Here is a 57,029-nt window from a genome sequence, read left to right on the forward strand (position 1 = left end):
ACAGGGCCTGGCTGTACATCGTGATCCTCACCGTCGGTTACATGATCAGCCGGGGGCTGGCCAAGTCGGGAAGCCGTGACCACTACGACGACCACTCCTGACCCGCCGCCGACGGACGCCGAGCTCGCCTACGAGCGGGCGGGGGTTCCTCGTGAAGGCGGCGGATCCGCAAACGGGTGGTACCAAGCCCACTGCGGTCTTCACCCAGGCGGCTCCCGGTAGGGCGGGAGAGACCGTCAGTCCCTGGCGATGGCCAGGCCGAGGAAGATCCCCACCACCAGCGAGACACTGCCGACGGCCATCACCGACCACGTGCCCGCCTGCGTGGCACCGAACGTCGAGGTCATCCCCGCCTGCGTCGCCGCCTGCGTGGCCTGCGCGCCGGCCATGGTCGCCTCCTGGACGGCCAGAGACGTCTCCAGCGCATGCATCTTGCTCTCCAGCTCAGACTGCTCCATCGTCCGTTCCTCTCTCACGGCGTGCCGGGCTGATCCCGGCATCACCGTCCATCGCTTCCCCATCGCACGGACACAGCCGCGCCAGCCGCCCGCGGTGCACTCGTTTGCCCACAGCCCGACGGGGCCAAAATCCGCCGACGGGACACCATCGAAGCGATCGCCGGCGCCATCACCGGCACCCTGACCCGCCCGCAGCTCCTCGCCCTCGGCCGCTACGACGACACCGGCCGCCTGCGGGCAGTAGTCCGCACGGTCGCGCTGCGCCCGGACCAAGCCCGCCAGGTCGCCAGGGCCTGACCGCCGCCGTCCCCGGGCACCCTGGACCGGGGTGCGGGCCCTTCTGGCCCAGGTGTGACGTCGAACGTCACGACCTGGCCCTCGTTGAGCTCGCGGAAGCCCGAGGAGTTGGTCGCGGAGTAGTGGGCGAAGACGACGGGCCGCCGCCGTCCTGGGCAATGAACGCCAAGCCCTTGGACCAGGCGCGCTGGCCGGCCGAGACCGGCACGCGCTCCTCAGCTCAAGCTACGGCCGCGGGATCCGGCGACAGTGCGACACGGTGTTCGGCGTTGATGCGCTGGGCTTCCTCGAGCTGGTCTTCGAGGATGACGATCCGGCATGCGGCCTCGATGGGCGTGCCCTGGTCGACGAGCTCCCGGGCGCGGGCGGCGATGCGCAGCTGGTAGCGGGAGTAGCGGCGGTGTCCGCCCGCGGAGCGCAGCGGCGTGATGAGGCGGGCTTCGCCGATGGCGCGGAGGAAGCCCTGGGTGGTGCCGAGCAACTCGGCGGCCCGGCCCATCGTGTAGGCGGGGTAGTCGTCGTCGTCGAGACGGCCGAAGGTGTCGTCTGCTGTCATTGCACCTCTCTGTGGAACGCGTGGAGGGGCCCGGGTGCCTGCTGGCACCCGGGCCCCGAAGGAACTGCTACACCATCTGCCGGCCCTGATACTGCGCCGGCTCTCTGTTTCCGCAGACCCGGCCTGAGCTTCGCCGGGGGTGCGGGGATCGCGGATGCGTGACCGGAGACCACCTCACTATCGATGTCCTGCGGTACCCGGACTCGCGTGGCGTCCGGGCGATCCTGATGGCGCCTCAACTCCTCCGTTCTTCCCTCTGGTGAACAACTGCTTACCTGCGGGAACTGCTGTACTGCTGGTACTGCGAACCGCGGGTACTGCTCCACTCATTACTTCTGGTACTGCTGGTGATGCGAACTGCTGATACTACTCGCGACCTGGCCAAGCGTCACGACTCCGGCAGCCAGCCCCGTTGCCCATCCTGCATCTGCTCTGGCTTAGAACCCCACTGCCGAACTTCCCGGTGCGCGCGCCCGCAGCCGACGCCTTCACCGAGGTGCTGCTCACTTACTTCACTGCTGGGTACTGCGTACCGCGGGTACTGCTCACTGCTGTACTGCGAACTGCACTTGCGGGTACTGCCAACTGCGTGAACCGCGGTACAACTGCGTGAACCGCGGTACTACTGACGGCGGCCCCTGAAAACTGCGGGCCACCCGGTCCGGCCGCCAGTCCCGTCGCCATCCTGCAAAAGCTCTGGCTTCGAAACTCCGCCACCGCACCGTCCTACGCACTGCAACTACCTGTACTGCGCGTACTGCTGCCTGGCAGTTCGTCTCTGCCAGGCCCTTCGATCTCTCTGGGCTACGAGAGAAACCATAACCACGTCACAGCCCAATGTCTACTCTGGCCAACATAGATTTCCGTGTGCTCGGCAGTGAGGCGGGCCCGTTGGCCCGGGTGAGAAGGACACAGTGCCTTATGGCGAGCTTGCGCTCCGTGCGGTCCGGCAGTCGCACCCAGAGGTAGGCGTTGTCCGCGTCGACACCGTTCCAGCCGCTGCCGACCTGGACGACTTCCCCCTCGTAGATGGCGGGGGTGCGGTAGTCGCCCTGGACCCCGTCCCCCGCCGGCGCCGCTTGTCCCGCCGGGCCTGATGCGCGCGCTGTGTGTCCCGTCCCACCGCTGCTCAGCTCACTGATTCGGCCCATTGCCCGTGACGGTCAGGCGGTTCCGGCGGTTGTGAGGTGCGTCGTCCGAGTTTCATTCCCGGCTCACCGTGAGTGCAAGGAGAGTGTGATGTTCCGTATCGCCAAGACCGTAGCCGTTACCGCCGCCGCTGGTGCCGTCCTGGCAGGCGGGGCCGGCATCGCCGCCGCCGACGCCACCGCCGAGGGCGCCGCCATCGGCTCCCCCGGCGTTCTGTCCGGCAACGTCGTCCAGGTCCCCATCCACATCCCCGTCAACCTGTGCGGCAACACCGTCAACATCGTCGGCCTCCTCAACCCCGCCTTCGGCAACACCTGCATCAACAACGGCGGCACGGACGGACACCACAAGGGCCAGCAGCACGGCGACCACTGACAGCGGCAGGTCCTGGACCCCGGCGCACTCACCGCGCCGTCACGTCCAGCGCCGTGTGAACCAGCCCCAGCGCCCAGCCCGGTGCCCGGGGCAGCCCTCCGCCTTCCAGCGGCCGGCTTTCTCGCGATACCGTGCTGTGCGCTGCCGTTTGCAGGGCAAACGAAACGGCTCCACCCCTCGGGGGGGGAGCCGTTTTGTCGTATGCGGTTGAGCGCGTGGGTCAGGCGTGGCTGTGGTGGCGCTTGTTGCCGGTGACCAGGCGGTAGACGGCGAGGAGGATGACGGAGCCGATGATGGCGGCGATCCAGGTGGAGAGGTCGAAGAAGCCGTCGATGGAGTCGACGCCGAAGATGACCTTGCCGAGCCAGCCGCCGAGCAGGCCGCCCGCGATCCCGATGAGCATGGTGATGATGATGCCGCCCGGGTCCTTGCCCGGCATGAGCGCCTTGGCGATGAGGCCCGCGAGCAGTCCTATGAGAATCCAAGCAAGAATGCCCATGACGCGTCTCCTACCTCGATGTATAAAGCTGTTGTCAGTGATCGTGTATACCGCGACGCGGTTTTCAAACCCTCCACTCCTCTGGTCCCGGCGCTGAAGACGGGGACAGAACTCAGTCAGAACTTTCGCTTTCGTGCTCTGGGGGCAGCATGTTCTTCACCATCGGTGCCGGATGTAGGGGAAGAGGGATCTCGACGGTGCCGCCTGCGAGGTGAGGCAAGCGCTCGGCGAGGAAGCCGAGGGCGAAACGAAGGACATCGTGGCCAAGCTGCCAGCAGTGGCCGCTCAAGGGTGGCGAGGATCCCGGGCGTGCGCCATCGGTCGGTCGACAGTGCGGGCAGCGTCTCGCTCGTTGTGCGGGTATGGACGGCGATTCGAGGGCTTGGGACCCGTGTCTGTACGGGACGGGTCCCCAGCGCCGCGCGCTGAGGTCCCACATCGAGACTGCCCTCGCACGGCGCCTGGGGGTCACGGCCAAGCTGTCGGCGTGGCCCCATCCGGCGGGACCAGGCCGTGCGACAGCTGGTGCCGGGCCTTAGGTTGCAGCCACACGGCCACCCTCGGGATCGGGGCCCACTCCGCGTTCCCGACGTGAGCCCCCCGTGCACTTAACGGGGATCCGGACGCTGCCGGACAGCCGCTCGGGGGAACGGGTATGGGCAATTCCGGCGGCGCCGGCCGCGGGACGGCCACGCGATCCGTTGGTCCGCCCCGGCTGGCTGGGCCGGGTTGCCGCCGAACGCCGTCGGGTAGTAGTCGACGACGACCTGCTTGCGCTCGATGTCATCCCGGCCATGGCGGGAGGCTGACGTGCCGACCCCGTCCGGCTTCACCCTGATCGAGGTTCCGCCGGCTGTCTGCGGCGCGGGAGCACCGCCCTGCAGCTCGCCCGGATCGCGTCCGAGCAGCACCTGCCACGGGCGTGGTTCCCGGAAATGATGATCTTGGTCGAGGGCATGTATGCCCGGAGCTTCGTCATCCCGTATAGCCGTCAACCTCCAGCGCCCCACCGCCGCAGTCAGGTTGAAACTTCACTGGCCAAGCGAGCGGCCCCAGCCGCCCGCCGGCGCGCCTGCTTCACCAGATTCCCTGTTCAAGTTCTTCCATAGAAAAAGTCCACTGGCTTTCTTCGTCAGCGAAAGGCGTCGGGTCGAACGCTTCGACAGCTTCCCGGAATCTGGCTGCAAGCTCTTCCGGGTCTGCTCCATTTTCGTGGTCGATTTCGAGCTTGCGCAGCTCGATCAGGGCGAAAGCGAGGGATTCGATGTCCCGGTGCAGCTCGATGCAATCGATGGCGCCTTCGGGGAAGGCATAAACTTTGCCTGACTCTGGGTCCACGGCTAGCAGCGATGTGAAAAGGTAGCCCAGGCTCCACCAAGATCGGCTCTCGTCAGAGCACTGAAGTCCGTAGTGATCGAAGCGGCTTCCGATGGTGATTGCGCCGATCTCCGGATCGTAGGGGTCCTTGACATCCGTGCGGGCGGTGAACACGTCTGATGTGGGGAGACCGACCGTGCTAAGAAAATTTGCGGTACGCGGTTCCAGTCCTGCGGCGCCTTGGTGGGGAAAATAGGTGACGCCGCCAAGACCGCAAACGCTGATAACGTCTTCCGGTGTAACACTAAAGCTCACTGGCCGCCCTAACTGATCTATTTGCGCCACAGCACGAACGGCTCGGCGGTCACATCTCTCCAGCTCACGTTCTTGCGCAGCACGTAAACGATGCCCCGCAGGGCGGCGCGATCGTCGGCCGGCAGGCGCCCGGGATACCGGTGACGCCGCGGCGGCCGGGGCGGCAGCAGCGGAGCGATACGTTCCCACAGGTCATCAGGCACAAGATCATCCGACACTCGCACCACTTGCCGCCACCAGACCCGACCGCCAAGCGCCTACGCCAAACTCATCCTGGAACGATCAGTTGGAGTCTGAGCGCAGCCCCAGGGCGCTGTGCTGAATCACGCCGGCCGGGGCATCAGCAGAGCGTGACTTTCGACGGGTCAACTCCACCAGCCTCGAGCGGAGCTCCGGCGCTGGTTCGCCCAGCACGATGGCAGTGATCACCAGCTCGAGCATGACGCAGTGGTAGGCGTCGTCCGTGCCTCCGTATCGTTCGCCATCACGCTCTACCACGGCACTAGCGATCCGCCATCCGCCGCCATCAACCGGTGCGAAGGTCGCCGCGAAGACTCCGTAACCGGTCCAGCTTCGATGGAAGAAGACGACCTCACCCTCTGTGAAGACGTCCCACTTCTCGTCCATGTCCTGCGCCCCGTAGCCACGCTGGATTCGCTCCCAGTCCTCATCTGACCAGATCCGCTGAGGCAGCTCCGACATCGGCCGAGGATCTGATATCGGCTGGACACGACACATGGACCGAGTTACACGTTCGTCAGCAGGCATGGAGCGATCTTACGGACGAGGTCGAGCGCGACAGCAAACTCCTCGTCACCCTCATTGTGAAACGAGCTGTTAAGCGGGGCTACGCCTCGTAGACGTGGCGCAGGACGACGGTGCGGCGTACGCCCGCCTCCAGCATGGCCTGGGAGCGGTGTTGCCCGTTGATGTAGCCCCCTTCGCTGTCGGGCTGGATCGCGTCCCACGTGCTGAACAGGGTAGCCAGGGCCTCGGTCTCCCAGTCGGTAGCGCCGACCGATGCTGCGTACGCCACGGCGAACTCCTGCACGTCCTCGACTCCCATGGACTGCGCGCGGGCATCGCGGAGCACCTGCAGCGCCATCGCGTTGACCCGGTGCCAGTCTCCGCGGTGGTACCAGCAGCACGTACGGGTGGCATCCCGCGGCATTACCTGCCGCACCCAGCGCCGCCACCAGGGCACCCCGGCCGGCATGCAGTGGGGCTCGCGGAACGGGCGGGGGCGAGCAAGGCGGGTCACCGCGAACTCCTCGAACAGCATCTGCGGGTCGGGCTCGGCGAGGCGCGGCACGTAGCCGGCGCCACGGCCGGTCTCGACCGGGCCCCCAACCAGCGCGTCGAGCTGCTCCTGAGTGATTGCAGACCACAGTGGGCGGCGCAACCGGTAGCGGCTGGCCTCGGCAAACACCACCCGTCGGAAGCGGGTCTTCTGGATCGATCCCTCCCGCCACAGCTGGCGCTCCACCCACACCGGCGGGAGGTCCTCCTCGGGGCAGTGCCGCTCCCACACCGCGGCCGCGAACCTCTCCGCGCCGTTCATCAGGCTCATCCCCTCACCGACGTGCTGGGTGACTACGGCAACGGAGCGCGCCCCGGGGGCAGTGAACAACTGCATTCGGAACGTCCCCGGCAGCCCGGGCGCGGTGAACATGTGCTCGTCCACGGTGCGCTGGCGCGCAGCCGCCAACGTACTGAGATCGTCCTGGCGATGGTCGTGCGGCGCCGGCTCGGGGGCCGGACCGTCGGGGAGGTCATCGGTCATGCCCCGATCATTCCCGACCTGTCGCCCGGACCCAGCCGGTTGTCCGGACTAAAGTTTGTTGCAGACGGGTGGGTGCGGGCAGGTCGGTGTGCCGCCTGGCCTGCTGTTTCACCGGGCCATGGCGAGGTTGTGCATGGTGGCGACAGCCTGGACGGCGTGGTGGAGGCCGTCTCCTTTCTGGCAGCAGTCGCGGAGGATCTTCCAGTTCTTCATGCGGGCAAAGGTGTGCTCGACGCGGGCGCGGACGCGTCGGTGTTCGGCGTTGTCCTCTTACTGGCCGCGCAGGAGTGGGCGTCCGGCTCGTCTGCGGTGCGGGACGATCAGTCCGGTGCCTAGTGCTGTGACCGGGAAGGTTCGCCGGGTTGAGGACGCTGGGCCCCTCTGTGATGGATGAGGAGGGCGGCGGTGATCGCAAGGACGTCACCCAGCTCATGCCCCTGCTCGATGACATCCCACCCGTTCGGGGGCCCGGACCTCAGTCCGTCTTCGCGGGCCGTGGCTACGACCACGACATCTACCGCCACCAGGTTCGGGCCCGCGGCATCCTTCCGGCCATCGCCCGTTGCAGCACACCCCGCGGCAGCGGCCTGGGCGCCTATCGGTGTTGTCAGAGGGAGGCCTGATGATATTCCCGGCCAGTCACATATCAGGGACGAGGGAAGACATGCCATCGCCATTGGAACGCCTCCAGGCACTGCTCGGTGAGCCGGAGGAGGCGTGGGGCTGGCCGCGCCGAGAGGTCTGGGAGGCCTCCGAACGGCACCTCGGTGTCACGCTGCCCGCGGACTACAAGGCCTTCATGGACGTGTACGGGCCGGGAACCCTCGGCGGGTACCTCCACCTGGACCGGCCGACGGGTCTCATGACCCCTGCCGAACTCGAGGACTTCTGGTCCCTGGAGGCCTGGCGCGATGCACGGAGAGGGTGGGAGGACCTCTACCCCTTCCCCTTCCACCCCGACCCTGGTGGGCTCATCCGCTGGGGCCACGACGAGCACAGCAGCGAGTACTACTTCCTGGCCAGCGACCCGGATCCGGGCAACTGGGAGATCGTGGTCGGCAGCGAGTGCGCAGAGTGGTACCGCACCAGCGGCACCTTCACCGACTTCCTGATGCGCTGCTTCGACGGCCTCGACCGGGCGCCGTTCATGGACCGCGCCTGGCCCGGAGGCGACGCCCGCTACGAACCCTTCGACATGTAGTGCTGTGCCCGGGAAGGCTTGCCAGGTCGGGCGGTCAGGCTGCTGTTTGTAGTGGTCTGCCACCCCATCGGATGCCCTTCTCGCTGCGGCTGCGGGCGCGTTCGCGTCGTAGGGCTGTGAGGACGTCGGGGTGGCGGGCGTTCTTGTTACGCCACCGCAAGTAGGCGTGCAGGGCCCGGGTCTGGGCGGTGTGGTTGGGGTGGTGGGAGTTGGCGAGGGTGAACTGCCGTAGCGGTCCGAAGTGGGCCTCGATGGGGTTGGCCCAGGAAGCGTAGGTCGGGGTGAAGCACAGCTCGACCTTGTTCTTGGCCGCCCATCTCTTCATCCGCCAGTTCGTGTGGGCGGAGAGGTTGTCCAGGATCACATAGATCGGGGCGCCGTCCGGGCGGGCGGCGCGGATCGTTCTCAAGGCCGCCCAGGTGTGGTCGATGCCCTTGCGGCGCCGGTTGACGCCCCACATCTGGTCATCACCGATCGAGTAGCAGCCGTGGAAGTAGGTGATGCCGTGGGTGCGACGGTAGGTCGCCGGGAGGCGGTCGGGGTGACTCCTGAGGGCCCAGCAGGAGCCGGCGGTGGGGCGGATACCGAGCGGGCCGAACTCGTCAAAGGCGAACGTGCGGTCCGGCCGTTCGTTGATCGCGTACTCGATCCGGTCCAGCTTGGCGTCAAAGTCCGGGTCCCGGGACTCCTTCCAGGTCTTCGTCCTCTGGAAGGTGATCCCGCGGCGGGCCAGTAAGCACCGTGGGGCCTCGCGGCCGATCCGAATCGGGCGGACGATGTTGCGTCGTAGGTGATCGGCGAGCTTACGGATCGACCAGCGGGTGAAGGGCTTACCGACCCGAGTCGGGCGGGTGGTGGCCGTCTGGATCACGAAGTCCTCGTCGTCACCACTGAGCAGGCGGGGACGGCCTCCCGCCCACCGAGGGTCCAGGCAGGACAGCCCGATCTCGTTGAAGCGGTGGATCACGTCGCGGACGGTGTCCTCGTCCGCCTGGACCAGGCGGGCTATGACCGGGACGGTGCTGCCGCCGGCCGAGGCCAGCAGCATCATCGCCCGTCGAAACCGCACCGAGCTGGTGCTGCCCCTCCGCACGATGTGCTGGAGTTTCTGCCCCTCCTGCTCGGTCAGCCCGCGGACCCTGACCGGTTGCGCCATCCCGCCTCCCCACGCTGGTTGGAAGCGTCGTCACCTCCAACCAACACAACGAGCAACCCGGCGAAGGTTCCCGGTCACAGCACTAGATAGGCGCCGTCCGCGATGACGGTCGTCCCGGCCGCTGCGGCCGGCAGGCCCGATTCCCGCCAGACGTGGGCATCGGCCTTGTTGCCTGGTGCCGGTCGGGCGCTCGAGACGACCAGGCGGCTGTCCGCGTCGATGACGACCTGATCAAGACCGCCGAATGATCACGACATCACACAGGCCCTAGGTTCTCGTGCAACGAGGTGAAGTCGAGCGCGCGGTTCGCCATTCTCGCGTGCCAGCTACTCGACGCCCACCCGGGCCGGCCGCTGTGGAGCGGGCAGCCCGAGTGGACCGGTCCGGCACGTCAGCCGGACGCGTCGTACAACCCGGTGGTGCGAGGGCCGTGAGCCCGTCTCAGTTGCCGATGCCGGAGCTGCCGATGCCTGAATTGCCGATGCCGTGGCTGCCGATGCCCGTGTTGGCGATGCCCGCGTTGCCCAGACCCCAGTTGGCGATGCCCGCGTTGCCGATGCCGTTGTTGAAAGCGCCCGCATTGCCCACGCCTGCGTTGCCGATCCCCGCGTTGCCCACGCCGTCGGCGCTGGCCGCGCCGGCGCCGCAGACAGCCAGCGCTGCCGCTGCACCCAGCGCGACCGTCACACGGAGAAGAGTTGTACGCATCGTCTTATACCTCCTGGTTTGGAACTATTTTCCCCTTATCTCTAGCACGTAGCTGTACCGGATACGGGCATAAATGTCCGAAGCCGCGTGTCGCCCAGCTGCCTCGAACGATGGTGTGCGGGTCACAGGTCGACGAGGCCGGTGACGCCTCGCTCTCCGGCCCCGTATCAGCCCGGTGTCGATTCCGCGCCGCGCATTGAAGGAAAGGCTCACACCCCATGACCCGGGTGCTCGTGGTGGAGGGCGACCCCCAACTCCTCCGCGCGCTGAAGATCAACCTCCAGGCGCGGAAGTTCGACTCCCAGGAAGCCGCCACCGGAGCCGACGCGCTGCGGCTCGCAGCTGCACGCACACCCGACGTCATCCTGCTGGACCTTGGACTGCCGGACATGGACGGCATCGATGTGATCAAGAGCATCCGGCGCTGGAGCAGAGTCCCCATCCTGGTCCTGTCCGCCCGGCGTACCTCGCAGGAGAGGGTCCGTGCCCTGGACGCGGGCGCGGACGACTACGTGACGAAACCGTTCAGCATGGACGAGCTGCTCGCCCGGCTCCGCGCAGCCACCCGCAGGGAGGCGATGCCCGGCGCCGCGGACCGGTCCCCACTGGTCATCACCGAAGACTTCATCATCGACCTTGCTGCGAAGAAGGTCCGCCGCGGGGAGCACAGTGTCCGGCTGACCCCGACCGAGTGGCACCTGCTGGAGATTCTCGTCAGCCACCCCGGCCACCTGGTCAGCCAGCGCAAGCTGCTTGTGGAGGTCTGGGGACCTGCATACGCCGACAACGCCACCTACGTGCGGGCCTACATGGCAAAGCTCCGGCGCAAACTGGAGGCAAACCCCTCCCATCCCAGGTACCTGATCACCGAGCCGGGCATGGGATACCGTTTCGAACCCTGACCGTTCGCCCAGGGCCCCGTACACCCAACACCACCGTTCAGGGGGCGCCGTACGGGGTGGATGCCTGCACCGTTGAGGCGTCGCCGGACAAGTCCGGCGTCCATTGTTCCGGTCAGTACAGGCACCCGCACGCGTCTATCGCGGTCCCCTCGGCCCTGCGGGCAGGGTGGTGAAAGTCAGGCCGGGGTGATGTTCTCCGCCTGCGGGCCCTTCTGGCCCTGGGTGACGTCGAACGTGACGACCTGGCCCTCCTGGAGCTCACGGAAGCCCGAGGAGTTGATCGCGGAGTAGTGGGCGAAGACGTCCGGGCCGCCGCCGTCCTGGGCGATGAAGCCGAAGCCCTTCTCCGCGTTGAACCACTTCACAGTTCCCGTAGCCATGTCTCATACCTTCCAGACGATGAACGCCTCCCACGATGTGCGGAAGGCGCAGGTGATCGCCCTGGTTCCTGCGGCACAGCACAGCAAAACACCCACGCCGAAAGCGTGGGCAAAGGGAACTTCCGAACCACGACAGCTGACCCAGACGCTACACGCCCACAACGGGCTGTCACCAGAGGAAACGAGTTCGCGTCACGCCTTGGACCAGTGCGCGCAAGCCCGCCGAGGACCGGCGGGCGCGCCCCACCTCAAGCCGCGACCGTTGGGTTCACCGGTTCGGCGGCGCGACGGTATTCGGCGTTGAGACGCTGTGCTTCCCCGAGCTGGTCCTCAAGGATGACGATCCGGCAGGCGGCCAATAGGGGTGCCCTGGTCGACGAGTTCGCGGGCGCGGGCGGCGATCCGAAGCTGGTAGCGGGAGTATCGGCGGTGACCGCCGACGGAGCGGGCGGGGTGATCAGGCGCGCCTCTTCGACGGCGCGGAGGAAGCCCTGGGTGGTGCCGAGCATGTCCGCGGCTCGGCCCATGGTGTAGGCGGGGTAGCCGTGGTCGTCGAGACGGCTGATCCGGTCGTCTGCTGTCATCGCACCTCACTGCGAAACAGGTGGGGAAAGGGGTCAGAATGCGGAGAGGGGCCCTGGTGCGTACGACACCAGGGCCCCGAAGGAACTGCTACACCATCTGCCGGCGCTCAGTACTGCGCCGGCCTTCTGCTTCCACAGACCCGACCTGAGCTTCGCCGGGGTGCGGGGATCGCGGATGCGTGACCGGAGACCACCTCACTATCGATGTCCTGCGGTACCCGGACTCGCGTGGCGTCCGGGCGATCCTGATGGCGCTTTCGCTCCTCCGTTCATCCCTCTGGGATCACTTCACTTACCAAACGGGAACTGCTGGGTACTGCTCTCACTGCGGTACTGCACCTACTGATGCTGCTGGTGATGCCTACTGCTGTTACTGCGAACTGCTTGTACTACTGGCGGCCTCTCACAGCGCCACTTCGGCAGCCAGCCCCGTCGCCCATCCTGCATCTGCTCTGGCTTAGAACCCCACTGCCGAACTTCCCGGTGCGCGCGTCCGCAGCCGACGCCTTCACCGAGGTGCTGCTCACTGACTTCACTGCTGGGTACTGCGAACTGCACTTACTACGGGTACTGCCACTGCGTTTACTGCGGTAACTGTTCGCGGCGGCCCCTGATCACTGCGGGCCACCCGGTCCGGTCGTCAGCCCCGTCGCCGTCCTGCAACAACCCTGGCTTCGGAACTCCACCACCACACCGTCCTGCGCACTGCAACTACGGGTACTGCGAGTACTACTGCCCGGCAGTTCGTCTCTGCCAGGCCCTGCGGTCTCTCTGCGCTACGGGAGAAACCATAACCACGCCACAACCCAATGTCTACTCTGGCCGACATAGATTTTCGCGTGTTCGACAGTGAGGGAATCGGCCTCGAACAGCGACACGGGTAGGGCGCAAGGCGGTCATCGCCGGGTTAACCGCCGTAGGCCGGGGCACAAGCAGGCAGACAGGCCGGGCAGCGACGATCGAGACCAGGGTGGCCTGATGGACACGACGAGCGTCAACGTCGCAACCGCCCGCTCCTCGACATCCGTGGCCAGCGCACGGGAGAGCGCCCGACGTTTCCTCGAAGATCTCCTGCCGGCGATCGCAGCTGAGGCCGCCGACACCGTGGTTCTGGTCGTTTCGGAGCTCGTCACCAACGCCCTGCGCCACGGCGGCGGCACCTACGCCCTGGACTTGACCGCGCACCCGGACAGCATCGAGGTGGCCGTGCACGACAGCAGTCCGCGGTCCCCACGCATGCGCACCCCCGACCTGAACAGCGGCACCGGAGGCTTCGGCTGGCCCTTGGTCAACCGCCTCGCCCGCGCCACCGCCGTGACCCGCCAGGCAACCGGCGAGAAGACCGTAAGTGCCCTCCTCACCCGGTAGCGCCAACGCGCCACCGTCACCCGGGTGACCGCTCTCCCCCAGGCCAAACTCACCGATGGCTGCTATACCGCGTGTCGGCCCACCTTGCCCCACGGGCAACCACCTCGCCTCACCGGACCGGCTCCCGCCGCAGGTGATCGCGATGATCCGGGGTTTCGGCGGCTGGCACCGGACGGATGCAGACACCGTGTGCCGCGCTGCGAAAGCTCACAGCCATGCCAGAGTCCCGGCGCCGTCCCACACCAGGACTTACTGATCGTTTCAGAATGGGGTCGGGGCGGTCATTCTTCGTCGAGTCGCTGGAGGACCTGCGTGAGGGCACCGGAGTCGAGCAGGCCGACGACCAATTGCGTCATGTTGCCGATGCCGGCGTCCCGAACGATCAGGCCGTCGGAACACCAGAAGTAGCGCCCGCCCAGCTCTTCGCCCGTTCGTGACCAGCGCTTCATCAGGCGCTCGACCCCAGCAAGGGTGAAACGTGGTCGCGCTCCAGCGTGAGCCATCCGCTGTCAGCCGCACCTCGACGTCGACGTTGCAGACGGTGCCCAGATCCTCGACCGCACGGGGCAAGAACGACGCCACGAACCGATCTGTGCGAACGCGGTACCAGGGACCGTCCCAGCCTTGCTCAGCGGTTTCGGCTCCGGTGTTGGTCTTCCGGGAAGTATGTCGACCCAGCCCGGTGTGCTCAACCAGGTGCTTGGGCAAGCTGCAGCGTCGTGACCATGAACGTTGTCCCCGACGAGCTGTGGGATCGGATAGCCCCACTGTTGCCGGTGCGGCCAGCGCGCTGGCACCGCCATCCCGGACGGCTCCCGGTCCCGGACAGGGTCGCCCTGGCCGGCATCATCTACGTCCTGCGCAAGGGCGTGGCCTGGCGCGACGTGCCACGCGAGGTCGTGGGCTGCTCCGGGGTGACGGCCTGGCGTCGGCTGCGGGACTGGACCGAAGCCGGATTCTGGCCCCGACTGCACGGCGCCCTGCTGACCGAGCTGCGTCGCGCCGTGCTGCTGGACTTGGACGACTGCGCCGTGGACGGTTCGCACGTCCGGGCCCTCAAAGGGGGAATCACGTCGGCCCGTCGCCGGTCGACCGCGCCCGCCCTGGCTCCAAGCATCACCTGACCGTCGATCGTCATGGAACCCCGCTCCCGATCACGCTCACCAGCGGAAACCGACACGACGTCACCCAGCTCGTGCCGCTGCTGGATGCGGTCCCACCGGTCCGAGGGCGCAGGGGACGTCCTCGCACCAAGCCGCGCGGCGCCTGTACGCCGAGCGGGGCTATGACTTCGACAAGTACCGCCGTCTGCTGTGGAAGCGCGGCATCAAGCCGATGATCGCCCGCCGGGGCGTCGCCCACGGGTCTGGTCTCGGCAGGGTGCGCTGGGTGGTCGAGCGTTCGTCTGCCTGGCTGCACCAGTTCAAGCGCCTGCGGATCCGCTACGAACACCGCGCTGACCTGCATCAGGGGCTTGTGCAACTCGCGTGCTGCATCATCTGCCTGCGCCGCCTCTCCAAGGGGCGCCACCGCACCTCGCCCCCGTCGAAGGAGAAACCAGTCAGTGACCTCCGCCGAGCCGTTCACCCGTATCAAGATTCGCGTCGCCGCAGCCCTGTTCAACGGCGACGAGATCGCCCTCATCCGTCGCACGAAGAGCGGCCAGGACCAGTACACCCTTCCAGGTGGCAACGTCGAACCTGGCGAACCCATCTATCAAGCCCTCGCACGTGAACTCGACGAAGAACTGGGCCTGGACCTCGCAGAGGCGAGCAGCGTTCCACAGTTGACCTGGATCCAGGACGCCATGGTCACCCGCCCCGGCAGCACCCCACCCCGCAAACTCCACCTCGTCTTCCGCGTCCACATCGACAACACCACCCGCGCTCGCCTGCGCGCCATTGAGCACGATGACACTGCTGGCGCCGGCCACCTCACCTGGCGCCACTACAAGGACACGGCCGACCAGGCGCTGTTCCCACCGGTCCCACTCGCCGAGCTCGTTACTCCCACGGCGCCGCTCGATGCTGCCCGGGCACTGCTACCGACCATGGACGACAGCAATTACCACTGGATCTGATCCGCCGCCGTGCACCACGGGACCCCTTTCTGAAACCACCCGTATTGCACCATGTGTTCGAATTCTCTTCCGGCACGCCCGTGGTCGCGCTCCGCCGTACGGCCCCGTCCGCCAGGCTGTCGCGCCGAGTGCGGGTCAGGCTGCCCACACGCCGCCGCGACCGCGGAAAGGAGGAAGTGCCTGTCACGACCGCCCTATCCCCAACGAACGCGCGTGAGAGACTCGGTGGTCGGATCGCCGAGGCAGAAGGGCCGCTTGCCATGTCGGACGCCATACCGCCGCCGGTGCATCTCGACAAGGTGGTGGACGGGCTGGCGGAAAACCCTGCACTACCGTCGGAGCTTGTCCACCGGCTCCTCGGATACCGCAAGGGCCTTGGCAGGGTGGCTAAGCGGCGGGACCTGAGCGATGGCGTGATCGCCGAGATCATTGCCACAGACGATCACTGGCTCACACACTCTCTCGCCCTGAACCGCAGCCTCCCACAGGCCTTCCGGATGATTCTCGCGGAGCACCCGGATCCCGCGATACGCAGGGCTCTGGTCGTTGCAGCGGACGGCGCACCGCGCGAGCTGTTCGAGCTGCTGCTCGACGACGGCGACCCGCAGGTCCGCGAACACTTGGCGCAGAGCGATCACATGCCGGCAGACCTGCGTACCCGGCTGGCGGCGGACCCGAACCCGAAGGTCCGGGCGACGCTTGCCCAATGGTGGCAGACCGCCCCGGAACCAGTGCGCCGACTGCTGCTGACAGACCCCGACGACTCAGTACGAGCAGGGGCCTGCGCCACCTACTTTCCCCGGCTTCCCCATCCCGTTCCGCCGGCAGACCTCGTCCCGGACCTGTTGGCCCACCCGGTCACGCGCGCCGGGGCGGTGCGCCACTGCAGGCTGGACACCGCCACCGCCCACCGGCTGGCCGAAGATCCGAACGATGAGGTGCGCGAGGAACTCGCGGAGCACCCCGACCTGCCGCCGGCATTGCGCGACAAGCTTGCCCAGGATCCCAACCTGCGCGTTGCACTCCGTGTCTTCGCCCGTCAGGACACACCGGAGCCGATCCGTATTGCGATTCATGTACAGATCGTGTCCGACGTGCCTCCGCTGGACTGGCTCGCGGACCACCAAGCCCTGGACGACGACGAGCTCGACCGGGAACTCACGGGCGAGATAGCCCGCGCGGAGCTCCGGACACTGCGCCTGCCGTGGGTGACGGCCGACCCCGTGCCGTACGTGGACTCGCCATACGTCTGCTTCCGCGCCTCGGCCGCGATGTCCGACCACCTTCCGCCGCCGCTCGTCGCTCAACTGCTCGACGACGAGGAGAGCAGCGTGCGTACCACGATGGCTCTTCACGCCCGAGACCGGATCGATCCCGACACCGCCGAGCGCATTGAGCGAACTTACCGTCCGGAGAAAATGGTCAGATGGCGACCGGCCGACGACTTCCCTCTTCCGGCAGATGTACTGCGGCGCCTGGCCACAGACCCCGACCCCAGAATGAGGCAGCTGGCCCCGCGGGACCCCGACCTGCCCGTGGAACTCGCGCGCCGGCTAGCGGCTGACCCCGAACAGATGGTGCGCCGCACCATCGCGACCCATCATCGACTTCCGGCTGAGGACCTGACGCGGCTGCTTTCTGATCCGTCGGAATCTGTCGCGGCCACTGCAGCCGCAAACCCGAACCTGCCAACCACAGGGATGCACCAGCTACTCGCCCTCGCAGGCTTGTGACGCTCGATTGTGCGCGGCCGGTACCGGACCGGGATGCTGAAGGCCGTCGAGTGGCCGCGCGTGAACGTACCGGGGGCCGGTCTCCCGAACCCTAGGTCCTGGCCGCGGCGACTCGACGGAGCCGTAGCCCGCGAGGAGCACCGAAGCCCTCCAAGGACACGCTCTCGCTGCAGGGCAAGCTGTGCTTGACCACAAGTAGGAGGAATTGCGCAGGTACGCAATACCGCTACTTCACCAGTGGAGACGGGACACCACCGAAGCGGTCGTCGGCGCCGTCACCGGCACCCTGGCCCGCCCCCAGCTCCTCGTCCTCGGCCGCCACGATCAGGCAGGCCGCCTGCGCGCGGTCGGACGTACGGTTCCGCTGGGCCCGGACCAGACCCGCCACGTCGCGGAGCACCTTGTTGCTGCCGGTGGCGGGCATCCCTGGACGGGCCTGCGGTTCGCCGTGTCTTGGGGGTCGCGCGACGTCCTGGACGCGATCCTGGTCCGTCCTGACTTGGTCGCCGAGGTCAGAGCTGACCGGGCCGTCGACCGGGGCGGCGTCTTCCGGCACCTGCTGCGGTTCAAGCGGCTGCGCCTAGACGTCACCGTGGAGGACGTGCCCGGCTTCGGGGCCGGGCCAGCGGCTGCCGCAGGGTGAGCGCCTGAGATGCGGTCCAGCTGACCGCTCCCGGGCGCGCCTGGATCTCATGTTGTGATGGTTTCTGCGGTGAAAGCCGCCCCCCCCCACCCACCTGGGTGACCCGCGCCAGCGGAGGCTTCCGGCGGGCGGCGAGCCCGGCTAGAACCCGGGCGTGATCAAGAACCTGATGCGCCGCGGTCTGCCCACCTTCGCCTTCGCTGTCCTCCCCCTCCTCACCACCGCCGTATCACCCGCCTCTGCCTACCCGGTCGCACCGTTGGCGGAGCTGTCGTTTTCCTCCCCCTCACCGGCCTACCTGGCCGCCGGGGCTCCACTGCGCTCGCGCCGCTGACGCTGTTCGACGCGATCGACCTGCTCCCCGTCGCGGACGAGCAGCGCGAGGGCTACAACCGGGACCTGTACAAGCACTGGAACAAGGGGCTCAACGCCACCGACGGCTGCGATACCCGCCGAGAGGTGATCTTGTCCGAGGCGCGCCAGGTCCCGGCCGTGGCGGAGGGCTGCAAGCTGTTCGGCGGGGTGTGGGTGTCCCCGTACGAAGACGTGAAGGTGCCGGACGCACCCGGGCTCGACGTAGACCACTTCGTATCCGCACCTGCGACGGTCCGAAGAGGCTTTTAGACAGGTCACAGCGTCAGCGGCATACCGCTGACGCTGCGTACGCGGTTGTTGGGGCGGCCCTCTGGCCCATGCATTGAGCTCCGCGATAGGGTGCCGATCTTGCTGAAATTTGTTGCCTCCGGAAATGAAGTACAGGATGCATATCCTGGACAATCCCTCCGAGCTGTCGGAGCGTGCTCAGGATCTCCTCCGTCGTACAGGCCGACGTGAGAGTCCAGTCAGGTTCGAAGTCCCGATAGAGATGTGGCGGGTGCACGACCGCGCTGGCCATCTCGTCCCGGCGCCCATGGAACTCATCATCCGATGCGAGGGCTTCGAGCAGAGGTTCGGTGGCCTGCGCTACCAGGTGCGGCACAGCTGGACCCTGGACGGGGAGCGATACGAGACGGCCTACAGCTGGGAATACGACCATTTCGGCATGAGAACACGGGCCTGGCAGGATCCCGCGCGAGGCGGCTGGTATTTCGAGTGGATCGGAGAGCGCGTGTCGAAGCCGTGCCGGGACCTGATCCATACAGATGGAAGTGTCGGCACCGACGTGAACGGCAGCAGTCCGTACCTCCCCGTCGCCCCCTCGATCACTCACCTGATCGAGTCCCATGCCCTCACCGATGCCGTCTCCGTTTGGCGGCCCTGGCCTGCCGGCGGTTCCGCGGCCGCCTCGGCCGCCGAGGTTCTCGACGGACTCGTCCATGTACCGGAAGCCTCGTGGGAAAGCTCGCGATGGCGGCTGTCTGAGTCAGTTGCGGTCTTCGACAGCGAGAGCTGGGACCGCGAGAATCCGAGTCGTCGTGTGCGCATCTGGTCGCGGGACGAGGTCAGCCACCGTCAGGTCCAGGAGGCTTTCGCGGGTCGGTGAGTGAGGTCTTGGCATCTCGGGATGTGGATACCCAACGGCTCAGTCGGTCTCGTATCGGGCCAGGCGTCTGCGCATACGAGGCCTCCTGTAACGCGCTGCGGAGCTTCGGCCTGATCCGGGTACCCCGTCCGCCCGAGCCTGCCGTCGCCGCCCCGCAATCGCCGGAGCCCAAGGCCTTCAGCCTGGAGGCTGTGCTGAAGACCATCGACTTCAGCAAGATCGACCTGGGCGCACCGCGGAAGACGTGCATGCAGGAGATCGTTATCCGGCGGAAGCGGAAGACGGGCTGAGGCCCCCCGCTTCGGATCGGTGATCTCGTACAGGACCCGGTAGCGCCCGACGTGCATCCGGCGAGGGGCCGGGGAAGGCGGGCGCGCTGCTTGCGGTGGGCGTAGGTGGTGAGTCGGTCCGTTTGGCCCTGCCGCCTCCTCGTCTGCGGGGTGTCGCCCGGGGCCCTCGTCCCGGGCGGCCGTACCCGTACCCACTCGCACCGTGATGGTCCGTTGCCCCGTCAGTACGTGGGGCAGAGGTTGGTCTGTACGGCGGCGAGGATAAGGCGGCCTTGGTGGGGCCGAAGCCGTCCGGATGGTTGGGGCTGATGAAGCGCCGGTTTGTGGACTCGACACGCTTGGTCGGGTCTTTCTCGTCCTTCATGGACTGGCACTGACTCAGCCCGCGGCTGACGGCTTTGTCGTCCTTGCCGTTGACAATCTCGGGGTCGATCTTGTTGAGCGCGGCGAGGTAGATGGCGCGCTGCTCGGGGGCGGGACTGGGCGGGATGCCGGCGGCTGCGGCTGCGGAGCTGAGCGCCTCGGGGGCGATGCTCGACTGCGATGCGGACGGCGAGGCGGCGACCTTGTCGTCGGGCTTGGGCTCGCTGGTGACGGCCTCGGAGCAGCCGGTGAGGGCGAGGAGGCCGGCGGCGGCGAGGAGGGTGATGGCGTGGTGTGTGCGCATTGCGTCATGGTGTCGGCGCTGGGACCGGTGTGGGTGGGCTGTGGCTGATCTGTGACGTGCGAAAGCCCCGCACGTTGGCGGGCTTCTGTGTCCGGGCACGTGGTTCCCCGCCGTGCACTATTTGAGCAGCAGAGCGCACCGCCCCCTGTGACCGGAGAGACGGGGGACGCCCGGAGCGCCCCCCGTCGCGGTCTTCGCCAAGAGGTGGCAGCAGCCCCATGACGGTCAGGCCTGCGGCGCCGAGGGCGGCGAGGAAGCCGCCGACGGCGAAGACGGCGGCGCTGGCCACGAAGCCGCCACGAGGATGATGGAGGGGCTCCACAGGTCTGACTCGGTTGGTCCCGTTAGCCCCAACAGGCGCAATCGGGAGAACGGAGCCGCGCGTGCCTGCGGGGCGCTGCCGAGCCGGGCTCGCGATCGGCAGCGGCTCCCACGCAGTCGCTACTGACCGGTCGGATCCGCTCCAAGGGCCTAAGTGATGCGGCGAGCGATTGTCAGCGCCTGAATCTGGAGCTTGCAGTCGAAGAGGATTTTTCGCTGCGGTCCCGTCAGCTCCGGTGGCAGCTGCTTCACACGCTCCCAAATAAGAGCGCGCAGTGACTGGGCCAGCTCCAACTCCTGTGCCGGAGGGTGACACGCAGGCCCTGGATGCTGGCGTCCAGCCGCGTCAGGGCTGCCCGGTGCTTCTTGGGGAGCTTCTTCCTCCGATGCTGTTCCTGCGCGGTCTTGGCCTGCTGCAGTGATCGGCGCTCTTGGAGGCCGCCGGCCATCGGCCCACGCAAGAGGTTCGACAGTCCGCTCCCGATCACGTACGGCCGACCGCCCCGGAGCTCCTGGTGCGGCCGGTCGGCAGGCGTAGCCGCCCGGTGGTGTGTCGCATCTGCGCTACCCGAGACGGACGGGACACGGGATAATCAGGTCCATGGTCACGCTCTCCTCCACAGGCCCCGAGCCCTCCGCGGCTGAGGTACTGCACGCCAGGTACGCGAACCGGCTGCCCGCCTCGCTCGAGAAGCTCGCGGGCCCCGCCCACGGCGTGGTCCACCTCCCCCTGCACGTCGCCTGGTCCGGCCTGCGCTCCTACGACCTGGACCGCCCGCGCCTGCGGATGGGCATGTACCGCACCGTCCTGGCCGAGGGCCAGCACGAGGACCTCGTGAACCTCCTCAACCACGACCTGCTCCTCGCCCAGTGGCCCACCCTGCGCACGCTGGTCCCCCGGCACCTGCGGCAGGCCTGGGAAGACGCCTTCCCCGAGCTCACCGCCGCGGGATCAGCCGCCGCGTGAACCTCAGCGACCTGCACCGTCGGCTCCTGAGCGCCGTCATCGACATCGGCACCCCCTACCCCCTCGTCATTACCGGCGGGTACGCCGTCCAGGCCCACGGCCTGGTCGACCGCCTCAGCCAGGACCTCGACGTCGCCACCGAGAACCCGGCCCCCATGCCGGAGATCGTCGCCAGCCTCGAGCTCGGGCTGAACGAGCGCGGCTGGCACGTACGCGTGATCGACGTGGACACGCTCTCCGCCCGTCTCATGGTCACGGACCCGGACACCGGCGAGGACTGCGAGGTCGACGTCCTCAAGGAGCACTTCTGGACACCGCCGGCCCAGACCGAGTACGGCCCGGTCCTGGCCTTCGACTCCGTCATCGGCACGAAGGTCCGCGCGCTGGCCGACCGCGGCGCCGTCCGCGACCTCATCGACGTCCATGCCGCCTCCGGGCACCGTGATACGGGCGAACTGGAGCGGCTCGGCGAGCGGCACGGCCGCGGCGAGTTCCGCCTCGAGGACCTCCGCGACCGCTTGGTCGGAGCGGACTGGGCCGACGACGAAGAATTCGCCGCCTACGGCCTCACCGAGGACGAAACGGCCGGGCTCCGCGCCTGGGCGCAGCGCTGGGCGAGCGACCTCGACCAGCGTTTGTACGCCGCTGGCGACGAGTGACAGCGGCCAGCAGCACCTGGAACCCGCGTCGGCCAGCTGCTGTCCTGGCCCGGCTGCTGCCGCGAGGCGGTGACGACGTCCGACGCTGACGGGCCAGGCCCGGGCGAGACGACCGAACGTACGTCCAACGCACTCCGATCGCCCGCCATGCCGCGACCGAAATCTGCCCGCCCTGAATGGGTGTCGTCGCGAGGGCGTTCTTTGAGATTGAACTCCTGCAAGCGGGACGCGGTGACCTCGACGTCGTCCAACCAGGAGGCCGTCGACTTCCAGACTTGTCCGCCGGCTCCGATCGCGGACAGATGGCCCCCGCCGTCGCTGGCGAAGACCAGCGTGATCGGTTCGCCGTCGATCGGAGCGGGGCAGCACTCACGGAAGTGCTCCGCCGCCGTCGCAGGTGAGTGGATGACGTACCCGCTGCCGATGTCGGGCGGCGGAGCCGAACCGATCACCCAGTAGAGCGTGGTGGGCCGTTCTCGGGTGCGCTGAGCTGGGGCTTTGTCGCAACGCAAACCGTCGTTCTCCATCGCATGGAGATCGTTACCCGACTGCGTGCATAGGGCAATCATGTGGGCCTGCGGCCCTCCGAAGCAGTGCCGCTCCGCCGACCTGATCGGCTGCGGCGTCATGGGGTTTTCGTTGCCCACAGCGCGGCCGATGAGTTTGTGGTCCCCGGCCGGTCCAAGCTCGTAAGACCCTAGGAAAGGACACCGCCATGTCGGAGCTTCTCGTCGACTTCATCACCTCCCTCGACGGCTACGCATCGGGAGAGGGCTGGCCCGGGTTCTGGGGCCTGGAGGGCCCGGAGTACCTCGCATGGCTCGGGGAGCAGCCCGGGGTCACCTACCTGATGGGGGCGAACACCTATCGCCTGATGTCGGGCTTCGCCGCAGGCGAGGTCCCGAACGGCCAAGACGAATTCCGGCCCGAAGAAGAAGCGTCCGTCGATGAGCTCACGCAAGCGTCCAAAGTGGTGTTCTCCTCCTCACTCGAGGAGCCACTGACGTGGGCCAACTCCACGCTCGTCCGCGACGACGCCGTCGAGACGGTCCGCGCCATGAAGTCGAGTGGCTCGGGGCTCCTCAGCACGATCGGCAGCCTCAGCCTGTGCCGGTCCCTGCTACAAGCAGGACTCGTCGACCGCTTCCGGGTCGTGATGTTCCCGGTGATCACCGGGGCCACGGGCGAAGAACGCATCTACGACGGCTATCCGGACGTTGCCCTCGAGATGATCGAGCACCGCACCTTCGATGGCCGCATCCAGCTGGTCGAGTACAAGCCCCGCGTGCTCGAGCACCCGCCACTCGGCGTCCCTGCGTGACGTTGCCCCGCCCGCCGGTCTGGACGGCCGCCATGTCGGCGCCGGCGGGCGCGGAGCCGTCCGGAACTGCCCGTACTGCGATCAGGCCGTCACCATCGTCGACCTGCTGGCCACCCCGGAAGCGGACTGTCCCACCATCGCCAGCAGAGTTCCCGAGATCACCTCCCTGCGGGGAACTCCGTGAGCACCGCGGGCAACGACTTCGCCTGATCCTCACCGATCAGCGTGCCCGGTGACCTTCGGTCGCCGGGCCACGCTGACCCGCGCATTTTCGCCCCTCATCGCCTGCGGCCAGCGGTCATCAATGACACCCGCCGCTTCCCGGCAAGCACCGCAGGCGTTCTCCCGCTCCGGCAGCCACCAGTAGTCGGACGGCGACATGCCGGCTTCCTGGATTCCGCACAGTGTCCTGTCGAAAATGCCGAAGGCGTGGGAGACGTCGGCGGGAAGGCCGTCCGCGACGGCTCGCTCCCAACGCATCTCCACGTACCTGCAGGCCCGGTTCTCCGACGGCTGCACGGACTGTCGATGGTCACGCGATTCCCCACGGACGACGCTGCAACCGCATGTAATTCCGCACCCTGTCGAGCCCGCTCGGTAGCGCCAGTGCACGACGCCCTGCAGACTGGTCAGATGCCTACACGGGTGGGCACAGCGCCCGCACGTCCGTAGCCGAGCACCTGGGACAGGACCTCGCGGAACAGGATGACGTCTTCGGCCGGCGCCTCGATGACGGCCTCGATCTCCCTGTCAGTCAACCGTAGGTCTTCCAGCGCTCCAGGGTCGAGTGAGACACGGAGGACGTTGCCCGTCAGGACAGCTTCTCGCACACAGCCATATGCGGTCCCTTGCTTGGCTGTGACCAGGCAGTGCGTGTCCATCCCCAGGGCGACCTCTTGGTCATCAGGCTCCTCCTCTCCCGCCATGAACACCAAGATGAAGCCGCTTCCGTCCTCACCCTCGGCAAGGGCGGCTTCGGTGAAGTAGCCATCAGGGTCGATCTCGGTTCTGGCGGCGCGGGCGGTGAATCGGTACGTCATGACGGGGTTCTACCAGCACGTCCAGCTAAGCCATGAGGCAGGGGCAAGCCCGATGCTTGACCGCCATGTTGAGGCGGCGACCGCGATGCTTTCTCCGAGTTCCCCCTGGGAAGATCGTGAGCGTCCGGCTGGGGAATTACGCGATCGTCCACCTCGTGGCGTCTGCGCGTTGGCGCCGGGCCAGGGTGACTGTTTTCAGGACGGACAGCGCGAGGAAGATCAGAGCAGCGCCGCCCGACATGGCTGCCATCACCGCTGCCCCGCCGCCGTCCACGTCGTTCTCATCGGCGACTGCTTGTGGATCGTCCGCGCGGTATCGGACGGTGAGTTGCGTGCCGGCAGGGTTCTTGCCGTTGCCGCTTCCTGCCGGCAGATCCGCCACGATGGTTCGGCCGTCGGCCTCGAACGTGACCTTGCATTTGCCCAGCACGCACGTACCGCTCGTGTGCAGGGTCGCGGGAGCCCGAACGCCGTCTTGCAGCGAGCGGAGGTGGTGGGCCTGGGGAAGGAGCACCAGCCCCGACAGCGCGCCCAAGAGCAGCGCGAGGGCCAGCGGCAGGAGGATGGCCGTACGCCGCTTCGAGCCGCTTTCGGGCGTCCCAGAGGTGTCTGCCTTTGCTGCTTCGTCCACGTCTTCCGCCCCCGTTTCCATTGGCGCGCAGGTCGCACGCGTGGACCGCGCTGCCTCCGTCCAGTTGGAACGGTACGTCTTGCGCCGAGTTGGGGTCATGGGCTGATCTCGGCACCCCGGAGCCCTCCCCGGCTGCCCGATGTCAGCAGCGAAGGGTGCCGGAGCGACTTCAGGGCGAGTGGTGACAGCGCGTCCTTCACAATCCCTGGGCGGACTGAAGTCGCTTGATCTGCCGGAGAAGGGGCTCATCGGCGAGGCGCGGGTACGGCTCGGGCCCCATGCCCGTCATGTCGACGATGCACACACCGACCCGTGCCACGATGCGCTCGCTGATGTCAGCGGGCTCGTCGGACCCTTCTTCAGTGATGGTCATCCGGATGCGGATGGTGTCTTCGGGATATCCCGGTCCGTCGAGGTCCTCGTACTGCACGGTTCCGTTGCGGGTACCGGAGCCGGTTGCGGGGCAGGCGGCGACAGCCGACCGCAGCTCCGCGAATGCCGTCGCGGCACCAGTTCCGGAATGGGACGCGAGGAAAGTCACCTTTGGGTTCCCCGGGTCGCCGGGGCGGAAGGTCTGCGTGATGGCAGCCTTGGCGCCCCGCTGATTGAGCACGGCCCACATGGTGCGACACGGGGGTGTCAACGGGTCCGGCTGGTGCGTGAGTCCCATCTCGGACGGGTGCATGTCCCGGAGCCCTACCGCAGGGCTCGGGACCCCGGCGGCCTCGCCGGGCTGCAGGATCAGCTCCCGCAGTCGCGCGGTGTCCGGTATCTCGCCGACCGGTCCTGGCGCCGGCAACGGAACGGAGGGGGAAGGGGAAGGCGCCGGAGCGGTCGGCGACGCCGAGGGGGTGACGGGTGCCTGCGTCTCTGCCTGTGCCGGATCGGACACCGGATCCGGACTGCCGGCGCAGGCAGGAAGAAGCAGGCAGCCGGCCGCCGCCATCAGGATAGAGACGTGGCGTCTGAACATGTGGGAAGCCCCCCGGCTGCGCATTGATCGAGTTGATCCGCCCCGAACTGTAGCCGTGCCGATGGCCAGGCCACTGATCAAATTCGGCGCGGTATCGGAGACACCGCTCCCGCCCTGCCTGGGGCGTGCTCACGACGGAGCGGCAGGCCGGGCCGGGGCGTGTGCCCTGGTCCGGCCTGCCGGTTGGTGGTGTGGTGTGGGTGGGCTTATCCGATGGTGAGGAAGTCCGTCCAGCCGTCGTTGTCCGACCCTGACGGCATGCCGGGCATCCAGTCGCGTGCGCCGGTGAACAGGTACTGGGTTCCGTGGGGGCCGACGGTCCAGATGTCGGGGACGCCGTCGCCGTTGGTGTCGGGGGTGCCGAGGACCATGGGCAGTTCGGCGCGGCTCCAGTAGGTGGTGGCGTAGGTGTGGTCCTGGCCCCCGGCGGCGTCGGCCGCGGAGCGCAGGGACTTCAGGTCGGCCCCGCCGTTCGGCCCGGGCTTGCCCTTGCGCAGGGCGAGGCCGCGGTTGTGGTCGGCGTCGTCGCGGAAGAGCAGGTCGGGGACCTTGTCCCCGGAGACGTCCCGTACTCCGACGATGTCGCGCGGGGCCCAGCCCGCGGCCAGCTTGGTGGCGGAGGCGAAGCTGGCTCCGCTGTAGCCGGTGAAGGCCCAGAAGCCGTCCGCGTCGAGGGCGAACAGGTCGGGGAAGCCGTCGCCGTCCACGTCCTCGCCGACGACGATCTGGCGCAGGGTCGCGGGGGCGGGTGCGCCTGCGGGCAGCAGGATCTCGATGCGCCGGCCGACGTCGAACTGGCCGGTGCCGGTGCCTGGGTAGACGTACAGCTTCCCGTCGGGCATGCGCGCGATCAGGTCGGTGAGGCCGTCGCCGGGGAACCAGTCGGTGGAGTGGCCGATGAGGGCCGCCTTGCCGGTGGCGGGGTCCTTCCAGTAGCCGGGGGCGACGGGCTTGCCGTTCTCGACGGCGCCGGGGAGGTGGGCGTCGGTGTCGCCGGCCTGGTCACCGCCGTAGGTGCGCAGGTTCCCGGCCGCGTCGATGGCCAGCAGGTCGGGGTGGCCGTCTCCGGTGACGTCGCCTGGCTTGTCCTGGCCGGGTGCGGGCCTGACGTAGAAGAGGTACTCGCTCGGCGGGGAGACGTTACCGAACTTGCTGACGGTACGGACGTACAGGACGTTGGGTCCTGCGGTGTCGACCTGGGTCTTGATGGAGGCCAGGTCCGCTTCCCAGGGGACGGCCTTCTGGTCGAAGCTGGTCCGGTTCAGGCTCCACTGGTACTCGCGGATGTCCTCGGCCTTGGTGCCGTTGCTCCGGACCTCGATCCACTGGCCCGGCGTGCCGGCCGGGTCGACGCTCCACTCGGTGGCGTCGGGGCCGGGCGGCGGGAAGGCAGCGGAGCTGACGGCGGGGCTGGAGGGGGCGGTGTGGTCGACGGTGAAGGTGCACCAGCCGCCGCCTCCGGAGTCGAGCGGGCCGCTGGCCGTCGCCCAGTTGTCCCAGTCGTTGGCGCGGGAGAGCCAGTAGTACTTCCTGCCGGAGGTGAAGCGGTCCCAGGGGATGTCCTTGGTGATCACGCCGTCGCTGTTGGGCCACAGCCACTCGTTGTGGATTACCTGGCCGCTCTCGGCGTCCCAGACCTCGATCTGGATCTGCCGGAGGTTGCCGTCGCGGTCGAAGCCCCTGACCTGGAAGGTGATGTCCGTCTTACCGATGCCGGTGCCGTTTCCGCTGGTCAGGCAGGGGCCGCCAGGTGTGGTGTTCATGTTCTGGGCGAGCGGGATGTCGGGCGGGTTGTTGTAGACGATTTCGAGGTACGGCGCGTTCTCGCCGTTCGCCAGGAACTTCTTCCAGTAGTACGAGTCCGACTCGTTCGGGGCCACGAAGCCCTGCGACAGCGCTCGCCAGCCGCTGTCGGCCGCCTCCCGGACGATCCCCGTGATGTCGGGTGCGATCCAGTTGTCCGGGCACGTGCTCTTGTAGCCGTATCCCGATTCCTCGCTGGCGACGATCTTGTGCCAGTACGACGTCGTGTTGTTCCACGTGCTCGACGACGTGACGTACGACGTCTGGTAGATGTTCATCGGTTTCCGGTCACATGACCAGGAATAGGTCTGCAAGGCCCGGAGTTTGGCGGAGTGGATTCCTGATCCGTGGAGTTCGCCGCCGAAGTCGAAATTGAAGATGGAGCGGGCGGTTCCGTACGAGTCGGACTCGTATCCCACGCGCGCTTCGGGTGTGCCGCCGGCGTTGTAGTTCTGCCCGTTGTAGAAGCTGGTGTTCCCGTACTTCTTGTAGAGCAGCGACCAGGACTGCTTGTGCCCCTTGAAGGAAGGGTCGATGAATACCGGGTACGCGGTTTCCGGCGCGTTGAGCAAGGAGGAATCCGGAACGAGGGACAGCGTGTTTTCGGTCAGGGACGCTTGGGCGACTTTCAGACGTGCGCCTTCTGCGCCCGCCAGGCCCGCAAGGCCGAGCGTCGGGTGTGCCTGCGCGACGTCGGACGGATTCCAGGCCGGCGCGTCGTCGGTGGTGGCGACCTTTCCGGAGGAGTCCCACATCAGCGGGGAGGGCGAACCCGCGACTTCCTCGCCCTTGTCGTTCCGGGCGCTGACGGCACCCGATACTCCGTCCAGGTGGAAGGACAGGTCGGGGGAGGCGAGGCGGTACGTCAGCCGCTGGAGCAGCGGGTCGGCCGCAGCCTGCCGGTCCTTGACGACGAGGAGGTGCGAGTAGCCGCCGTCCTGGGCCGTCATCACCAGGTCGACGCCGGGCCGGACGTTCTCGTACAGGGCGCGCGGACCGTCGATGACCGGCTCCGGCAGTGCCCCGGGCCAGCTGACCGCCACGTCGTGTCCGCCGGTGTTCAGGCGGACCAGCTCGGTCCACACCTCGCCGGGCGGGTCCTGCTTCAGCGCCACCCGCGTCACCGCGCGCGAGGCGCGCTCCCTGCTGCCGGCCGGGGCCGCGGACCCTGCACTGAAGACCACCCGGCCGTTGACCGCCTTGGCCGCGTAACCGCCCTCGACCCGCTCCAGGTCGGTGTCGATCGGCTTCCACACGCCGCCCACGTCAGCCCGGACGGCCGCGTTGAAGACCTGCTTCCTGAACAATCCGTCAGGCTGCGCCCAGGTCGTCGTGTTCGCGCTGCGCTCCGCCGTGACCTCGACCTCCTTGCCCGTATCCGCCGCCTGACGCCGGGCTTCCGGCGCTGCGAGCGGTGCACCCGACTCTCCGCCGGGGAAAGACTTGGGCTTCTCCCCCTCGGACAGGTACACCGTCGGGACCGCGACGGCCACCGCGAGCAGAGCCGCCAGTCCCCCCATGACGCGGCGGCGCCTGAACCACCGGCGTGCGGGCGGGGCTGCAACGGCCCCCTCCGCAGCCCTTGTTGGCGGACGATCGTCCACGGATTCACTGACAGCCATGGTTTTTCTTCTCCCCCCTCGGGCGCGCACTTCCGCAGCCCTCGGCACTCACCAATCATTTCGGCCATTGGCCTAAGAACGTGTGGCGGTCGCTCTCTGCCCGTCTTTCACGCAAAGGCGTCGCGAGCCGAGCATGAACCATCCCACCGACATCGTCACCTCTTGCAATGGGTTTAACGCAGGGCAGTTGACGGCGATTTGCGTGGGTTGCCCCAGGGTATACAGGCGGTAAAGTGATAAAGCCCACACTGCATTTTGGAACCTAGATTTTCTGACCCGCCTGGCCGCAGAATCAGCTGGCTATTTGTCAGTTTCCTGCCGTCCACGTGCCATCGCCGTGGGGCAGAGCGTGGGGGGTCCACATGTCGCCGTTGTCGGCGAACAATTTCCGCCTGCCCGGAAACAGAAAGGCACGTGCGAGACGCGCGCGCCTTGCCGGGCAAACCGGCATCACGCTGTCCGTGGTGCTGGTCGCAACACTCTTGCCCATGCAGGCCTGGGCGGCGCCACCGGGCGACCGCAACGGCGTCCAGCTGCCCGGCCTCCAACAGGACATCAAGGCCAAGCTCGACAAGGTGGAGGCGGCCAAGCTCGAAGGCTGGGCCGGCACCCCGGTCCTCCCGCCCGCCGGATACGAGCCGTCGAAGGTGACACCACCGGCCGCCGGCACGGCCGATGTCGCCCTCAGCGGCGACCAGCTCGTCCAGGCCGGATCCCTGCCCGTCAGCATCGGCAAGGCCTCGCCCACCGAAACCAACCCGACGCCCCCCGCCCCCTCGGGCACCTGGTCCGTCGCGGTGGAAGCCCGTACCGCCACCGAGGCGGCCAACGTCGACGGCGCGATCATCAAGGTCACCCCGCCGGCCGAGGGCTCCACGCCGGTCGACGTGCAGCTGGACTACAAGAAGTTCAAGGACCTGTACGGCACCGAGTGGGCCACCCGCCTGGAACTCAAGCAGCTCCCCGAGTGCTTCCTGACCACCCCCGACCTGCCCGAGTGCTCGGTCTCCAAGGACGTCCCGAGCACCAACGACCCGTCCACGGGCACGGTCCGCGCCACCGTCGACCCGGCCACCTCGCCGGGACAGGGCCTGCGCACCATGGCCTTCGGCGGCGGCGGCCCGATGGTCCTGGCCGCCTCCGACGGAGCCTCGGGCGCGGGCGGCACGTACAAGGCCACCTCCCTCTCCCCCACCGGTTCCTGGACGGCGGGCGGCAGCGGCGGCGGGTTCTCCTGGACCTATCCGCTGACCGTGCCTACGCCGCCGGCCGGTCCCGCACCCAAGATCGCGTTCTCCTATTCGTCCCAGGCGGTCGACGGCAAGACCTCCGTGGCCAACGGCCAGGCGTCCTGGGTCGGTGACGGCTGGGACTACGAACCGGGCTTCATCGAACGGCGCTACCGATCCTGCAGCGACGACCTGAAGCCGACCCCCGCCAAGCCGAACAACGACAACGCGACCGACAAGAAGAAGAGCGACTTCTGCTGGGCGGCCGACAACGTGGTGATGTCGCTCGGCGGCTCCACCACGGAACTCGTCCACGACGCGGCCACCGGCCAGTGGATCCCCGCCTCCGACGACGGCTCCCGCATCGAGCGCAAGACCGACGCGAGCATCGCCAACGGCGCGAAGGACGGCGAGTACTGGGTCGTCACCACCCGTGAGGGCACCCGCTACTTCTTCGGCCGCCACGACGTCGACGGCGCCGGCAGCCGCCCCGTCACCCAGTCGGTCCTCACCACGCCGGTCTTCGGCAACCACCCGGGCGAACCCTGCTACCAGACCTCCTACGCAGCTTCGTCCTGCGACCAGGGCTGGCGCTGGAACCTCGACTACGTCGAGGACGTCCACGGCAACGCCATGATCATCGACTGGGCCAAGGAGACCAACCGCTACGCCAAGAACGGCAAGTTCAAGGAGCCGGTCACCTACGCCCGGGCCGGCTACCCGACGCAGATCACCTACGGCCTGCGCAGCGACAACCTCTCCGGCGCCCCCGCGGGCAAGGTCGAGTTCACCGTCGCCGAACGCTGCATCAAGGAAGGGGCGACGGACTGCTCCGACGCCGAGTTCGACTCCAAGAACTACGGCGACAAGCAGCCCTGGTGGGACACCCCGTCCACCCTCCACTGCAAGCAGGACGCGAAGGACTGCTACACCGCCTCGCCGACGTTCTGGACCCGCAAGCGCCTGACCGCCGTCACCACCTACGGCCAGCGCACACCCGGTTCGACCTCGCTCTCGCTCGTCGACCGCTGGAGCCTGAACCAGTCGTTCCCCAAGCAGCGCACCGACACCCACCCGCCGCTGTGGCTGGAGTCCATCACCCGCACCGGATACGGCACGACCAAGGACGGCGCGGGCAACCAGGAATCCACTTCCCTCCCGCCGGTCTCCTTCCTCGCCAACGTCCAGGACATGCCCAACCGGGTCGCGACCGGCCCCAACGACGCGACCCCGGACTTCGACCGCCTGCGCGTGGAGACGATCCGCACCGAAACCGGCGGCGAGATCTACGTCGACTACTCCGCACCCTGCCCGGTGGGCGGCGCGCATCCCAAGCCGGAAGAGAACACCACCCGCTGCTACCCGGTGCACTGGTCACCGGACGGCGAGCTGGAGAAGCCCCCGCTGGAGTGGTTCAACAAGTACGTCGTCGACAAGGTCCTCGAGAAGGACCGCGTCGCCCGCCAGCCCGACGTCACCACCAGCTACACCTACGAGGGCAACGCCGCCTGGGCCAAGGACAGCGACGAGTTCTCCAAGCCCGAACTGCGCACGTACAGCCAGTGGCGCGGCTACGCCTCCGTCGTGGTGAAGAAGGGTGTCACCGCGAACGCGGGCAAGCCCGACGCCACCGAGGAGTCCCAGAGCCGTACGCACTACTTCCGCGGCATGTCCGGTGACGCCGGCCGCCCCAAGATCACGATCAAGGACTCGACCGGCACCGAAGACCTCGGCGAAGACCTCCTGCAGCTGCAGGGACGAGCAGCGGAAACGATCACCTACACGAAGGCCGGCGGCCCCGTCTCCAGCCGGGTGCTGAACTGGCCATGGCTGCAGAAGACGGCCTCCAGGCCGAGGGACGGCACCACGCCGCTGGAGGCCTACCGCTCCGGAATCTCGCGCACGGACACCATCGAGTCGATCAGCGGCGGAGCCACGCGCACGTTCCGCACGCGCACCACCTACGAGACCACGTACGGCCTGACCGACAAGGTCCAGACCGAGGCCGTGAGCCCCAACGGCACCGGCGGCTGGCAGACGAGCGACCAGATCTGCGCCACCACGACCTACGTCCACAACACCGGACCGCACCTCATCGGCCTGCCGCAGCGCGTCCGCACGACCGCCGGAGACTGTTCCCAGGCCGCCACGGGGGCGCTGATCTCCGACTCCCGCACCTCGTACGACGCACTCAACGCATTCGGCGCTGCCCCCACCAAGGGCCTCGTCCGACAGGTCGACACGAACGATGCGGCCGGCACCGGCTGGATCACGACCGCACGGACCGAGTACGACGTACTCGGCCGCCCGGTCAAGGTGCTCGACCCGGCCGGCAACGCCGCCTCCACCGCCTACAGCCCCGCCACCGGCCCGGCCTTCGCCGTGACCGGCACCAACGCGCTCGGCCACACCACCACGACCAGGAGCGATCCCGGCCGCGGCGCCCCGCTCGAAGACACCGACGCCAACGGCCGCAAGGTCACCACGGTCTACGACAACCTGGGCCGGTCCACCGCCGTGTGGACGCCCTCGCAGAAGCCCGGCACGGACAAGGCCGCCTTCACCTTCAGCTACCAGATTTCCGAGCACGAGGCCCCGGTCGTCACCAGCGGCACCCTGCAGGACGACGGCACCTACACCCAGACCCTCACCATCTACGACGGCCTGCTGCGCCCGCGCCAGAGCCAAGGAGAGGCCCTCGGCGGCGGCCGTCTGATCACCGACACCCTCTACAGCGCGAACGGCACCGTCCGTCAGACCAACAACGGGTACTACGCGGAAGGCTCACCCTCCAAGAAGATCTTCGTCCCGGAGAGCGTCTTCCAGATCCCGAACTCGACCAAGACCGCTTACGACGGTCTCGGCCGCGGCATCCGCAGCACCACCCTCTACGCAGACGTCCCGCAGTACTCCAGCACCGCCCAGTACGGCGGCGACTTCACCCTCACGCGTTCCCCCATGTCCGTCGACGGCACCACCCCCCTCAAGGGCAGCCGCGCCTCGAAGACCTGGACCGACGCACTCGGCCGCACCTCGGCCATCGAACACGCCACCTCGACCGACCTGACCACCTGGAACAGGACCACGTACGGGTACGACGTCCGCAACAAGCTGACGTCGGTCACCGACACGGCCGGCAACAAGTGGACGTACGGCTACGACGCCCGTGGCCGCAAGACCTCCTCCAGCGACCCCGACACGGGACAGTCGTCCTTCGGCTTCGACAACCTCGACCAGCAGGTCTGGGCGAAGGACTCCAGCGGCCGCACCCAGCACACCACCTACGACCCCCTCGGCCGGACGACCGAGCTGCGCGACAACGCCGCCGACGGACCACTGGTCGCGTCCTGGACCTTCGACTCCCTGCCCGGCGCCAAGGGCAAGCCCGTAGCCTCCGTCCGGCACGAGGGCGGGGCGGCGTACAGCAGCGAGGTCACCGGCTACGACAGCGAATACCGGCCCACCGGCTCGAAGATCACCATCCCGGACGTGCCCGCCACCAAGGGCCTGGCCGGCACCTACGCCTACAGCACCACCTACACCCCCACCGGCAAGGTCCAGTCGACGACGGTCCCCGCCACCCCGGGCGGCCTCGCGGCTGAGAAACTGATCACCCGCTACAACGGCGACGGCATGCCCCAGACACTGTCGGGCCTGTCCTGGTACACCGCCGACACCGTCTACAGCCCCTTCGGTGAGGTCCTGCGCACCTCGTCGGGCAGCGCACCCAACCGGGTGTGGACCACAAACCTCTACAACCCGAACACCGGCCGCGTCTCCCAGTCCGTCAACGACCGCGAGACCGCCAACTCCAACCGCATCAGTGACGTCTCGTACACCTACGACATCGCGGGCAACATCACCTCGGTCACCGACAACCAGCCCGGCGGCCGCACCGACCGTCAGTGCTACGCGTACGACCCGATGGGCCAGCTCACCAAGGCCTGGACCGGAAAGACCGCGGCCTGCAGCGGCCCGAGCCTGGCCGACGTCACACCGGGTCCGGACGGCGACGGCTTCTGGCTGGACTACCAGTTCGACGCCCTCGGCAACCGCACCAAGCTGATCAACCACGACCTCACCAACGGGGCCCTGGACGACGAAACCACTTACAGCTACGGCGTGACCATCGGCGGGAACGGCACCCAGCCGCCCGTCACCACCAAGCCGCACGCCCTGTCCAAGACCGAGAAGACCACCCGCAACCCCGGCTCCACGATCAACTCGATCTCCACCTACACCTACGACGCCTCCGGCAACACCACGAGCCGGCGGATCGACGGCGACACCCAGATCCTGAACTGGGACCGCCGCAACAAGCTCACCTCCGCCGACAGCCCCGGCATCGGCGCCGTCTCCATCAAGGGCGCCTCCGGCAAGTGCCTGGACGTCCAGAGCGGAAACTCCGCCGACGGCACCAAGGTTCAGCTGTACACGTGCAACGAGACCAAGGCCCAGCAGTGGCGCCTGACCGGCGACACCGTCCAGGCCCTCGGCAAGTGCCTCACCAACCAGAACGGAGAGGCCCGCATCGCTGCCTGCGACGGCAGCGCACAGCAGAAGTTCACCCACCGGGCGGGCGAGAAGACCCTCTACAACCCGGCCGCCAACGCCTGCCTCGACGTACCGGGCGCCAGCGAAGCCGACGGCACGGCCCTGATCCTCTACACCTGCGCCGCCGGCCCCAACCAGCAGTGGAGCTTCGACAACACCACCACCTACGTCTACGACGCCTCCGGCGCCCGTCTCATCGAGGAAACCGGCAGCTCCCGCACCTTGTACCTCGGCGAAGCCGAGATCACGGTCAACAAGGCCGGCCAGGCCCTCGATGCCGTCCGCTACTACAGCGGCCCCAGCGGCACCACCGTCCGCCGCACCAACGGCAAGGCCACCGACCACGTCCTGGCCGTCCTGCTCACCGACCACCACAACACCGCGACCACGACGGTCGAGCTGGCAGCCGGCCAGGCGGTCACCCGCCGCAAGTCCGACCCGTACGGAAACCCCCGCGGCACCCAGCCCGGCAACTGGCCCGGCAGCCGCACCTTCCTCGGCACCGGCATCGACGACACCAACACGGGCCTGACCCACATCGGCGCCCGCGAGTACGAGCCCGCCACCGGCCGGTTCATCTCCGTCGACCCCGTCATCGACATCACCGACCCGCTCCAGATGAACGGGTACACGTACTCCAACGGCAACCCGATCAGCAACTCCGACCCGACCGGCCTCAAGTACTACGAAGGCGACAGTGACGGCGGCTTGCAGGCCGCCCCCCAGGACGTCGTCGAAGCCGCCAAGCGGTACGGCCATTACGGCGAGCTGTGGGCCGCTGCCAACCCCGAGCAGCCTGTGAAGGGCAACGGAGGCGGCGGCGAAAAGGCCAAGGGCCAGGGCCAGGGCAGCGGTAAAAGCGGAGGCAAGGCGGGCGGCAGCGGGGGCAAGAAGGACTGCGGCTTCTTCACCAAGTGCAACTGGAACAAGCAGGTCAAGGCCACCAAGGACTGGGTGAGCGAACACAAGGTGGCGATCGTCTCGATCGGCACCGAGATAGTCGTCGGAGTCGGCTGTGTTGCAGCTGCGGGTGCGGCAGGCGTCGCCACCGGCGGTGTCGGGTTCGCACTGGCGGCCGGCTGCGGGGCGATAGCAGGAGCGGCAGGCGCAGCGGTCGCCAACGCCATGAATCCTGACGCTGACCACAGCGTCACGGGCTTCTTGAAGGCCGCTGCAGGAGGAGCCGTCGTCGGCGCCGCAGCCGGCGTTCTGGGCGCAGCCGCAGCCCCAGTCATTGCCGCGGCAGGAAAAGCCATCGGCAAGGCGGCAGGCGCCGCCATCGCCAAGATGCGGCCCACGGGTGGTACATGCCCCGTCCCCGGAAACAGCTTCGCTGCAGGAACCCTCGTTCTCATGGCCGACGGCTCGGCCGTGCCGATCGAGGACCTCGAGCCGGGGCACAAGGTAACGGCCACCGACCCTGAAACAGGGGAAACCGGCGAAAAGGAAGTAACGGCGTCAATTCTCGGCGAAGGCGTCAAGCACCTCGTGGAGGTGGCTGTCGACGCAGACGGTGATGCGGGCACCGCCGCCGAACTCATCACCGCCACTGACAAGCACCCCTTCTGGGTAGCCGACCTCGCCGAGTGGGTGGATGCCACCGATCTCAAGCCAGGGCAGTGGCTCCAGACCAGCGCTGGCACCCATGTCCAGGTCACGTCGATCAGGCGCTGGACGGCCGAGAGCGAAACCGTCCACAACCTCACGGTTGCCGACGTCCACACGTACTATGTGCTGGCAGGGGCCACGCCGGTCCTCGTTCACAATTGCGGCACCACCCCGCCCGGGGTGCAATGCAATTGCGCTGCTGGAACAGGTGCGGGTCCGGCGGATGCTCCAATTCGAAATTCGGGAGCCTGGACTCGTTCCGACATCATTCGCGGCTCGCTTGGGCTTCGCCCAAATCAGCTTGGTGACCGAATTGAGATTCACCATGCAGATCAGATGCCCGGGGCTCCGATCCATGAACTAGATCAAAATGTCCACCGCGGGGTCGGAACGGACCTACATCGGAATCCGCACAACCAAGGCGTCACGAAGGAAATGCGGAAGGAAGACACCCAGCTCCACTGGTGGTATAGGTCGCAGGAGCAGGGCTGGGGTACGTACAGCCCAGAACACTGGTTCGACAACTGGCCCGGATGATCGGTTAGGTGAGATCGTGGAGTTTCAAGAGTTTGAAGCCCATCTGTCTGCGGCCCGCGCGAAACGCGCTGGTCTGAGCAGTCCAGAAGGCTTTGACGTCTTTGAGTCGCGAGCGACTTCCGAAGTCGAACTGCTGGAGGTAGAAGAAGCTCTCGGGGTGCAGCTCCCTGACGAATACAGGGAGTTCATGAAGCGCCACGGAGGAGGAATGTTCCTCTTTCTCGACCTTCTGCCAGTCATTGCTTCCGATGATCAAGAGGATGACCTGAGAAGGGTGAACGTATCCGAGTTCAAGCATGACGACTTTGTCGCTGTGGCCCCGGTCGGTACAGGTGACTGGTGGGGCTTCTCGGTCATCGAAGGCCGCTGCGCAAACCAGGTTGATTTCTGGGACCACGAGGATGGCCAAGTGCAATTTGCGGCCATCGGCTTCCTTGAATTCCTGGCACGTGAGGGACTTCGCGTAGGGAGATAGTTCACCAGCGCGTCAACGCGTTCAGCAGGGCCACCAGCAGCCCCCCGCCGAATTCACGGCGGGGGGCTGCTGGGCTGTTTGACGGCAGTATTTGACGGCAACGTCAGTGGACGTGGGGTGCGCGATGCGTCGGGTTGTCGCTGGCGTCGGGTTGGTTGGCGGTCTCGGCAGAGTCGTAGAGAGTGCGGCCGAGGAGGTCGATGGCGTTGCGCTGGAGGCGGAGCCGGACGTGGGCGTAGACCGTGGCGGTGACGCCGATGTGGGCGTGGCCCAGGAGTTCCTTGATCACGACGAGTTCGACGCCCTGCTCCAGGAGGAGGGTGGCGGTGGAGTGCCGGAGGTCGTGGAAGCGAATCCGGCGGAGCCCTGCCCGATCGAGGAGGGCGTGGAAGCTGCGATTGAGGTTCGCGGGATCGATCGGCCCTCCTGCCGGCGTACTGAAGACGAGGCTGTTGTCCCGCCAGTTCTCCGCTGCTGCCTCTCGTTCTCCTTCCTGTACCTCACGGTGTTCCTTGAACAAGTGGATGCACTCGCTGGGGAGAGCAATGCGTCGTTCGGATGCGCGGGTCTTGGTGGGCAAGGCGGTGAGCCCGCCGGTCTGGGTGCGCTGGAGGGTGCGGCGGATGCTGGCAGTGCCTGTCTGGAGGTCGAGGTCTTCCCACTGAAGGCCGAGGAGTTCGCCCTTGCGGAGTCCAGTTCGGAGGGCGAGTTCGTACAGCGCGAACAGGCGATCATTGCGGACAGCAGCGAGAAACTGGCGCGCTTCCTCTGCCGTGAGCGGTTCGAACCCGACGGGGGCGCGGCGTACCCGTACGGACGTTGCGGGCGACATTGCGCGTGATCTCCTCCTCGCGGACGGCGTGCTCCAAGGCGGACTTGAGCACGGAGTGGATGTACGCCAGCGTCAGCGGGGAGAGCCGCTTGGAGCAGCACGCTCCGGCGGCGCAGCAACGGGGCTGAAGACGGCCGGCATCGATGCTGCGGGCGCAGCACCGGCAGGTGGTGCGGAGCTGGTTGAGCCAGGTGCGCACGTCCTTGGCGGTGAGCTTGGCGAGCTTCTTCTTGCCCAAGCCGGGGATGAGGTACTGGTTGACGCAGGCGGTGTAGCGGGTGTGGGTGTTCTCGCGGAGCTGATGGACGGCGACTGCCTCCAGCCAGTACGTCAGGTAGGTGCCGACACTGCCCTGCGCGGACGGAACGGGGACGCCGCGGTTGCTGGAGGCGATCTTCTCAGTGAGCTTGGCCAGGGCTTCCGTGCGGGTGGTGCCGTAGACACGGATGCGCTTGCGGGTGATGCCCGCAGCGAGGACGTAGCCGGCGGCTTCCCAGCGTCCGTCTTTGCGCTGGTAGACGGTTCCGTCGCCGTTGGCGCGGACGCGGCGGGAGGGAGTGGCGTCGCGGGGCGTGGTCATCAGGCGGCTTCCTGGTCGAGTCGGGCGTGGATGAAGTCGGTGAGGGCGTGGGTGGGGATGCGGCGGGCGCGGCCGAGGGTGATCGAGGCGAGCTGGTGGGTCCGGAGCAGGTCGTAGACGGCGGAGCGGCCGATCTGGAGGCGGGCCATGACCTGGGGCACGGTCAGCAGTTCCTGGGGCGCGCTTGGCGCCTGGTGGGGCACGGTGGGCTGGTACGAGGTCATCAGCAACTCCCTTCTGCTACGAACTGCCGTTCCAGTTCCCTGCGGTGCCAGACGGCAGCAGCGAGGAGTCCGGCGCCGGGGCTGTAGCCCGAGCCGTGGTAGGCCCAGTGGCCGACGACGAGGGTTGTCGTCGGGTCGGACTCAGGCAGGCCGGCTTGGGCGCGGGCCTGTTCGGTGCGCCAGGCGCGGCGGGCGTCGCGCAGCGCGCCGAGGGTGACGGAGTAGCAGCGGGACTTGGTCGAGAAGTGGCCCCGGAAGCCGAGCATGTGCGCCCACTTCCAGAGCTTGAGGCCCGCGAACTCCGGCAGCTTGCCCAGCTCCCAGCAGCTGCGGATCATCTGCCGCACGTGACGGGCGACCGCGAGCCGCGGCAGGGGCCGAACCTGTCCGGTGCCGGTGCAGGCGGCGCACTGGAGCGGGGTTCCGCGGGGCAGCAGGGTGGCGCCGCGTCCCTGGCAGGGGCGGCAGAACAGGGCCCGGTCGAGGGTGCCGGAGGCGTCGGCGGACTTGGTGGCGTATTTGGCCACGTAGGCGGCGACGGCCTGGTCGGTCAGTTCGGCGTCGGTGCCGAAGGCGGCGATCTCGCGTACGTCGAGCTGTTCGCCCCAGGCGAGTTCGCGTTCCCCGATCGCATCGGACACGACGGATACACGGACGCGGGCGGCAGCAGCCCGGATGGCATCGGCGAGCAGGGTGACGGTGGCGGACGGCGGTGGGGGCTGGATGCTGCCGTTGGGGCCGTCGAGCCGGATGACGGCGTGGAAGTGGACCAGGCCGCGCTTCTGGTACTCGGCGACCTTGGCGAAGGAGAGCCGGAGGACGGCGCGGGCGGCCTTCTGGGTGAGGCCGAGTCGGGCTGCGATCTCACGGCGCAGGTAGATCGTGAAGCGGGCCCACAGTGCTGAGGCGTGGGCGTTGAACAGGACCGCGCCCACGTAGTCGTAGGTCGCCGGATTCAGCGGGGTACCGAGCAGGGCGTCCGTGGGTTCGTGGAGCTTGCGGCAGCGGCAGGGGCGGGGGCCGCCGTCGATGTTGGTGGGGCGGTTGTGGACGGGGCCGAAGGACGGGGCGGTGAGGGTGGCGAAGACGCGGGGGTGGGTGCGGACCGTGTCGGGGACGGTCTTGCCGCCGGTCAGGCCGGCGCGGATGAGGTGGTAGGTGTCGGCGGCGTAGATGCGGGAGCAGGCCGGGCAGCGGGAGGCGCGCCGGTTGCCGCACGTGGTGAGCAGGGTGCCTGTGGGTTCGTCGGACGTGGTGTAGGAGCGCAGTACCTCACCGGTCGTGGTGTCGACGGTGGTGGTGTGGCCGGTCAGGCGTACGGGCTCGGTGCAGCCGCCGAGGCGTTCGATCTGCTGGTGTGCGCGGTCGAAGTCGGGCTCGTTGACGAGGTGGAGGAGGTCCCGTACGGCGGGGCTTGCCACGTGGCGCAGGTCCAGGGTGACCATGTCGGGGCGTGTCCCTTCTGTCGGGGGTGCGGCCCCGAGCAGCAGCCGACCAGTGAGGGGGCGGTTGGTGCTGCTCGGGGCATGACGAACCGGGCCCATTGGTTGGCGTGCGGTTCAGGTGGGGCGATCCGGCCGGCGGCCGGGACGGCTCAGAGCTGAGCGAGCGCGGCTGTGGCCACCGGCAGAGCGACGCCCATGCGCGTTGCAAGCTGGGCGGCGTTGATTCCACGGTTTTCTGCGCGAAGGACAGCCCGATGGGGCATACGTCGCGGATGAAGGTGGGGATGGCGTCGCCGATGGTCTTCTGGCTGATCACGATCACCAGGATGCCGACGCTGCGGCCCTTCTTGACCAGGTCCTCCACCAGGCGGGCGTTCTCCGCCGTCAGCGCGGCCAGCCGTTTGGTGGTGGCGTCGCTGCCCTTGTATTGGCGGAAGTACGTGTGCGCCTCATCGATGATCAGGACCGTGAGCGGCCACTCGGGAGAGGGGCCGACGTGCCACATGTTCTTCACGCCCAGCACGTCACGGATGGTCGCCGAGCGCCGCTTGCGCAGCTCTACCAGCCGCTTGAACAGCGCGTTCGCTTCGTCCAGGTCGTCTCCACAGAACGCGAACATCCGCTTGACCAAGTCGGCGTAGTCGCCCTCCGAAGCGCGTGACACCTTCCCGTCCGCAGTCGCGATCTGCACGGCCGGGGAGGGTGCGAAGTCGCAGACGAACTTGTTGACCCCCGAGGTCTTGCCCGCATCTGGAGTGCCGGCCACGGTCACCCCGGGCACGTTGGCCAGGGACACGCACACCCGGGCGGCGTACTCGTCCACACCCAGCTCCCAACGCGTCAGATCCGCAGGCGGGCGACCGGTGGGCCGGTGGGTGGTCGGCGTGGTCAGCGGATCGGAGCGCACGCCCCGGATCACCACCTTGCCGGGGCCGTCCGGCAGCACGGAGACCCGTGTGCACCGCCAGGCGTCCGCCAGGAACCGCGCCGACTTCTGGTACTCCTCCAGCCCGACCTGCGGGAGCGTGGACCAGCCGGCACATGAGGCCGCTCTGCCTGATCGGCGACTCCGGGACCGGGAAATCACACCTGCTGATCGCACTCGGCACCGAAGCCGCGATGCACGGCTACGAGTCAAGTACGTCCTCGCGACCAAACTCGTCAACGAACTCGTCGAAGCCGCCGACGAGAAACTCCTCGCCAAGACCATCGCCCGCTACGGCCGCGTCGACCTTCTCTGTATTGACGAGCTCGGCTATATGGAACTGGACCGGCGCGGCGCCGAACTCCTCTTCCAGGTTCTGACCGAGCGCGAGGAAAAGAGCTCTGTGGCGATCGCTTCCAACGAATCCTTTGGAGGCTGGACGAAAACCTTCACCGATCCCCGGCTCTGCGCGGCCATCGTGGACCGCCTCACCTTCGGCGGCAACATCATCGAGACCGGAACCGACTCCTACCGCCTGGCCGTCACGCGGGCCCGCGCCGAAGCGGCCGCGGCGGGCACAAGCTGACATCTGTCCAGGTCACGGGGCTAAGGCCTGTTTGCTTGGTCATCTGCAGGCGCTTGCGGATGGTTCACGGTGGTGCCGTCTGGATTCAGCCCGAAGGCGGCCGAAAGAACGGCGGGGACATCCGCTTCCGGAAGTGCGGCACGTATCTCAGCCAGGACCTGAGGGAAGTCTTCATCGTCAACGAAACCCATGTATTCCTGGCGCAGTCGGTGAATGGCCTCGACGAGCTCGGGCCGTAGTTGCATCCAGGCGCGAGATGAACGGATCTGTTCGTCGACCTGGTCCATGAACGAGCGCATGACCTCGTAGGGGACTTCCAGGTGACGCCCGCGAGGGTCGAAACACACCGTCGGTTCCCGTGCAGGATCCTCGTCGGGGACGACTGCGGTCACAAGTTGGCGTTGCTCGGCGGCAAGCTCCAGTTCCAAGTACCAGGCGTCATCGGCCACGGAGTACATCGCGGTGATCGCGTAGTGGCCATTGGGGTGTGGGAGGGGCATGGTCGCATGCTTTCACGCTCGCCAAGGCGGTGCGTCGCGCGCCCTACCGCCACAGCTCGGACCGGCTTGATCCACCGGTTCGAGAGGTCGACCACCGCCCAGAACGGCCGAAACATTGGCCGCTCGCGTGTCCGAGGTGGAGTCACTTCTCACATTCAGATCTTCCCCTGATACCCCTGAACGGAGTCAGAACTGACCTACCTCTGGAGTCAGTTGTCACTGACGCCGCCAACACCCTGACCCACGAGGCCAGCCATGGGCTGTGTGAAGACCGGAACTATCTGAAGGTCACCTGCCAGTGCTCCCCCCCTCGCAGAGGGAGGAGCACTGGCCCTGCGTTCGTTGCGAGCCCATCCCCGGAACCCGCAGCCGACTACCTGCTACGTCCGCGCCCCGCTTCCGGACCGTCCGGCCGGCGCTTAGGTGCTTGCCGCTCAGGAGTGGCACCAGTGGAGGGTTTGCGCCCAGGCTGGGGCGGCTTCCTAGCGGTAGTGGTGCTGCGCAACCTGGCCGCCGTAGGTGACGGCCGGGCCTGGGCGAGCCGCTGAACGTCAGCGGGCATCAGGATCGGAAGGGCGTCCCGCTCGATTCTGGACAGCCTCTCGGGCCACTCGGGCCCGAGTCCGCGACTGGACTCGCTCAGCCGGAGCTGGGTCTCCACAAAGCCCTGGCTCTCCGCAGCCACCAAGGGCCGGGCCCGCTCGGCTTCGATGCTGGCCCGGAGAGCCGGCGGGCTGACCCATTGCCCGGTGTCGTCCGAGCTGTTGCTGTACCGGGGCTTCGTCTCGCCCCGGCGGTAGACCCCCGCCAGGTCCACCAGGGACCCGCGCTCTACGAGATCGGCCAGGTCCAGGATGCTCCTGAACGACTCGTCGGCGTTGGCCTGGACGGTCAAGCGTCCCTGACCGCGATCGGCGAGCTGCTCGAAGTACCGATTCAGGATGCCCTGGTCGCTCACTGCCTTTGCGACCCCCATGAACAGGCCTTCGAGACGGGCGCCGGACTGGCGGTAGGCCCGCATCTTGTCCTCCACAGCCTGCGCGTTCTGGGAGGTCTCCTGGATGATCGCGTTGAGCCCGTGAGACCGGACGTACTCCTCTGCCCGTGCCATCCACGCGCGGCCGTCCGCCCGGGTATAGGCGGCCATGAGGGTGTCGTCTTGTGCCATCAGGTCGTCGTAGTCGGGGTGATAGGGCTTGTAGAGGTCGCTATCGATGTCCACGAAGCCGCCGTGCTGGTTGAGAGCACCTGCGACGTCCTCGGTGACGCGGCTCTTGCCCGCACCGGGCTGGCCGATGATGAAGACCACCGTGGGGGTCGCCTGCGGTACGCGTCCGGCCAGAAGGTCAGGGACGATCAGCTCACGGAAGATCCGCTCGTTCTCTGCCTCCGGCAGCCGGTACCGCTCGATCTCGGCAGGGGCAATGGTGCCCGCGACGGGCGGCCGGGCCGGCCGAGATGGTGCGGCACCCAGCCCGTCCACGGTCGGGTGCAGGCGGGCGGCTGCACGGTCCTTGATGCGCTGCAGCGGCTCGATCATCAAGCTGACGGGGATCTGTTCCAGCTGGCGAACGGCAGCGAGCAAGCTGTGGCTGGTGGCGAGATCCCACGGGTGTGAGGAGGCCATGGCGGTGACGATGTCTTCCACCGCGGAGTGCCGGGACCGATCGGAGGCAGTCCAGGCCGCCATCGGGCCGACCCGGTGGGCGTCACGGAGCACACGGTTCAGGGCGTCTAGGGTCGTGTCATTGAGGTGGTCAGCAGCGGTGAAGTTCAACGCCACGCGATGGCACAGGCGCAGCCATTCGGCGGCCTCCGCGGTCGGCAGGGGGCGGGCCCGCTCGGCTTCGATGGCAGCCGCCCCAGCAGGCTCGTGCTGCCAGGAGCCGTCTGCGGTGCGCACGTTGCTGTAGAGATCTTCACGCGTTCGGTTCGTGACCTTGATCCGGTGGATCTGAGGAGCGGCTTCAGCTGCCGCCACGGCAAGAGGGATCATCCGATAGGCGCTTTGCGCCCGGTCGGGATAGACCCAACGGCCCGGGGCGGCGTCGTGCGCCGGCAGGTGGCGGTTGAGCATGTCCAGCCTGCTGCGCTCCAGCCGGACGGCGAGAGCGGTCATCTCGACTCGGTAACCGTGCGCCGCATAGGTGGCGGCGATGTCCAGCAGCTCCTGCGGGTCCTTGAAGGTTCCCTCCAGGATCAGTCCGTAGCCGTGCCGACGCGCATGGTCGTGGCACATCGCGACCCAGGCCGCGGTGGCCTGCGCCGTGGCGTCCTTCATCATCAGCGGGTACGTAGCCAGCACCTCCGCGTATCGGGGGTGCAGCGGACGTAGGTCATCCGGGCTTAACCCGACCAGGTCCCCGCCGTCTGGCTCCTGCCGCCGGGCCGCGATGGCCTGGCTCTTGCCCGCTCCCTGCTGTGCGCCGAAGAGTGACAGCACCGGCTGGGTCTGGGGGGTGTACCCGTCGAAGACGGCAGGCCGCACCACTCTCTCGAAGAGGTCCCGGAGCTGCTCGTCGTCGAGGAAGTAGTCGCTCGGCTGTGCCACGCTCACTGGCTCTCCAAGCGGACGATGTCGTCCTGCCACTGCGTAATCTGCTCCAGCAGTTTGCCTCGGTCGTGCGCTGGGACCCGCCGACTGGCCACGCGCACTGCGACGGCCTGGTCCCGCCACTGCTGTGGCTGCTCTCCCTCCGAGGCGGCCTGCGCACGCGCCATGAGCAGGCCGATGAGACGAGAGGCTGTTTCCGCGAAGACGTCGTACACCGTTGCGGTCGGCACGTCCATGAAAGCCTCCGGCCGGTAGCCGCCTTCTACGGGGTGCGTCGCGTTCCGGCTGGCGCGTACGTCGCGAGCCAGCGCGGAATAGCGGGAGCGGGCCTCGGCGATCTGCTGATGGTCGCTCGAGCGCAACGCTTCACGTTCGCGGGCGAGGCGGTGCTGTGCGGCCCGAGCGGCATCGATCGCCTCGCGGTTCGGCTGCGCCTTGGCCTCTTCGGCGGCGATCACCGCGGTGTAAGCGCCGACAAGCCCGTTCACCGCCTCGATCGCGGCCTCGTAGGCAGCAGTCTCCTCGTTTGACCAGCCATGTGTTGCCAGCTCGTGTGTGATTGAGATTCCGTTGCCGGGCGTGGACATGTGGCTCCTTCTCGTAGGTGTTCATCATCTGGTAGACGCACTGCGATCAGGGACAGTTCGCTCTTGACAACTTCAACGGGCGAGTGGGCGTGGGGCGGACCGCCGCTGGCAGCACCTCCTCGCTGCCCAGGAGGCGATCCCAACACCTTGATTGGGCTTTCTGGTCAGATTAACTGTCCCCAGCCGGGAACAGATGCGAGGCAGGATCGGCACCTTCAGGGACAGCGTCCAGTCGGCGCCGTCCGGCAGTACTTGGATACCGGGCCAGGGCTGGAAGGCGCAGCGGTCGCGGGCGGTCGGCGAAGGGAGTCAGCAAGGCCTCGGCCGGGGCATCTCCGCCAGTGCGGCGCGCTCGCGGTCTATCACCACACCCGATGGCCCGCTACGCAAGCCGTCGGCTCCACCCGGGACCCGACCCGCCGCTCCAGGAGGGACACCGCCGCAGGAGGAGCGACGCCGCGGCCGGGGTCGGGGGTAGCCGCACGACGCCATGCGAGCAGAACGCGGCTGCGCCGGAGCGATGGCCGCCACTACTGTCGCGGCCACAGCCGCACCGTGGCGGCCGTGATCTGCCTGATGGTGTCCATGACCAGTCATGTTGGTACCGCACCCAGCGACACAGCCGAACCCCGAACGCCTCTCCGACGAGGAATTAAAGTCCCCCACGTGTGTGCGTGCGGACGGCTTTGGTCTGCGCAAGTCTGTCAGTATTCAGCCGAACGAGGATCGCGGTAACGCCGTGTGTTTTTCGGGGCTGTGGGACATGTCGTGGTCGTGCTGGTCGGGTGGTGGGAGCGCGGCTCTGCCACCGCTGTGCTGGATGCAACGGGATGGTTCTGCCCGGCCGGGTAGCTGCGTACGTCCTCTCGGCTGTCCGAGCGAGCGGGGCTGCTGTCTGCCAGATCACGTTGTCCTATGGCCAGGTCACTCAGGACGACGGCACCCGGCCGGCTGCGGCGGATTGGGCAGCGGAGGACTCAGTAGCCGCCTCCCCCCGAACCCAGGGACGGCTCAGCGTCCCGCAAGCGCTGGTGGAGGCGGACGGAGAACGCGTCCCAAGGTGACGCCTGCTGAACGCGAACGCCCTTTGCCATGCCCTCGTACGGCACCGCGACGAGCACTACTGGCTGTTGTTTCACCGCACCTACCCACACCTGCGGTGCGCTGTGGTTAGCCGACGGCTTGGTAGGCCATCAGGCTGTTGCCCGAGGGGTCGATGGCGATGGCGGTGTAGGCATTGACGAGGTCGGGTGCGGCGCCCGGCTGCGACGGCATGTCCGCGCCCGTACGGGCGTCCAGGGCCACGGTGCCGTTGGCCGTCTTTCCGTAGACCCGGCCGTGCCACACGGCTGTCACCTTGGGGGCGATGCGGTTGGCCGTCTTGTCTGGGAGCTGCCACAGGGTTGCTCCGGTGGTGGCGTCGATGCCCACGACGCTGTCCCCTCCGAAGCAGACCACCGTGCTCGCCTCGTCGTGCTCGCACCGGGACCCGCCCGGAACGTCGTTCTGCTTGACGGCGCCGGTCGCGGGGTCGAGGAACCGCCGGTAGGAGACGCGGTAGTCCGACTTGTTTTGTGCGGCGAGGAAGACGAGATTCGGTCCAGCGGGCTGCATGCCCAGCTGCAGGAGATCTTCTCCGTGCCACCGCTCGGCGCCCGTGGCCAGGTCGTATCCAGCGGCCGCGCTGTAGTCGTCGGTGGGCGCCTTCCGCTTCTCACCCGTCACGATGCCGTCCGTGACAGCGAAGGCCTTGAAGAAGTCCTGGGACCAGAGCACGCGGTGGGCGCTGAGGTCGACGGCGTACGTGGTTGAGCCGGAGTAGAACACCGAGCGCTCGTGGGCAACCGTGACGACGGCAATGTTTCCGTAGGCTCCGACGACCGAGGCCGTCAGACGGCTCGATACGTCCTTCGTCCACTCAGGCACCGCGATCGGCAGCCGCCAGGCGAGCTTGCCGGTGGCCGCGTCCGCCGCAACGAGCTCTGTCGAGGTACGCGCGGCCTGCGTCCCGATGCCTGCCTGCCGCACCAGGAACGGGGCGAGGACGATGCTTCCGGCGACGACAGGTGGCGCCCCGTAGTTGCGGTTGTTCTCCTCGAGCGTGGCGAGTGATTCCCCTTCCGGGGTGATGGTGCCCTTGGCCTCGCCCCGGGTGGTATCGAACGCAATCATCCGGTCGGTGGTAGCGACGTAGGCCATGTCCTGATGGAGAGCCACCGGGACACGTGCGTTGTAGAGCCAGGTGCCGCCCACACTGATCAGGCCGGATGAGGCCTCCCAGGGAAGCAGAACTCCCCCTTTGAACTGCGCGGGCGGGTCATAGGGGACGCGCGCAGGCACAGCCGGAGCACTGGCGGTGTTCGCTGGCGGGACCCCGTCCACGCGGTCGGGCCCCTTCGTGCAACCCACTGCGGCGGCCATCACCAAGACGGTTCCGACGGCCAGAGACCGGTGTAAACGGATCGACTTCAAGCGTCCTCATCCTCTCGGGAAACAAATGATCACCTTAGAGGAGACGCCCTTCTCGGAATCGCCTGGGGGAGCCGCAAGCCGGCCAGGGACCGCGTTCGAGCCATTGCCAGGCCCGCCCAGACCCTGAGGTAGACCGGCACCAGCGGGTCGGCAGGTGGCGGCGGGCCAAGCCAGACCCTATTCCGGGCGGTCATCCGGTAGTAGACCGCGCGCCGGGCGGTCAGGGCCTCTCGCTGGAGGCCGCGCCCCTGGGCCATGCTGGGGGAAGTTGTCGGCTTCACCCGGGACCTGACCCGCCGCTCCAGGCACCGTCGCAGGAGGAGCGACGCCGCGGCCGGGGTCGGGGGTAACCCGCACGCCCACGACGCGCCTCGACGGCTGAATGGGCGGTGAAGGGCCGCCATCCTTCCAGCGCGACCGCGTTCTGCTCGCGGGGCGTACCGCGGGTCACCAGCAGGTGGGGACAGGCCCGCCTCAGCAGGCCCGCACGTACCTGCGGCTCCACATTCGTGGAGTCGACCAGCACCGTGCGGCCCTCGGCCAGATACTCGTCGAGCAGGGGTTCTGTCGGGCCACGGCGGCCGGGGTCACCGACTGGTCGCCCGCGTCGGCCCCGCTGATCTCACGACGCAGCTCGTCCAGACACACCACCGCGTCCACCGGGAAGGCCGCGGGCCAGGGTGGCCTCGCCGACGCGGCGGAGCCGACAGAGACGACCAGCGTGCCGGGCTCCAAATTGCACTCAGCGGCACCGACAACGACCGGAATCCTGCCGGCCCAGCCAGCTTCTACGGGGTTGGGGTCCCGGCTCCTGCTTCGCGCGGAGTCGTGATGGCCTTGTGGAAGGTGCTCACCAGCTCCTGCGGCATCTGATAACCCTTCACCTTGCCGAAGCCGGGGCCTCGTGGTGCCAGGGGCGGTTGCATCCCCTGCGGCCACCACCCCTCGCGGACGCCGCGCTCGAGAGCCCTCTTGAGCGGGCCCGCGTGGCCGCGGAGGCTCTTGCCGTCCAGGTCCTCGCGCAGCTTCTCGTCCGACACGAAGCCGTTGTCTGTGATGGCTGCCTCCCGGAGCAGGCGCTGCGCCCGCTGCGGTACGGCCTGGTAGAAGCGGCCGGCGCGCTCCACCGTCCACTCGGTGTCGAGTTCGACGACACCGGCGTGCTTGGCGAGGAGCGCGAGGAGGTCGGCGCGGAACGCGTCGTTCGGCTCTTCGATGGTGACAGTGATGCGCATGGCTCCAGGCTTCCGTTACAACAGACGTGGACAGAGATCTGACTAACGTGAAGTCACCGTAGCGGAGGGCGCCGCTCCCCTGTCCCCCGCCTCTGGAGGGCTGCCGGTACGAGCCCTCCGGACGGCATCCTCTCCATACAGGAAAATTACGGTTTTCCTGTAACCTCACGGGAGCCCCTTGAGCTGCCGTCAAGCCCTGGATCCATACGGGAGAGTTACGTGGAAACCACCAGTTCGCCCGATCTTGCTTCCGGCAGTGACGGGTCTCGTAGCGAACACGGCCCCCGGCCGGCCCGCCGACGTGGAAACCGCTCCCAGCTCGACTTCCCGCCGGTCCGCAACGGCGTCGACTACCTCGTCAGCGTGATCGAGCACCTGCACGAGGACGCCGGAGGTGGCCCCCGGCAGATCAAGTACGCGGTGCTCCACCTCCAGGCCGCTGCCGAAGTCCTCCTCAAGGCCCGCCTCCGCAGCGAACACTGGAGCCTCGTGTTCAAGGACCCGGGCGAGGCCAGCCTGAAGAGGTACCAGGAGCACGACTTCGAGAGCTGCGGCACCGAAGCCGCTGTGGCCCGGCTGCGGCGCATCGGCAACGTCCCCATCAGCGACAAGGAGGCCAAAGCACTCAAGGACTTGGCCAAGGACCGCAATGCCCTCCAGCACTACGGCCTCACCCACAGTGCCGAAGCGGTCGAGGCCCGCGCCGCCACCGTGCTGGACTTCCTGATGAACTTCGTCGACCAGGAGCTGCTGCCGTCGCTCGGTGCCGATGAGCGCGCAGAGGTCCACCGCGACCTCTCGGAGGTCCGCGAAGCACTGACCACCATCCAGGCCTACGTCACCCGGCGCATGAACCGGCTGCGGGGCAGCGTACTCAAGGACAGGCCACAGGCCGTCCTCACCTGCGAAGACTGCCAGCAGGACGCCCTGCTCCTCGGCCCCGTCGAGGGTGACGACAGCGGCGCGCACGACCCGATCATGGGGCAGTGCCACTTCTGCGGAGGGGTCTGGAGCGCCGCCGATCTGGCCACGATCTTCCAGCCGGAGGCCGGCGTACCCTTCAACGAGTGCCCCCAGTGCCACGCCGAGACTCTGGCGGGCGTCACCTTCGTCGGTGACAGTGAGTACGTGGAGCACTGCTTCGGCTGCAATGCCACCTACAGTCCCCACGACCTGGCCAACTGCGCCGCCTGCGGCTGCTTCTGCCCACATGAGGGTGACGACGACGGCACATCCCAGACGCTGTGCGACTACTGCCGGCAGCAGATCCTCATCGAGGAGGAGATGGCGTGATCAGCTCCGAGCACGGAGGAAGCGACGGATGACGCTCGTCCCGGCTGCGTCTCACACCCCCGCACCCCGGTCAGCGCGTACGTCACTGGCCCGACTCGGCCAGGACCCCCGGGACGCGTGGCCGCCCCATGCCCGGCGGCTGTTCGAGTACCTCGCCGCCATCTACGGTGAGCACGACGTGCTGTGCACCCTGGCTGCGGCCTGGATCGCCCACCACCACCAGCGGTCGCCTGGTACCGCGAAGACCTACGCCCAGAACTTCAAGCTGCTGGAGGCGTACGCCCGTCGGCACGATGTCCACCCCCTGGGCCTGCGGTTCCTCCTTGCCGACGCCTTCGCCGCCAACCTGGAGACCCTGCCCACCCTGATCTGGCGCGACGGCCGACGCGTCCCCGAAGGTCCGCCCCGCAGCGACGCCACCCGCCACAACGTGCTGTCGGCGTGCTCCAGTTTCTACGTCTTCCTCCTCCGGACGAAGCTCCTCCCGAAGGAGCAACTCGACTCCAACCCCTTCGAGGCGGTGCTCTACCCGGCGATCGATCCGCTCTACAGCCGCACCGAGGCGTTCACCAAGGCCGAGTTCGCCGCCCTGCTGCGCACCGCCCGCGACGGGCTCGACCACCGGGGGAACCGCTGGCCGACCGGCCACCGCCTCTACACCGAGCTCCTGATGCTCCACGACTGCTGCCTGCGCATCGACTCGGCACTCGGCGCCCGTATTGAGCGTCTCGGGCAGGACGGCGGCCACCGCGTCCTGGACGTCGAGGTGAAGGGCGGCTACTGGGTACGGAAGGCCGTTCCCCCGCTGCTCTGGGCTGCGATTCAGGAGGAGGTCGGCGACCGTACCGAGGGCTACATCCTGGCGACCCGTACCGGCCGGAAGCTCGACGAGCCGTCCCAGTGGAGGGCGATCAACGCCCTGGCCAAGCGGGCGGGGCTGCCGCAGCGGAAGGTGGGCCCGCACGCGGTCAAGCACACCACCATCACCCATGCCCTCGCCCGGCCGGGCGCCCGGCGCGACAGGATCCAGCACTGGGCCGACCACAAGGACCCCCGGACCACCGACCGGTACAACCGGCGCCGGGGTGCGCTTGACGGCAGTCCCGGGTACGAGGCCAGCGCCGATCTCGCCGAGGAACTCGCCAACTCCGACTGCAGGGGCGAATAGTTGCGCGGGACTGGATGTAGCGCTGAGTCGCGGACCGGCAGGCTGATTGCGGCCCACCGCCTGGCCTCGACTCGTACGCGATCCCGTGAGCGGCTACCCGGGCAATGCCCCTGCGCCCCCCCCAGCAGAGTCCAGAGCTTAATGCCCGATAAGCTCGATTCTCTGCAAGTGCTTCAAAATGAAGCCTGGCCCATCTAAAGTGGCAGGTCACCGAGCCTGCTTCCCGCGCACGCGGGGATGACCCCCTCGACCCGGCCGACACCGAACGGCTGATGGGCTGCTCCCCGCGCACGCGGGGATGACCCCAACAGGTTGTTGCTCTGCTCCATCGTCACGGACTGCTCCCCGCGCACGCGGGGATGACCCCGCCACCTGGGCCGACGTACTTGCCCGGTACGCCTGCTCCCCGCGCACGCGGGGATGACCCCTCGCCATGGTGCTGCTGGGCATCGCCGTATTGCTGCTCCCCGCGCACGCGGGGATGACCCCAGGACAACCATGGCCATGACTGAGAGGACCGCGCTGCTCCCCGCGCACGCGGGGATGACCCCGGCAGCGCCGAGAAGACCGCCGCCGGTCTGGACTGCTCCCCGCGCACGCGGGGATGACCCCTCGTGCCCGACCCCCACGCGGAGGCCGACTTCCTGCTCCTCGCGCACGCGGGGATGACCCCCAATCACCATGGCGAGCTGCTCGACGACGCCCCTGCTCCCCGCGCACGCGGGGATGACCCCGAAACGGGGCCCGCCCCCCTCTCTGAAGGGGACTGCTCCCCGCGCACGCGGGGATGACCCCAGCTTGCGCAGGAACCGCTCGTCGAACGCCGGCTGCTCCCCGCGCACGCGGGGATGACCCCCCGTCCGTCATCCCGTACTACCTCAGCCCGAACTGCTCCCCGCGCACGCGGGGATGACCCCAACCCGCGCTCGGTCGCCGAGGCGATCCAGTGCTGCTCCCCGCGCACGCGGGGATGACCCTCCACGCCCCCCCCACGCGGTCAAGGCCCGCATCTACTCTCCGCCGACGCGGGGATGACCCCGTCATCCAGGGCGGCGCGATGATCATGCTCGGCTGCTCCCCGCGCACGCGGGGATGATCCCGGCAGGTGGGGAATCATCACCCTCGACAGGGACTGCTCCCCGCGCCTGCGGGGACACGGGGTGCGAGAACCCAGTCACTACGCCCGCGACCCGCTACCAGCCGTACGACCCCGACCGCTCCTACGGCGACCTCTACGACCGCCTCGCCGGCCTGTACCGCGTCGCCCGCGGTGGTAGCTGGATGAACTTCCGCTACCAGTGCCGCACCGCCGAACGCCTCGCCGGTGACCCGCTCTACAGCAACTTCCAGACCGGGTTCCGCTGTGCCGGATACCCCTGCGACCAGGAGCGTGCCTGGTGAAGGTCCTGATCACCGGCGGCGCCGGATACATCGGCTCCACCATCGCCTCCGCCTGCCTCGACCACGGCATCACCCCGGTCGTCCTCGACAACCTCGCCACCGGCCGACGCGAGTACCTCACCGGCCGCCACGCCTACCAGGGCGACATCGCCGACGGCGCCCTGATCGACCGGATCTTCGCCGACCAACCGGACCTCCAGGCCGTGGTCCACTATGCCGCCCTCAGCACTGTCCCGCAGTCCCTCGCCGACCCGCTCTCCTACTACCGGGAGAACCTCAGCGCCACCGTCGCCCTCACCGGGCACCTCATCCGCAACCGCTGCCGCCGCATGCTGTTCGCCTCCTCCGTGTCCGTCTACGGAGGTGATGCCACCACCGTCTCCGAAGCCGACCCCCTCGAACCGGCCAGCCCGTACGCGCGGACCAAAGCGGCGGGCGAAGCCTTCCTCCGCGACGCGGCCGCCGCCACCGACCTCGCGGTGATCGCCCTGCGCTACGCCAACCCCATCGGCACCGACCCGGCCCTGCGTACCGGACTCCAGGTCGACAGGCCCACCCACTTGCTGGGCCGGCTGATCTCCGCCGCCGAGGACGGGCAGCCCTTCACCCTCATGGGTACCGTCTGGCCGACCCGCGACGGCTCGGCCCTGCGCGACTTCCTCCACGTCTGGGACCTGGCCCAGGCTCATGTGGCTGCCCTGCACCGCTTCGACACGATCACCGCGAACGCCCCGTTCCAGGCGCTGAACCTCTCCAGCGGCACCGGCACCACCGTCCGTGAACTCGCCCGGGCCTTCCAGGACGTCACCGGCCACACCGTCCAGCTGCGCGAGGCACCGGCACGGCCCGGCGACGTCGCCGGGTTCCGCGTCGACAACGCCCGCGCCACTGCCCTCCTGGGCTGGACCCCGCAGCTGTCCCTCACCGATGGGATCCGCCACGCCATGCAGTGGCGGCCCGTCCGCAACCGGATGCTGGACCAGGCCGTCATGGAATCCGATGCCCCCGCGGCAGCGGTATAAGAAGCCGCAGGTGAGGACGGGCCGGTGTCGAGCCGGGGCGTCCACCAGAGGACCCCACCTCGAACGAACTGATGTACGACAACCCCATCGAACGAATGACGGACAACGAACGACGAATGAGGAAGAACCCTTGAAGGTACTGATCGCGGGCGGAGCCGGCTTCATCGGATCCACCATCGCCTCGGCATGCATCGACAGCAACATCACCCCTGTCATCCTCGACAACCTCGCCACCGGCCGCCGGGAGTTCACCCGAGGCCGCACCTTCTACGAGGGCGACATCTGCGACGGGGACCTCGTCGACCGCATCTTCGCCGAACACCCCGACATCGAGACGGCCATCGACTGCGCCGCCCTGATCGTCGTCCCCGACTCGGTCGCCAACCCCCTCGGCTACTACCGGGAGAACGTCTCCAAGGGCATCCAGTTCCTCGAACACCTCGCCCGCAACAACTGCCGCAACCTCCTCTTCAGCAGCTCAGCCTCCATCTATCAGGCCGACCCCGAAGACTTCTCCGTCGACGAGAACTCCCCCCTCGAAACCCTCAGCCCCTACGCCCGTACCAAGGCACTCTTCGAGACGATCCTGCGCGACGTCGCCGAGGCGGGAACCCTCGACGTCATCTCCCTGCGCTACTTCAACCCCATCGGGGCCGACCCCCAGCTGCGCACCGGACTCCAGATCCGCACGCCCACCCACGCCCTCGGCAAGATGATCGACGTCCACCACGCCGGAGCCGCCTTCCCGCTGACCGGCACCGACTACCCCACCCGGGACGGCTCCGGCATCCGCGACTACGTCCACGTCTGGGACCTCGCCGCCGCCCACATCAGGGCCGTGCAGAACTTCGCCGCCATCACCCACGACGGGCCGTACCGGGTCATCAACCTCGGTACCGGCCGCGGTACCACGGTCCGAGAACTGGTCACCGCCTTCGAGAATGTCACCGGGACTCCGCTCGCCATCACGGAGACGGACCGCCGCCCCGGTGACTCCGCCGGCGCCTACGCACGCGTCGACCTCGCCCAGGAGCTCCTGGGCTGGAAGGCCGAACACTCCCTCGAAGACGGAATCCGCGACTCCCTGCGCTGGTACGCGGAGCGCGACACCGCCCTCGGAGTAAGTGAGCTACCGGGGTAACCCGGCCGATGTGGCCACGGCGGGGGCCGGCGCCGAAGGGTTCGACGTCTGCGGCGCGCCCCCGCCGCCCCCGCCGCCGCCGAGCGCTGCCAGGATCAGGATCAGCAGCATCAGTCCGCCGCCTCCTGCGGCGGCCACGGTCGCCGCGGGAGCCCCGACCCGTCGGCGGTGCGGCCGCACGTAGGTGCCGTCCGCGCGGTAGTGCCCCCGTACCCCCGTGGTCGGCACCACGTCCTGCGGGAGCGGAGGACGGGATGAACCGCGCTGCGGCGGAATCGTGTGAGCAGACTTGGGCCGGCTCCGCCGCGTGTGCGGCCGGACGTAGGTGCCGTCCTTGCGGAAGTGCCCTTTGACATGAGCCATGGGTGGTCCATCCCTTGACGAGTCGGTGCACGACGACGGCCTCTCGGCCGCAACTTCCGACGGTAGGCCCGCCCACTGACAACGCCTGGGCACGCAGGCTGTGCGCGTACACCACCGTGCTCCGTCACCTCAGGACAGGGAGGACGGACGCCGGGGCGGAGGTACCGCACGCAGCACTTCCCACAGCGGGCGGGAACCGGCAGCCCACTCGGCGAGGACTGTGCGGTCCACCAGGTGGAGGTGCTGGGACCTGGCGAACTCCACGGCGTTGCCCGTGATCCGGCCGTTGGTCAGCATGACCAGGACGTCACCGTGGTGGACCTGGCGGCCGGTGCCGTTGAGGACGTGGAGATCGGGGGTGCCCACCGGCTTACCGGACCATCCGGCCTTGCGGTGCTTGCACTGGATCACCCAACGCCGCCCGTAGGGATCGGTCGCCTTCACATCGGCTCCGTTGTCACCCCGGCCGCCGACCTGCTGCGCGTCCGTGCAGCCGTCCCGGTGCATGAGGTCGCGCACCGCGAACTCGAACTGCGTGTGGTGCAGACGATCCAGCTGCTCCACCGCGTAGCGCAGGCCCTGCGCGCGCACCTGTTCCCATCGCGCTGCTTCCCGGCGTCGCCACATCCAGGCCCCGCCCGCGCCGGCCGCCACCAGTACGGTGAGGAGCACGACCCAGGGATGCCCGGCCAGCCACCGCAGTGCGGCAGCCGCCATGCTGAGTGCGACCGTGACCGCGAAAGCGGCGCGGAGCAGCTGCTCCAGGTGCTGGTTCTGCCGCCGCCGGGGGCGCCGGACGGAGCGCCTGACCGGACGCCTGACCGGGCGTCTGACCGGACGAGGACGCCCACTCACCGGCCGCTCCCGGCAACGGAGTCCGCCGTACGCTGCCCGAGGGGTGTGTGAAGGGAGCCGGGCGTCGTCACTGGCCCGCCTGGGAGACGCCGCTGACGAGCTGGCCGAGGAAGTCGGCGATGCCCTGGCCGACATCGGTGGGGGCCAGCATGATGCCCAGGG

43 protein-coding genes, 12 pseudogenes and 1 CRISPR repeat array (1 of these 56 running past the window's edge) are annotated in these 57,029 nt (G+C 68.1%); of the genes and pseudogenes, 21 read left to right on the forward strand and 34 right to left on the reverse strand.

The window, feature by feature from the left end; translation table 11 throughout:
* Nucleotides 1-236: 236 nt before the first annotated feature.
* From ACFWUZ_RS26245 to ACFWUZ_RS26255, 3 genes and pseudogenes are all read right to left on the reverse strand, one after another.
* Nucleotides 237-458 (reverse strand): hypothetical protein, encoded by a 222-nt coding sequence (locus ACFWUZ_RS26245; protein WP_384377678.1) that lies wholly within the window; start codon nt 456-458, stop codon nt 237-239.
* A 311-nt stretch (nt 459-769) separates the two neighbouring features.
* Nucleotides 770-963, reverse strand: a pseudogene (locus tag ACFWUZ_RS26250) (cold shock domain-containing protein); the annotation flags it as partial.
* Nucleotides 964-975: 12 nt separating this feature from the next.
* Nucleotides 976-1,311: a MerR family transcriptional regulator gene (locus ACFWUZ_RS26255; RefSeq protein WP_384377681.1), complete on the reverse strand. Its 336-nt coding sequence runs from the start codon at nt 1,309-1,311 to the stop codon at nt 976-978.
* Between the two features lie 1,239 nt (nt 1,312-2,550).
* Between ACFWUZ_RS26255 and ACFWUZ_RS26260 the strand changes: the two genes are divergently transcribed.
* A complete protein-coding gene (locus tag ACFWUZ_RS26260) occupies nt 2,551-2,835 on the forward strand; it encodes a chaplin (protein ID WP_384377684.1) in 285 nt (94 codons plus the stop codon).
* 220 nt (nt 2,836-3,055) lie between these two features.
* On the opposite strand, the gene ACFWUZ_RS26265 is transcribed toward ACFWUZ_RS26260, so the two are convergent.
* The 6 genes and pseudogenes from ACFWUZ_RS26265 to ACFWUZ_RS26290 form a co-directional block, all read right to left on the reverse strand.
* A complete protein-coding gene (locus ACFWUZ_RS26265; protein WP_073907352.1) occupies nt 3,056-3,334 on the reverse strand; it encodes a GlsB/YeaQ/YmgE family stress response membrane protein in 279 nt (92 codons plus the stop codon).
* Nucleotides 3,335-4,411: 1,077 nt separating this feature from the next.
* Nucleotides 4,412-4,966: an SUKH-4 family immunity protein gene (locus ACFWUZ_RS26270; protein WP_384377687.1), complete on the reverse strand. Its 555-nt coding sequence runs from the start codon at nt 4,964-4,966 to the stop codon at nt 4,412-4,414.
* A gap of 41 nt (nt 4,967-5,007) precedes the next feature.
* Nucleotides 5,008-5,184 (reverse strand): annotated as a pseudogene (locus tag ACFWUZ_RS26275) (transposase); the annotation flags it as partial.
* 64 nt (nt 5,185-5,248) lie between these two features.
* Nucleotides 5,249-5,668 (reverse strand): hypothetical protein, encoded by a 420-nt coding sequence (locus ACFWUZ_RS26280; RefSeq protein ID WP_384377690.1) that lies wholly within the window; start codon nt 5,666-5,668, stop codon nt 5,249-5,251.
* Nucleotides 5,669-5,813: 145 nt separating this feature from the next.
* Nucleotides 5,814-6,749, reverse strand: a complete 936-nt coding sequence (locus ACFWUZ_RS26285) for a hypothetical protein (RefSeq protein WP_384377693.1) — start codon at nt 6,747-6,749, stop codon at nt 5,814-5,816.
* Between the two features lie 108 nt (nt 6,750-6,857).
* A pseudogene (locus tag ACFWUZ_RS26290) lies at nt 6,858-7,082 on the reverse strand (transposase); the annotation flags it as partial.
* A gap of 68 nt (nt 7,083-7,150) precedes the next feature.
* On the opposite strand from ACFWUZ_RS26290, the pseudogene ACFWUZ_RS26295 reads away from it, so the two are divergent.
* A pseudogene (locus ACFWUZ_RS26295) lies at nt 7,151-7,351 on the forward strand (IS5/IS1182 family transposase); the annotation flags it as partial.
* Between the two features lie 62 nt (nt 7,352-7,413).
* Nucleotides 7,414-7,950: an SMI1/KNR4 family protein gene (locus ACFWUZ_RS26300; protein ID WP_384377696.1), complete on the forward strand. Its 537-nt coding sequence runs from the start codon at nt 7,414-7,416 to the stop codon at nt 7,948-7,950.
* Nucleotides 7,951-7,984: 34 nt separating this feature from the next.
* Here the strand turns inward: ACFWUZ_RS26300 and ACFWUZ_RS26305 are convergent, their stop codons facing one another.
* The 3 genes and pseudogenes from ACFWUZ_RS26305 to ACFWUZ_RS26315 all read right to left on the reverse strand — a co-directional run bounded on the left by ACFWUZ_RS26305 (nt 7,985) and on the right by ACFWUZ_RS26315 (nt 9,793).
* A complete protein-coding gene (locus ACFWUZ_RS26305) occupies nt 7,985-9,106 on the reverse strand; it encodes an IS630 family transposase (protein WP_384377699.1) in 1,122 nt (373 codons plus the stop codon).
* Between the two features lie 83 nt (nt 9,107-9,189).
* Nucleotides 9,190-9,336 (reverse strand): annotated as a pseudogene (locus ACFWUZ_RS26310) (IS5/IS1182 family transposase); the annotation flags it as partial.
* Nucleotides 9,337-9,547: 211 nt separating this feature from the next.
* Nucleotides 9,548-9,793, reverse strand: coding sequence for a hypothetical protein (locus tag ACFWUZ_RS26315; RefSeq protein ID WP_384377703.1), 246 nt, complete (start codon nt 9,791-9,793; stop codon nt 9,548-9,550).
* Between the two features lie 239 nt (nt 9,794-10,032).
* Here ACFWUZ_RS26315 and ACFWUZ_RS26320 point away from each other — a divergent pair, with 239 nt between their 5' ends.
* On the forward strand, nt 10,033-10,716 hold the full coding sequence (locus ACFWUZ_RS26320; protein ID WP_384377706.1) for a response regulator: 684 nt from the start codon (nt 10,033-10,035) through the stop codon (nt 10,714-10,716).
* A gap of 176 nt (nt 10,717-10,892) precedes the next feature.
* Here ACFWUZ_RS26320 and ACFWUZ_RS26325 read toward each other — a convergent pair whose 3' ends face one another.
* Together ACFWUZ_RS26325 and ACFWUZ_RS26330 are read right to left on the reverse strand one after the other, a co-directional pair.
* A complete protein-coding gene (locus ACFWUZ_RS26325; RefSeq protein ID WP_030303412.1) occupies nt 10,893-11,096 on the reverse strand; it encodes a cold-shock protein in 204 nt (67 codons plus the stop codon).
* 248 nt (nt 11,097-11,344) lie between these two features.
* A pseudogene (locus tag ACFWUZ_RS26330) lies at nt 11,345-11,680 on the reverse strand (MerR family transcriptional regulator).
* A 978-nt stretch (nt 11,681-12,658) separates the two neighbouring features.
* Between ACFWUZ_RS26330 and ACFWUZ_RS26335 the strand changes: the two are divergent.
* Nucleotides 12,659-13,048 carry an ATP-binding protein gene (locus ACFWUZ_RS26335; protein ID WP_384377709.1) on the forward strand — a complete coding sequence of 130 codons (390 nt, stop codon included), beginning with the start codon at nt 12,659-12,661 and terminating at the stop codon, nt 13,046-13,048.
* 281 nt (nt 13,049-13,329) lie between these two features.
* Here the strand turns inward: ACFWUZ_RS26335 and ACFWUZ_RS26340 are convergent.
* Nucleotides 13,330-13,726: pseudogene (locus ACFWUZ_RS26340) on the reverse strand (hypothetical protein).
* Between the two features lie 47 nt (nt 13,727-13,773).
* On the opposite strand from ACFWUZ_RS26340, the pseudogene ACFWUZ_RS26345 reads away from it, so the two are divergent.
* From ACFWUZ_RS26345 to ACFWUZ_RS26355, 3 genes and pseudogenes are all read left to right on the forward strand, one after another.
* Nucleotides 13,774-14,563, forward strand: a pseudogene (locus ACFWUZ_RS26345) (IS5 family transposase); the annotation flags it as partial.
* Nucleotides 14,564-14,612: 49 nt separating this feature from the next.
* The gene (locus ACFWUZ_RS26350; protein ID WP_384377712.1) at nt 14,613-15,128 is read left to right on the forward strand and encodes an NUDIX hydrolase; all 516 of its coding nucleotides are present in this window, start codon (nt 14,613-14,615) and stop codon (nt 15,126-15,128) included.
* Nucleotides 15,129-15,388: 260 nt separating this feature from the next.
* Nucleotides 15,389-16,861 (forward strand): hypothetical protein, encoded by a 1,473-nt coding sequence (locus tag ACFWUZ_RS26355; protein WP_384377715.1) that lies wholly within the window; start codon nt 15,389-15,391, stop codon nt 16,859-16,861.
* A gap of 226 nt (nt 16,862-17,087) precedes the next feature.
* Here ACFWUZ_RS26355 and ACFWUZ_RS26360 read toward each other — a convergent pair whose 3' ends face one another.
* Nucleotides 17,088-17,285, reverse strand: coding sequence for a hypothetical protein (locus ACFWUZ_RS26360; RefSeq protein WP_384377718.1), 198 nt, complete (start codon nt 17,283-17,285; stop codon nt 17,088-17,090).
* 24 nt (nt 17,286-17,309) lie between these two features.
* Between ACFWUZ_RS26360 and ACFWUZ_RS26365 the strand changes: the two genes are divergently transcribed.
* The 6 genes from ACFWUZ_RS26365 (at nt 17,310) to ACFWUZ_RS26390 (ending at nt 23,212) form a co-directional block, all read left to right on the forward strand.
* On the forward strand, nt 17,310-17,504 hold the full coding sequence (locus tag ACFWUZ_RS26365) for a hypothetical protein (protein WP_384377720.1): 195 nt from the start codon (nt 17,310-17,312) through the stop codon (nt 17,502-17,504).
* Nucleotides 17,505-17,658: 154 nt separating this feature from the next.
* Nucleotides 17,659-17,838: a hypothetical protein gene (locus tag ACFWUZ_RS26370; protein WP_384377723.1), complete on the forward strand. Its 180-nt coding sequence runs from the start codon at nt 17,659-17,661 to the stop codon at nt 17,836-17,838.
* Nucleotides 17,839-18,414: 576 nt separating this feature from the next.
* A complete protein-coding gene (locus ACFWUZ_RS26375) occupies nt 18,415-18,987 on the forward strand; it encodes a hypothetical protein (RefSeq protein WP_384377726.1) in 573 nt (190 codons plus the stop codon).
* A 1,879-nt stretch (nt 18,988-20,866) separates the two neighbouring features.
* Nucleotides 20,867-21,232, forward strand: coding sequence for a hypothetical protein (locus tag ACFWUZ_RS26380; RefSeq protein WP_384377729.1), 366 nt, complete (start codon nt 20,867-20,869; stop codon nt 21,230-21,232).
* Complete coding sequence (locus ACFWUZ_RS26385; RefSeq protein ID WP_384377732.1) at nt 21,229-21,891, forward strand: nucleotidyl transferase AbiEii/AbiGii toxin family protein; 663 nt, start codon at nt 21,229-21,231, stop codon at nt 21,889-21,891. The genes ACFWUZ_RS26380 and ACFWUZ_RS26385 overlap by 4 nt, the downstream gene beginning before the upstream one ends.
* Nucleotides 21,892-22,606: 715 nt before the next feature.
* Nucleotides 22,607-23,212: a dihydrofolate reductase family protein gene (locus ACFWUZ_RS26390; RefSeq protein WP_384377735.1), complete on the forward strand. Its 606-nt coding sequence runs from the start codon at nt 22,607-22,609 to the stop codon at nt 23,210-23,212.
* Nucleotides 23,213-23,425: 213 nt separating this feature from the next.
* Here the strand turns inward: ACFWUZ_RS26390 and ACFWUZ_RS26395 are convergent, their stop codons facing one another.
* From ACFWUZ_RS26395 to ACFWUZ_RS26415, 5 genes are all read right to left on the reverse strand, one after another.
* Nucleotides 23,426-23,692, reverse strand: a complete 267-nt coding sequence (locus ACFWUZ_RS26395; protein WP_384377738.1) for a hypothetical protein — start codon at nt 23,690-23,692, stop codon at nt 23,426-23,428.
* 149 nt (nt 23,693-23,841) lie between these two features.
* The gene (locus ACFWUZ_RS26400; RefSeq protein WP_384377741.1) at nt 23,842-24,252 is read right to left on the reverse strand and encodes an Imm10 family immunity protein; all 411 of its coding nucleotides are present in this window, start codon (nt 24,250-24,252) and stop codon (nt 23,842-23,844) included.
* Between the two features lie 136 nt (nt 24,253-24,388).
* Nucleotides 24,389-24,883 (reverse strand): DUF3592 domain-containing protein, encoded by a 495-nt coding sequence (locus tag ACFWUZ_RS26405; RefSeq protein ID WP_384377744.1) that lies wholly within the window; start codon nt 24,881-24,883, stop codon nt 24,389-24,391.
* Nucleotides 24,884-25,079: 196 nt separating this feature from the next.
* A complete protein-coding gene (locus tag ACFWUZ_RS26410) occupies nt 25,080-25,496 on the reverse strand; it encodes a hypothetical protein (RefSeq protein ID WP_384377747.1) in 417 nt (138 codons plus the stop codon).
* Nucleotides 25,497-26,062: 566 nt separating this feature from the next.
* On the reverse strand, nt 26,063-29,179 hold the full coding sequence (locus ACFWUZ_RS26415; protein ID WP_384377750.1) for a DNRLRE domain-containing protein: 3,117 nt from the start codon (nt 29,177-29,179) through the stop codon (nt 26,063-26,065).
* Between the two features lie 590 nt (nt 29,180-29,769).
* Here ACFWUZ_RS26415 and ACFWUZ_RS26420 point away from each other — a divergent pair.
* Both ACFWUZ_RS26420 and ACFWUZ_RS26425 read left to right on the forward strand, forming a co-directional pair.
* Nucleotides 29,770-37,209 (forward strand): ricin-type beta-trefoil lectin domain protein, encoded by a 7,440-nt coding sequence (locus ACFWUZ_RS26420; RefSeq protein ID WP_384377753.1) that lies wholly within the window; start codon nt 29,770-29,772, stop codon nt 37,207-37,209.
* Nucleotides 37,210-37,225: 16 nt separating this feature from the next.
* A complete protein-coding gene (locus ACFWUZ_RS26425; protein WP_384377756.1) occupies nt 37,226-37,684 on the forward strand; it encodes an SMI1/KNR4 family protein in 459 nt (152 codons plus the stop codon).
* A gap of 103 nt (nt 37,685-37,787) precedes the next feature.
* On the opposite strand, the pseudogene ACFWUZ_RS26430 reads toward ACFWUZ_RS26425, so the two are convergent.
* From ACFWUZ_RS26430 to ACFWUZ_RS26445, 4 genes and pseudogenes are all read right to left on the reverse strand, one after another.
* Nucleotides 37,788-39,096: pseudogene (locus ACFWUZ_RS26430) on the reverse strand (tyrosine-type recombinase/integrase).
* Nucleotides 39,096-39,320 (reverse strand): helix-turn-helix domain-containing protein, encoded by a 225-nt coding sequence (locus ACFWUZ_RS26435; RefSeq protein WP_384377759.1) that lies wholly within the window; start codon nt 39,318-39,320, stop codon nt 39,096-39,098. Before ACFWUZ_RS26435 ends, ACFWUZ_RS26430 begins: the two are co-directional and overlap by 1 nt.
* Nucleotides 39,320-40,765: a replication initiator gene (locus ACFWUZ_RS26440; protein WP_384377762.1), complete on the reverse strand. Its 1,446-nt coding sequence runs from the start codon at nt 40,763-40,765 to the stop codon at nt 39,320-39,322. Before ACFWUZ_RS26440 ends, ACFWUZ_RS26435 begins: the two co-directional genes overlap by 1 nt.
* 205 nt (nt 40,766-40,970) lie before the next feature.
* Nucleotides 40,971-41,792, reverse strand: a pseudogene (locus tag ACFWUZ_RS26445) (cell division protein FtsK); the annotation flags it as partial.
* Between the two features lie 14 nt (nt 41,793-41,806).
* On the opposite strand from ACFWUZ_RS26445, the pseudogene ACFWUZ_RS26450 reads away from it, so the two are divergent.
* Nucleotides 41,807-42,276, forward strand: a pseudogene (locus tag ACFWUZ_RS26450) (ATP-binding protein); the annotation flags it as partial.
* Nucleotides 42,277-42,296: 20 nt separating this feature from the next.
* Here the strand turns inward: ACFWUZ_RS26450 and ACFWUZ_RS26455 are convergent.
* The 6 genes and pseudogenes from ACFWUZ_RS26455 to ACFWUZ_RS26480 form a co-directional block, all read right to left on the reverse strand.
* Nucleotides 42,297-42,776 carry a hypothetical protein gene (locus tag ACFWUZ_RS26455; protein ID WP_384377765.1) on the reverse strand — a complete coding sequence of 160 codons (480 nt, stop codon included), beginning with the start codon at nt 42,774-42,776 and terminating at the stop codon, nt 42,297-42,299.
* Between the two features lie 373 nt (nt 42,777-43,149).
* The gene (locus tag ACFWUZ_RS26460) at nt 43,150-45,333 is read right to left on the reverse strand and encodes a zeta toxin family protein (RefSeq protein ID WP_384377768.1); all 2,184 of its coding nucleotides are present in this window, start codon (nt 45,331-45,333) and stop codon (nt 43,150-43,152) included.
* Complete coding sequence (locus ACFWUZ_RS26465; protein WP_384377771.1) at nt 45,330-45,917, reverse strand: hypothetical protein; 588 nt, start codon at nt 45,915-45,917, stop codon at nt 45,330-45,332. The genes ACFWUZ_RS26460 and ACFWUZ_RS26465 overlap by 4 nt, the downstream gene beginning before the upstream one ends.
* Before the next feature lie 1,170 nt (nt 45,918-47,087).
* Complete coding sequence (locus ACFWUZ_RS26470; protein ID WP_384378015.1) at nt 47,088-48,338, reverse strand: PQQ-binding-like beta-propeller repeat protein; 1,251 nt, start codon at nt 48,336-48,338, stop codon at nt 47,088-47,090.
* 122 nt (nt 48,339-48,460) lie between these two features.
* Nucleotides 48,461-48,607 (reverse strand): annotated as a pseudogene (locus ACFWUZ_RS26475) (glycosyltransferase family 2 protein); the annotation flags it as partial.
* A gap of 570 nt (nt 48,608-49,177) precedes the next feature.
* Complete coding sequence (locus tag ACFWUZ_RS26480; RefSeq protein WP_384377774.1) at nt 49,178-49,624, reverse strand: hypothetical protein; 447 nt, start codon at nt 49,622-49,624, stop codon at nt 49,178-49,180.
* 219 nt (nt 49,625-49,843) lie between these two features.
* Here ACFWUZ_RS26480 and ACFWUZ_RS26485 point away from each other — a divergent pair, with 219 nt between their 5' ends.
* From ACFWUZ_RS26485 to galE (ACFWUZ_RS26500), 4 genes are all read left to right on the forward strand, one after another.
* Nucleotides 49,844-50,917, forward strand: coding sequence for a hypothetical protein (locus tag ACFWUZ_RS26485; RefSeq protein WP_384377777.1), 1,074 nt, complete (start codon nt 49,844-49,846; stop codon nt 50,915-50,917).
* A 28-nt stretch (nt 50,918-50,945) separates the two neighbouring features.
* Nucleotides 50,946-52,085: a tyrosine-type recombinase/integrase gene (locus ACFWUZ_RS26490; protein WP_384377780.1), complete on the forward strand. Its 1,140-nt coding sequence runs from the start codon at nt 50,946-50,948 to the stop codon at nt 52,083-52,085.
* A 216-nt stretch (nt 52,086-52,301) separates the two neighbouring features.
* A CRISPR array of direct repeats spans nt 52,302-53,185; the repeat unit is 29 nt; unit sequence CTGCTCCCCGCGCACGCGGGGATGACCCC.
* Between the two features lie 297 nt (nt 53,186-53,482).
* Nucleotides 53,483-54,508, forward strand: a complete 1,026-nt coding sequence (gene galE, locus ACFWUZ_RS26495) for a UDP-glucose 4-epimerase GalE (protein WP_384377783.1) — start codon at nt 53,483-53,485, stop codon at nt 54,506-54,508.
* Nucleotides 54,509-54,638: 130 nt separating this feature from the next.
* Entirely contained in the window at nt 54,639-55,649 is a 1,011-nt protein-coding gene (gene galE, locus ACFWUZ_RS26500; RefSeq protein ID WP_384377786.1) for a UDP-glucose 4-epimerase GalE, read from the forward strand.
* Here the strand turns inward: galE (ACFWUZ_RS26500) and ACFWUZ_RS26505 are convergent.
* From ACFWUZ_RS26505 to ACFWUZ_RS26515, 3 genes are all read right to left on the reverse strand, one after another.
* Entirely contained in the window at nt 55,638-56,012 is a 375-nt protein-coding gene (locus ACFWUZ_RS26505; RefSeq protein ID WP_384377789.1) for a hypothetical protein, read from the reverse strand. The two genes, galE (ACFWUZ_RS26500) and ACFWUZ_RS26505, sit on opposite strands and share 12 nt — an antisense overlap.
* 129 nt (nt 56,013-56,141) lie before the next feature.
* The gene (locus ACFWUZ_RS26510) at nt 56,142-56,729 is read right to left on the reverse strand and encodes a restriction endonuclease (RefSeq protein ID WP_384377792.1); all 588 of its coding nucleotides are present in this window, start codon (nt 56,727-56,729) and stop codon (nt 56,142-56,144) included.
* 205 nt (nt 56,730-56,934) lie between these two features.
* On the reverse strand, nt 56,935-57,029 hold the 3' end of the coding sequence (locus ACFWUZ_RS26515) for a hypothetical protein (protein ID WP_384377795.1). 115 nt of this gene lie beyond the right edge of the window; only the last 95 of its 210 coding nucleotides appear in the window; its start codon lies beyond the right edge, outside the window; its stop codon occupies nt 56,935-56,937.

Source organism: Streptomyces sp. NPDC058646, assembly GCF_042716875.1.
Taxonomy (GTDB): Bacteria; Actinomycetota; Actinomycetes; order Streptomycetales; family Streptomycetaceae; genus Streptomyces.

Bases quoted from the DNA above. Each gene is read 5' to 3' on its own strand.
- ACFWUZ_RS26280 (WP_384377690.1), bottom strand. From the start codon at position 5,668: ATGTCGGAGCTGCCTCAGCGGATCTGGTCAGATGAGGACTGGGAGCGA.
- ACFWUZ_RS26455 (WP_384377765.1), bottom strand. From the start codon at position 42,776: ATGCCCCTCCCACACCCCAATGGCCACTACGCGATCACCGCGATGTAC.
- ACFWUZ_RS26265 (WP_073907352.1), bottom strand. From the start codon at position 3,334: ATGGGCATTCTTGCTTGGATTCTCATAGGACTGCTCGCGGGCCTCATC.
- ACFWUZ_RS26300 (WP_384377696.1), top strand. From the start codon at position 7,414: ATGCCATCGCCATTGGAACGCCTCCAGGCACTGCTCGGTGAGCCGGAG.
- ACFWUZ_RS26470 (WP_384378015.1), bottom strand. From the start codon at position 48,338: ATGGCCGCCGCAGTGGGTTGCACGAAGGGGCCCGACCGCGTGGACGGG.
- ACFWUZ_RS26360 (WP_384377718.1), bottom strand. From the start codon at position 17,285: ATGCCCGCCACCGGCAGCAACAAGGTGCTCCGCGACGTGGCGGGTCTG.
- ACFWUZ_RS26465 (WP_384377771.1), bottom strand. From the start codon at position 45,917: ATGTCCACGCCCGGCAACGGAATCTCAATCACACACGAGCTGGCAACA.
- ACFWUZ_RS26325 (WP_030303412.1), bottom strand. From the start codon at position 11,096: ATGGCTACGGGAACTGTGAAGTGGTTCAACGCGGAGAAGGGCTTCGGC.
- ACFWUZ_RS26505 (WP_384377789.1), bottom strand. From the start codon at position 56,012: ATGGCTCATGTCAAAGGGCACTTCCGCAAGGACGGCACCTACGTCCGG.
- ACFWUZ_RS26260 (WP_384377684.1), top strand. From the start codon at position 2,551: ATGTTCCGTATCGCCAAGACCGTAGCCGTTACCGCCGCCGCTGGTGCC.
- ACFWUZ_RS26355 (WP_384377715.1), top strand. From the start codon at position 15,389: ATGTCGGACGCCATACCGCCGCCGGTGCATCTCGACAAGGTGGTGGAC.
- ACFWUZ_RS26320 (WP_384377706.1), top strand. From the start codon at position 10,033: ATGACCCGGGTGCTCGTGGTGGAGGGCGACCCCCAACTCCTCCGCGCG.
- ACFWUZ_RS26375 (WP_384377726.1), top strand. From the start codon at position 18,415: ATGGAACTCATCATCCGATGCGAGGGCTTCGAGCAGAGGTTCGGTGGC.
- ACFWUZ_RS26305 (WP_384377699.1), bottom strand. From the start codon at position 9,106: ATGGCGCAACCGGTCAGGGTCCGCGGGCTGACCGAGCAGGAGGGGCAG.
- ACFWUZ_RS26390 (WP_384377735.1), top strand. From the start codon at position 22,607: ATGTCGGAGCTTCTCGTCGACTTCATCACCTCCCTCGACGGCTACGCA.
- ACFWUZ_RS26285 (WP_384377693.1), bottom strand. From the start codon at position 6,749: ATGACCGATGACCTCCCCGACGGTCCGGCCCCCGAGCCGGCGCCGCAC.
- ACFWUZ_RS26245 (WP_384377678.1), bottom strand. From the start codon at position 458: ATGGAGCAGTCTGAGCTGGAGAGCAAGATGCATGCGCTGGAGACGTCT.
- ACFWUZ_RS26415 (WP_384377750.1), bottom strand. From the start codon at position 29,179: ATGGGGGGACTGGCGGCTCTGCTCGCGGTGGCCGTCGCGGTCCCGACG.
- ACFWUZ_RS26440 (WP_384377762.1), bottom strand. From the start codon at position 40,765: ATGGTCACCCTGGACCTGCGCCACGTGGCAAGCCCCGCCGTACGGGAC.
- ACFWUZ_RS26395 (WP_384377738.1), bottom strand. From the start codon at position 23,692: ATGCGTTGGGAGCGAGCCGTCGCGGACGGCCTTCCCGCCGACGTCTCC.
- ACFWUZ_RS26490 (WP_384377780.1), top strand. From the start codon at position 50,946: ATGACGCTCGTCCCGGCTGCGTCTCACACCCCCGCACCCCGGTCAGCG.
- ACFWUZ_RS26480 (WP_384377774.1), bottom strand. From the start codon at position 49,624: ATGCGCATCACTGTCACCATCGAAGAGCCGAACGACGCGTTCCGCGCC.
- ACFWUZ_RS26510 (WP_384377792.1), bottom strand. From the start codon at position 56,729: ATGGCGGCTGCCGCACTGCGGTGGCTGGCCGGGCATCCCTGGGTCGTG.
- ACFWUZ_RS26335 (WP_384377709.1), top strand. From the start codon at position 12,659: ATGGACACGACGAGCGTCAACGTCGCAACCGCCCGCTCCTCGACATCC.
- ACFWUZ_RS26420 (WP_384377753.1), top strand. From the start codon at position 29,770: ATGCAGGCCTGGGCGGCGCCACCGGGCGACCGCAACGGCGTCCAGCTG.
- ACFWUZ_RS26255 (WP_384377681.1), bottom strand. From the start codon at position 1,311: ATGACAGCAGACGACACCTTCGGCCGTCTCGACGACGACGACTACCCC.
- ACFWUZ_RS26435 (WP_384377759.1), bottom strand. From the start codon at position 39,320: ATGACCTCGTACCAGCCCACCGTGCCCCACCAGGCGCCAAGCGCGCCC.
- ACFWUZ_RS26380 (WP_384377729.1), top strand. From the start codon at position 20,867: ATGGTCACGCTCTCCTCCACAGGCCCCGAGCCCTCCGCGGCTGAGGTA.
- ACFWUZ_RS26400 (WP_384377741.1), bottom strand. From the start codon at position 24,252: ATGACGTACCGATTCACCGCCCGCGCCGCCAGAACCGAGATCGACCCT.